This is a genomic window from Xanthobacter cornucopiae (assembly GCF_043195065.2).
In the GTDB taxonomy this organism is placed as follows: Bacteria; Pseudomonadota; Alphaproteobacteria; order Rhizobiales; family Xanthobacteraceae; genus Xanthobacter.
Window position 1 is genome coordinate 4,614,004 of the sequence record NZ_CM195531.1, and the last position, 56,929, is coordinate 4,670,932.

Consider the following 56,929-nt stretch of genomic DNA (forward strand, 5'->3'; position numbering starts at 1 on the left):
CCACGCGGATATGGAAGAAGGTGGCGATGAGGAAGTCGCGCAGCGTGAAACTCGGGTTTTCCGCGGCGATGGCTGGCGCGAGCGCGCTCTCATCCGCGTGGCCGACCTGTTGCGCCATCGACATGCTTCCCCCTGCCGCCATCGCCCTTGTCCACGCTCCCGGCACGGGGGCGCAGCCGAAGGCGCTGCGTCGCGCCAGCCGGAAGGCGTCGGAGAATTCTGCCGACGCTCGATTACTTTGCGGTTAATCAGTGGTTTCCAGCGCCGCGCGGCCGTCAGGCCGGGCCGCTCTCAATAGGCGCGGGGCATCAGCTTCAGCACCGCGAGCGTGGTGCCGATGCCGCCCTGGGCGATGAACAGCGAGGTGGCGATGGCCGCGCCCACCATGCCGTAGGGGGGAATGAGGACGAAGCACAGCAGGATGCAGCTCAAGAGCTGGGCGCCGTTGAGCCAGCGCAGCACCCGGCCGTGGCCGGTCATGGCCAGCATGACGTCCTGGGTGGGCAGCAGGCAGTTGATGAGCTGGCCCACGGCCATGATGACCAGCGCCGGCGCCGCGGCCTCGAAGCCGGGACCGATGAGGTGCAGCAGCCAGGTGGGCACCGCCATCATCACCAGGATGGCCGGCACCCCGCAGGCGGCGATGGCGAGGCGGGCCCGGCGGTTGAGCGCGCGCAGCTGGTCGAAGTCGCCGGTGCGATGGGCGGCGGCGAAGGACGGCGCGGCGATGGTGGAGATGGCGATGATGACCACCCAGATCAGCACGGTGATCCGGCTTGCCACGCTGAAGGCGCCCACCGCGGCGGCGGTGGCATAGGCGGCCAGCACCATGGTGGGAATGGAGTTCAACGCCGCCTGCACGTTCTCGACAATGGCCAGGGGCCAGGCCGTGCGCCACAGGGCGGGCAGCTGGTCCTCGGCGCTGGTGCCGGCCGCGCTGGCCCGCAGCTTCCCGCGCTCGGCGCGCAGCAGCCAGAAGCCCAGCGCCGCGCTGGCGATGTTGGCGAACGCCAGGGCATAGAGGATGCCATTGAGCGAGTGCACGCCGATGGCGAGGGCGCCGAACGTGAGGATCGGCCACAGTCCGTTCTGCACGAACTGTCCCGCTACGCCGCGATGGAAGCCGGTGAGGGCGTGGGCGGCGAAGATGCACAGCGTCTGCGGCAGGATGGACGCCGCCGAGATCATCAGCGGCACGGTCAGCTCGTGTTCCTTGAAGACGTAAGTGGCGAGCGGCTCCGCTGCGGCGACCGTGGCGAGGCTCACCGCGAGGCCGCCGGCGGTGACCCACAAGGTGCCGTTCAGCAGGGCCGTGCGGGCGTCGGCGCCGCGCCCGACCGCCAGCTCGGCGGCGATATGGCGCATCACCGCCTTTTCGAAGCCGCCGCGCGCCACCGTTGCCGCCGCGCTGACCCAGGTGTTGCAGAGAAAGAACAGGCCGGCCTCGAACACGCCGAGGATGCGGGCCGTGAGCATGTAGAGGCCGAGCTTGCCGACCACCTCCAGCCCGCGCACCACCAGGGCGGCGCCGAAGGCCCAATGGGCGAGGAGCAGGCGGAGGAGGGGCTTGAGGGCGACCTTCATGCGGCTATTGGAACGCTCGCGGCGCTGGCATAGGCTCCGTGCGCATCGCCGACGCCATGCGGGCGCGGGAGCGGACGAGGACGGTGGAGAGTTCGCATCAATGACGCGCTGGCAGCGGGAGCTCCAAGCGGGGATCGCGGCGGTGATCCCGGCGGGGATCGAGACCACGACCATCAAGCACGGGCGGGGCGGCTTCGCAAGGGCGCGCCGTGCGGCGGCGCGCTGCGCGGTGGCGTTTGGATTCGCGGGGGCGGCGCTGGCGGCGGGGGCCGGAATTCCGGCCCACGCCCAGCTTCAGATCCAGGATCTCAACGATCTGCCGCGGCAACGCACCCTGACCCCTATGAACCGGCTGTTGCCGACCGACCCGCATGTGGTGATCCGCGCTTATCTGAGCCGCGCCCTGCCGTCCTTGTGGTGGGGGAAGGAAAGCGACTACAGCTTCGGGCGCATCGCCGTGGATATTCATATTCCCGAAGGATGGCAGGGTAACCCGACCTCCGCCATGATGCAGCTGTGCCCGGCGGAGAATGACAATTTGTGGCGGGTGTTCCGCGAGATCGAGATGCGTCCGTTCTTCCAGAAGAAGTTCTGGCCCGGCTGGACATGCCGCGCATGAGCCCTCGGTGCCTCGCCGACGGGGCGAGACCCCCGGGCGCGGAGGCTATCTTGCCAAACACCAGCGGAAGCCGGCAACGGGGCCAGCGGGACGATGGGGAGGGGACGAAGGGAAACGGCGGTTTCGCCGATCCGCTCGGGGTCATCACATCCGGGACGAGCGTTGCGGCGCGTTCCTACGGAGCAGCCTGAAGCGGGCCAGATGTCGTCCGCGCTTTCGCATCGAATACACTGGCCAGGATCAACGCCCCTGGCCACGCCGGCAATCGGGGATGCCTTGCGTTCAGGACACGAACTGGTCGCCGAGCGCACGATGGGTGGGCTGCGCCTGAACGACCTGCCGCCGGGTGGTGCGATCAAAGCCGAAGACCAGCGCCGTCAACGCAAAGGCGAAGAAAATCAACGTGCTGGTGGTGCTGAAAGCGATGAGCAGGCCGGCGAAGGCCTCAAAGCTCCTGACCGGATAGCTGGCGATCACCGACAGGAGCAGGACGGCAACGGCAAGGAAAATGGACAGTCGGCGCAACATGGCTCGTCTCCCGGACCGGCTGTCCCATCCCCAGTGGAAGAACCGTTAGCAGAACCTTACCATGCAGCCGCGAGGCTGGAAAGATCGCCTGTCCGCCTGTGGTGGCGTTTGCGCTGACGGAATCGGCTCCGCCTGCGCGGTCCGGCGACGACAGGATGAAAAGCGGCGGGCCCAGGCCGAAGGGAATGGCCCGCCCCCCATGGGCAGCGGCGCGTGATCCGCCGCCCGGCCCTCGGGTGGCGATGTCGGGAGCGCCTCCGCCCAGACGGTCGCCGCGTCGGGCGGCAGGTGAACGGATCCATGCATGAAAAACGGCGCGGAGAGGCTCCGCGCCGTGGGATGCTTGCTGCTGAACGCGGTCAGATGTGGCGTTCCACCATCATCTTCTTCACTTCAGCGATGGCCTTGGCCGGATTGAGGCTCTTGGGACACGCCTGGGCGCAGTTCATGATGGTGTGGCAGCGGTAGAGCTTGAAGGGATCTTCAAGATTGTCGAGGCGGCTGCCGGTGCGTTCGTCGCGGCTGTCCTTCAGCCAGCGGGTGGCCTGCAGCAGGGCGGCAGGTCCGAGGTAGCGATCGCCGTTCCACCAATAGCTCGGGCACGAGGTGGAGCAGCAGGCGCAGAGAATGCACTCATAAAGGCCGTCCAGCTTCTCGCGGTCGTCCTTGGACTGGCGCCATTCCTTTTCAGGGGCGGCGGAGTCGGTCTGCAGCCACGGCTCGATGGAAGCGTGCTGGGCATAGAAATGGGTGAGGTCGGGAACCAGATCCTTCACCACCGCCATGTGCGGCAGCGGGTAGACATTCACGACGCCCTTCACCAGCACCTCGTCCATGCCCTTGGTGCAGGCAAGGGTATTGGTGCCGCCGATGTTCATGGCGCAGGAGCCACACACGCCCTCGCGGCAGGAGCGCCGGAAGGTGAGGGTGGCGTCGATCTTGTTCTTGATCCAGATCAGACCGTCGAGCACCATCGGGCCGCAATCCTCGCGGTCCACATAGAAGGTGTCGATCCGCGGGTTGCGACCGTCGTCGGGGTTCCAGCGGTAAATGCGGAACTCGGTCAGCTTCTTGGCGCCGGCCGGCTTCGGCCACACCTTGCCCGGCGTGATCTGGGAGTTTTTCGGGAGAGTGAACTCAGCCATGGGACGTCCTGGATCGCTGGAGCGGCAACCGCCCGCAGGAATTCTGGCCAGGGCCGCGCGCGCGCATAACGGCGCGCGCGGTCGCGGATGATGGCGTCAATACACGCGCTTCTTGGGCTCGATGTACTGGATGTCGTTCGACAAGGTGTAGGTGTGCACCGGCCGCTCGTCGAGGCGCACAGCCCCGTCGGCGGTGTCGAAATAGGCAAGCGTGTGCTTCATCCAGTTCACGTCGTCACGCTCGGGATAGTCCTCCCGCGCATGGCCACCGCGGCTCTCCTTGCGGGCGTTGGCGCCTTCCATGGTGACGATCGCCTGGGCGATGAGGTTGTCGAACTCCAGGGTCTCGACGAGGTCGGAGTTCCACACCAGCGAGCGGTCGGTCACGCCGATGTCGCCCGCGCCTTTGTAGACGTCGTGGATGAGCTTGCAGCCCTCCTCCAGCACGTCGCCGGTGCGGAAGACGGCGCAGTTGTTCTGCATCACCTTTTGCATCTCAAGGCGCAGCTCGGCGGTTGGGGTCGAGCCCTTCGCGTTGCGGAAATGATCCAGGCGCGAGAGCGCCAGGTCGGCGCTGTTGGCGGGCAGGGGCGCATGCTTCTCGCCGGGCTTCACCAGCTCGGCGGCGCGCAGGCCCGCGGCGCGGCCGAACACCACAAGGTCGATCAGCGAGTTCGAGCCCAGCCGGTTGGCCCCGTGCACGGAGACGCAGGCCGCCTCGCCGATGGCCATCAGGCCGGGCACCACGGTGTCGGGGTCGCCCTTGCGCTTGTCCAGCACCTCGCCGAAGTAGTTCGTGGGAATGCCGCCCATGTTGTAGTGCACGGTCGGAATCACCGGGATCGGCTCACGGGTGAGGTCCACGCCGGCGAAGATCTTCGCACTCTCGGAGATGCCGGGCAGGCGCTCATGGAGAATGGCGGGATCGAGATGGTCGAGGTGAAGGAAGATGTGGTCCTTGTTCTTGCCCACGCCGCGGCCTTCGCGGATCTCCATGGTCATGGAGCGCGAAACCACGTCGCGGGAGGCAAGGTCCTTGGCCGAAGGTGCATAGCGCTCCATGAAGCGCTCGCCCTCGGAATTGGTGAGATAGCCACCCTCGCCACGGGCGCCCTCGGTGATGAGGCAGCCCGAGCCATAGATGCCGGTGGGATGGAACTGCACGAACTCCATGTCCTGCAGCGGCAGGCCGGCGCGCAGCACCATGCCGCCGCCGTCGCCGGTGCAGGTATGGGCCGACGTGGCGGAGAAGTAGGCGCGGCCATAGCCGCCGGTGGCGAGCACGGTGAGGTGCGCGCGGAAGCGGTGCAGGGTACCGTCGTCGAGCTTGAGGGCGATGACGCCCCGGCACTTGCCGTCCTCATCCATGATGAGGTCGATGGCGAAGTATTCGACGAAGAACTCGGCCTTGTGCTTCAGCGCCGCGCCGTAAAGCGTGTGCAGCATGGCATGGCCGGTGCGGTCGGCGGCGGCGCAGGTGCGCTGGGCGGTGCCCTTGCCGAAATGCGTGGTCATGCCGCCGAACGGGCGCTGATAGATCTTGCCGTCGTCGGTGCGGGAGAAGGGGACGCCCCAGTGCTCCAGCTCGTAAACGGCGGCCGGCGCGTTGCGCACCAGGTATTCGATGGCGTCCTGGTCGCCCAGCCAGTCCGACCCCTTCACGGTGTCGTACATGTGCCATTCCCACTTGTCCTCGCCCATGTTGGCGAGGGAGGCGGCGACGCCGCCCTGGGCCGCCACGGTGTGGGAGCGGGTGGGGAACACCTTGGTGATGCAGGCGGTGCGCAGGCCGGCTTCCGAGCAGCCCACCACGGCGCGCAGGCCCGCGCCGCCGGCGCCGACCACGAGCACGTCGTAGGTGTGGTCCTCGATGGGATAGGCGGCGCCCAGCTTCGACGGCGCGGCGGCCCCGTTGGTTGCGGTATCGGCCATGTGTCAGCCTCCCAGGCTGATCTTGAGCACGGCGAAGGCGCCGGCGAGAGCGATCGCGATGGTGAAGAAGGTGTTGGCCACGATGAGCAGCACCTTCAGGCCTTCGGTGTGCACGTAGTCTTCGATCACCACCTGCATGCCCAGGCGCATGTGGATGGAGACTGAAAGCAGGGTGAGAAGAAGGATCACCGCCACCAGGGGCTGGCCGAGCACGGCGCGGGTTTCCGCGTAGCCGGCGCCGGCGAGGCGGATGACGATGATGACGAAGGCGATGGTCAGCAGCAGGTTGGCAAGGCCGGTGACGCGCTGCAGGAAGAAGTGCTCAGTGCCCGTGCCGGAGGCGCCGAGGCCGCGGACGCGGCCGAGCGGCGTGCGCAGGGGAGTGTGGGTGGGGTTGCTCATGTCAGCTCTCCTCAACCCTTGACCGCGAGGCCGATGATCCAAAGCAGGACGGTGAGACCCACCGAGCCGGCCAGGGTCGCCTTGGCGAGCAGGACCCGCTCCTGCGGCCCGAAGCCGTGGATGAAGTCCCAGATGAAATGGCGCGCGCCGCCGAAGGCGTGGTGCAGCAGGGCCCAGGTGAAGCCGAACAGCAGCAGCAGGCCGATGAACGAGCCGGCAAGCCCGCTGAAGGTGGCGAAGGCGGAGGGGGTGGAGGCGGCGGCCAGCAGCCACCACACGAACAGCACCATGCCGAAATAGAGCCCGATGCCGGTAATGCGGTGCACAATGGACATCACCATCGTGAACAGCGGGCGATAAATCTGCAGATGAGGCGAAAGCGGGCGCGCGGGGCGCGAAGGACTATCGGCCATGGGCCTCCTCCAGAAATTGACCGATCAGGTATCTCAATTGTGACCAGTTCGCAACGATTCCAAAGCGGAAAGGCCGCCGTTTAATGCGCGGATGCCAGCATCGGCGCAATTGGCCCTAGGTTGCATGGGGAATGGGCCGGGCGGCCGCCTCTGCGTCCTGGAACGTGCTGCGCCGCGATAGCACGGACCGGCCCGCAGCACCACACATGGTGCGCACCTTTGTATCCCCTGGTGTCTTCACATTTTCTGACAATGTGCGGCGAACCCTGAGTCGCGGAGGGCACGGCATCGGCGAAGTGGTGCGCGGAGAACGCCGGACGCGCGCCGGTGAGGGCGGCGCGGGGGTGGGGACAAAACAAATGCGGCGCCGGGAGGGTCCCGACGCCGCATGACATTCAAGGATGGAGCCGCGATCAGAAGCGGTAGGTGACGCCCGCGCCGATCAGCCAGGGGTTGAGGTCGGCATTGCCCGTGAGCAGCGCGCCGGTGGTGGTCTGAAGCACGAAGTCGGGCTCGAGGAAGAGCTTCTTCACGTCGACGTTGATACCCCAGTGCTTGTCGATCATCCAGTCGAAGCCGGCCTGCAGGGCGATGCCCCAGGTGTCGTTCACGTCAATGGACGAGAAAGCCGAGTTCTTGATGCTGGGGCTGTAGAACACGGTGTAGTTCACGCCGGCGCCGATGTAGGGCTTGAAGGGCCCGAAGTCGGTGAAGTGATACTGCAGCGTGAGGGTGGGGGGCAGGATCCACACCTTGGCGATGTCGTTCAGGCCAGCGATGGACCCGGCGCCGGAGATGGTGGAATTGGTGGTGCCGAGGATGAGTTCGGCGGCGATGTTCTTGGTGAAGTAGTAGGTGATGTCGAGCTCGGGGGTGACCGAATCCGAATAATCGAGATCGGAGAAGGGCACGCCGTTCACGGCGCCGCCGTTCTCGGGCTTCACATAGAGCGCGCGCAGGCGGATCTGCCAGGGGCTCTGGGCCTCTTCCACTACCGGTGCCTTGTAGACGGGCGTGGTGAGGTCAGCCGCCACCGCCTGACCCGCGACCAGGGTGCCGAAAGCCGCCGCGACCGCAGCCCCCAAACCGAACTTGATCATCCCCCAAACTCCCGCAGATTTGAATTTATCGTGAGGTAGACATCACCCCTTAGCCACAGAATAAGATTGATTCAGATCAAGTCCATGTCTCGTGATGCCCGACCTGTGGCGAGGGGGCCACAGGGACGCCGCGCGAATGCCGTATTTCGGGGGGATGGAAAGGCGCTCTGGTACCTGCGGCGCCCGGGGTCGTTCCCTTTGGTTTCAAGGATTTTTAAGTCTATGGCAACGGGTGTGAGGGGCGTGGTCCGCACCCTGGGGACGGCGCTGGCGGCCGTGTCCGGGATGGCGATTTCCTGTCGGAACTGGTGCGCGAATGCAACAGTTCCGCTCGTCATCCTGGCGCTGTTCCCCGCCCCCGCGGCGGCGGCGGGCTCGAATCGTCAGCAACTGACGGTTGGTGAAGAGACGCGGTCCTATCTGGTCTCCAATCCGGCCGGCGTCAGCGGTCCGGCGCCGGTGGTGATCGCGCTGCACGGGGCGATGCAGACGCCCCAGAGCTTCCGGGCCTATTTCGGGCTGGACGCGGCGGCGGCGGCGAACGGCTTCATCGCGGTCTATCCGGAAGGCGAGGGGCGGGTGTGGAACGACAGCCGGCCGGCGGCCATGCGGCTCAAGGCCATGCTGCGTCCCGGCGACGATGTGGCGTTCCTGGTGGCGCTGGCGGGCAAGCTGGTGGCGGACGGCGTGGCCGATCCCGCCCGCATCTATCTGACGGGCATCTCCAACGGCGGCTTCATGGTGCAGCGCATGGCCTGCGAGTTCGCGCCGGTGTTCGCCGCCTATTCGGTGATCATGGCCACCACCGCCGCCAATGCGCGGGAGGAGTGCCATCCCGCCCGGCCGGTGCCGATCCTGTTCATTCACGGGACCGCCGACACGGTGGTCACCTATGGCGGCTTCTGGACCCCGGTGGGCGCCACCCTGTCGGCGCCGGACAGTGCCGGCCTGTTTGCGCGGCTCAACGGCTGCGCCGGCTCTGCCAGGCGGGTGCTGCCGGACCTCGATCCGGCTGACGGCACCACGGTGAGCGAGCGCGTGTGGCAGGGATGCCGCGACGGCGCGACGGTGACGCTGCTCACCATCGAGAACGGCGGCCACCAGTCGCCGGCGCGGGTGGAGACGCGGCCGGACCTCGCCACGCCCTTCCTGGGGCTGCGCAACCACGACATCGACGCGGGCGAGGAAGTGTGGCGCTTCATGTCCGCGTTCGCGCTGCCATCGCCGCCGGCTGCGGCGGCCCCGCCCGGGACGACGCCGCGCAAGCCCAAGCGGGCCGCTGCGGCGTCGCCGGACAGCGCCGGGGCGCCGCGTCAGCGCGGGATGAGCACCCAATAGTCCAGGTCGAGGATGACGCTCGGGTCGTAGTCCTCGCCGGTCTTGGCGGGGAAGTCGGCGGTGGGGCGGTCCTTGGTGGCGATGGTGCGCACGCGCAGCGCGCCCACGTCCTCGCGCCCGGGCAGCGGCTGGGCGTCGAGAATCTCGCTCCAGGCGTGCACCGTCAGGCCGGCGAACAGCGGCGCCACATGGCGCCCGCCATTGATGGCGGCCACGTGGAAGGCATTGGCCAGACCGTTGAACGACAGCGCGCGGGCCAGGGAAATGACGTGCCCGCCATAGATCAGCCGGCGGCCGAAGCGGCCCTGGCCCTCGGTGAACTGGTTGAAATGCACCTTCGCCGTGTTCTGGTACAGCCTGGTGGCGATCATGTGCTCGGCTTCCTCCACGGTGGAGCCGTCCACATGGTCGATGCGCTCGCCCACCTGGTAGTCGCCGAAGCGGGCGCTGGAGCCGGACAGGTCGTCGCGCCAGCCCTCCAGGTCGAGCACCGGCACGGCGCTGCCGAGGGCGTCGGGGGCGAGGGCGGCGGGTAGCTTGGGCACCACCGGCTCGGGCGCGGGGGCGGCGGGGTCGGCCTTGCGCACCATCACCCACCGCACATAGTCGAGCACCTCGACGCCGTCCTGGTTGAAGCCGGTGGAACGCACGTAGACGACGCCGCTCTGGCCGTTGGAATTCTCCTTGAGGCCGATCACCTCGGAGACGGCGGTGAGGGTGTCGCCGGGAAACACCGGGGCGAGGAAGCGCCCGCCGGCATAGCCGAGATTGGCCACCGCGTTGAGGGAGATGTCCGGCACGGTCTTGCCGAACACCACGTGGAAGGTCAGAAGGTCGTCCACCGGAGCGCGGGCGTAGCCGATGCCCTGGGCGAAGGTGTCGGCCGACTGCACCGCGAAGCGGGTGCCGTAAAGGGCGCTGTAGAGGCTCACGTCGCCCACGCTCACGGTCCGCGGCGTGGCGTGACGGATCACCTGGCCGACCTTGAAGTCCTCGAAGAAATTGCCCTTGTTGGTCTTGCTCATCATGCTCCCCCAGGGGTGGTGGCGCATGTTGGCAGAGGCGGCGGGAGGCTGGCAACCGCGCCGCCGCATGCTCTGGTCGTGTATCCCGCGCGTTTTCGCGCCGCACCTTTGCCCGCTCAGGGCGCTTGACGGACGGCGCCGCGCCGGTGGAGATGGCGCGCGGGCGAAAGAGGGGTGTTGCTGTGTCCGGATCGGCGAGCCAGAAGTTGTCGTTTCAGGCCATGATTTTCACGGCCTGCCTGTTTCCCTTCTACATTCTGGCGGCGACGCTGACGAATTCGTCGGCCATCCTGTCCGACCTGCTCGCCACGTCGTTCGATCTGACCGCCCTCACCGCCTGCTGGCTGGTGCTGCGCATCGCCCACGGCAACCACACCGGCCGCTACGCCTACGGCCTCGGCAAGCTGGAAAACCTGGCCGAACTGATGATCGCGGTGCTGCAAAGCATCCTCGTCATCATTGCCGCCACCCAGGCGATCTCGCGCCTGTTCCATCCGGAGGGGGTGAGCGGCGCCCTGTTCGGCCTGTTCGTCACAGCGGCGGCGGTGATCGGCAACATGGTCCTGAACCGCCGCGCGATGCGGCTCGCGGTCGAGACCAAGTCGCCGGTGCTGGCGGCGCAGGCGCGGGTCCATCTGGTGTCGGCGATTTCGTCCGGGGCGGTGTTCGCGGTCACCGTCATCACCAGCATCTTCAACGACATCCACTGGCTGTTCTACCTCGATCCCCTCGCGTCGTTCGTGGTGATCGGCTTCATGATCTACAACATCCTGGCGATGCTCACGAATTCCGTGGGCTCGCTGCTCGACCGGGCGATCGACGAGGCCAGCCAGCTGCTGATCCTCAAGGTGCTGACCTCCCATTTCGACGACTTCGCCGAGCTGGGCGACATCCGCACCCGCCAGTTCGGCGGCAAGATGTTCGTGGAGCTGCATCTCGGCTTTGAGGACGGCTGGACCATGGCCCACACCCGCTCTGTGGTGGCCGGGCTGGTGGAGGCGGTGCAGACCGCCTTTCGCGAGGCCGGCGACGAGGTCGAGGTCGCGGTGGTGCTGATTCCGGGCCACGCCGCTCACTGAAGCCGGGCGCCCGGGGGCCCGGGCGATGCGCGGCCCGGCATCGCCATGATGCCGGGCCGCTCCGCCGGGCTCGTCCTGCGCGACGCATCGCCCCGGCAGGCCAAGGCCGCGTGCCGTTCCGGGGACGGGGCCGTCAGTAATCGGACAGCTTGACGTCCTCGTGCCACTCGCCCGGGACCTCCTTGACGATCGCCTGGCCGCAGATGACGCGGCCCTTCACCGGATCGAAGGTGAGGGTGGGCGCGCCCTGGAGCTGCCAGCCCTTGTTGAGGGCGGCGGTGACGCGATTGCAGAACGCAGTGTCGTCGGGGCCGGTGAGATAGCGATAGAGCTTCATGGTGGTGCCGGTGTCGTCGGGGACGCAGGGGGGAGAGGCCGGCGCCGGAGGCGAAGCCACCGGCGCGGGTTCGGGCAGGGGGCCTGCGGGCGGAGCGAGCCCCAGCCGGGCGCCGGCGGCCCGCGCGACCTCCTCGCGGCGGGCCTGGAAGCCCGCCGTCTGGGCCCGCACCTCGGCCACCAGGCGGGGATCGGCGGTGGCCGGCGGAAACGGCGGGTCGGGATCGTATTCGATGGCGAGGGCGATCCGGCGGGCCTCCTCCACGCCGGCGATCTCGGCGGCCAGGGTGAGGCCGAAGTCGATGCCGGAGGTGACCCCGGCACCGGTGATGCGGTTGCGGTCCACCACCACCCGCGCGCTGACCGGCGTGGCGCCCAGGAGCGCGAGCTGGGGCAGCGACAGCCAGTGGCTGGTGGCGCGGTAGCCGGTGAGCAGGCCGGCCGCGCCGAGCAGCAGCGAGCCGGTGCACACGGAGGTGACATGTCGCGCGCCCTGCGCCATGCGGCGCAGGAAGTCGAGGGTCTCCGTGTCCTCCATCAGCTCGAGCTGGCCGGGGCCGCCGGGCACGAACAGGAGATCGCAGCCTGACAGCCCGCCAAACGCCACGGTGGGCATGATCTGGAGGCCGGAGGCATCCTCCACCGGCTTGCGAGATTTCTTCCACGCCAGCTCGATCTGAACGTCCTTCAGGCGGCTGAGCACCTCGAACGGCCCGGTCAGGTCGAGTTGGGTCAGGCGCGGATAGAGCAGCATGACCACGCGCAGCGTCATGGCTCAGGCCCGCGCGGCGATGGCGTCGGCGACGGCGACGGTGCGCTTGGCCATCTCGGCGTGCAGCAGCTCCACCATGCGGCCGTCGAGGGTGATGACGCCCTTGCCGGCATTTTCCGGCAGCGCAAAGGCGGCGATGATGGCGCGCGCCCGCGCCACATCGGCCTCGGGCGGAGAGAAGGCGAGGTTGCAGGGGGCGATCTGGCTCGGATGGATCAGCGTCTTGCCGTCCATGCCGAAGGCCACGCCCTGGGCGCACTCGGCATCGAAGCCGTCCGTGTCCTGGTAGGCGTTCCACACGCCGTCGAGCACTTCCACGCCATAGGCCCGGGCGGCGGCCACCACCAGCGTCAGCCAAGCGACCATGGGCGCGCGGCCCGGCACCAGCGCCGCCCGTGTCTCCTTGGCGAGGTCGTTGGTGCCGAGCACGAACACGGACAGGCGCGTGAGCGGATCCTTCGCCGCGCCGGCGATGGCCTTGATGTCCAGGATCGCAAGGGGGGTCTCGATCATGGCCCAGACCCGGGTGGTCTGCGGCACGCCCAGCGCGTCGAGCCGGCGGCCAACGGTGACGAGCTGCTCGACGCTCTGCACCTTCGGCAGCAGGATGGCGTCGGGCCGCGCGCCGGCGGCGGCATCCAGATCGTCGGAGCCCCAGGGGGTGTCCAGGCCGTTGATGCGGATGACCACCTCGCGCGGGCCGAAGCCGCCGGCCGTCACGGTCTCGACGATGCGTCCGCGCGCCTCCACCTTGGCGTCGGGGGCGACGGCGTCCTCGAGGTCGAGAATCACGCCGTCGGCCGGCAGCGTGCGCGCCTTCTCCAGGGCGCGGGCATTGGAGCCCGGCATGTAGAGAAAACTGCGGCGCGGGCGAATGGTCATGGAAGAACTCCCGGTGATGATCCGGCCCTGAACTTAAGGCGTCACGCGGGCGGCGGGAAGCGTGACGGTGAGGTCGGCGCGCGGTACCGCGTGCCCGGGGTTCGGCGGCAGCCGGGGGAGGTGGCGGGGGCGTCGGTGGGGCGTAGGGGATGGCGGATTGGCTGCCTCAAGGCCGGCTCCTGTTTCCTTCGCGCGCGGCGGGAGCTGAGGGGGCCATCCTTGGCGCCGGGGTGGGGCGGGCATCCGGCACCGGTCCACGCGCGGCGCCGCGTCGATCGTCTGCGAGGTTGGACGCGGATCGGGCGGGCGGCGCGGGGAGCGTGGTGCGTTGCCGCGGCTGAGCGAGGCGGGCGAGCCCCTCGCCTGCCACCCGCGCGTGCCGATTCCGCGCCGAGGCGCGACAGGCCGGCGATTGTCGGCGGCGGGGCCACGCGCGTCGGCCCCGCCCTTCCTCGCGCCGCTGTGCGCCGGGATTGGGGTGGGAACCGGCTGGTTTGCGTCGCCTGTGCGGCGGGCTGTCGGGTGCGGCGTCTAGCGGGTGGGGGCGAGCGGCTCGGCCGTTGGCGGGGGCCAGGAAAAATCGTCGGCGCGCCCGCGCACGGCAGGAGGCGGGACGCCGTCCCGAAGGGCCTGGGCGGCCGCGCGCCCAGTGGCGGAAACGGCAAGCGGCGGCGTGGGCGTCGCCGGTCTTAGATCAGCCTTGGCGGGCGCGCCGGCGAGGTTCAGCACCGGCTGGGCGGGCTCCGCCGGCGTGGCGGGCTTTGCCGGGTCCTCCAGAAGGCGGTTGAGCTCCTTCTGGACGAAAAAGGCGAGCTTCAGGCCGCCGGCGCGGGTGAAGCGCACGCCGTCGTTGAAGCGGAGCCGCCGCCGCTGACCGTCCACCGCCGGGCCGGTCGCCAGATACTTGCCGTCCTCGTCCACGAAGCCGTCCCACACGGTTACGAAAGGCAGGCCCGCACGGGCGGCGCGGGCGCGGATGATCTCGTTGAGGCGCTCGTAATCGGCGGACAAGGCGGCATTGGCCACTGGCGCCACGCCGACCACGATGACGCGGCCGGCCTTCTCGCGCAGCGCGCTCAGCACTTCGTCGACCCGACGGCTGTAGACCTCCACCCATCGGTCGGTGAGCGGCTCCAGGGTCAGGTCGTCATCACGAATGGGCTTCAGGTCCTCCGCGCCGAGCGCCAGCACGGTAACGTTGGGCCGGCCGGCGGCGATGGCTGGCGGGGCCTTCGCCAACCAGTCGACGGGAGTGGAGAGGAACCCGCTGTCGTCCTGGGTGTATTCGACGATGGCGAGGCGGGCGCGGTCGGGCACGTAGGCGTCGGCCAGCCCCTGGGCAAGCTGGCCCCCCATGCGGTCGCCCAGCACCAAGGCGAATTGGGTGGGGGGCTGGCGCTTGCCCTGGATGGCGGCGTCGGCGCTGGCATAGACGGTTCCCTCGGGAGCCGGTGGCGGCTCCCGCTTCTTCGGCGCCGCTTGAAGCGCCGGATCGAGCGGTGGGGCGGGGCGCGTCTCGCGCTGCTGCGGCTGGGGTCCAAAGCCGGGCCACCAGCCGTTGTTGCGGTTGCGCGGCGCCTGGGGAACGGACGCGGGAGGCCGCAGGAAAAAGAAGAAATCGTCCTGCGCCCGCGCGTCTCGGGCGGTCAGCGCCGACCCCGCCGGAAGGGCGAGAAGCACGGCCAGCACCGCGGCGCCTGCTCTCCTGCTCCGGCCACGCCGGGCGGGCGGCCGGGTCGGGCCGAGCATGGAGGAGTGCGGCGCAGGGATCGGCATCCGCATGGTTTGACCCAGGCGTGCGGCGATTTCAAGGGGCGCGACGCGGGCCGGGCGCGCCGGTGCGGCGAGGCCGGGACCGGGCCGTCAATCCGGCCCCACCGACGGGGAGCAGACACGCAAAGGCCGCCGGCGATGCGGCGGCCCTCATGCCGTTGCGACCGTGCGGGCCGATGCGCCCGACGATCCGCCTGCGGGGGCTCAGTTCAGCTTGGACTTCACCTGGTCGATGGCGCCGGTGAGGAGCCGGTCCGCCACCTGGCCGGTGGTGGCCACGGCCAGCAGGCCTTCAGCCGCACGGGCGGCGGTGTCGGCCGCCAGCGCCTTCACGTCGGCGACCGCCTGACGTTCCGCCTGGGCAATCTTGGCCTCGGCCATCTTGGTGCGGCGGGTCACGAAGTCTTCAAGCTTGGCCTTGGCCTCGGATGCCAGCCGCTCGGCTTCCGCCTTGGCGGCGGTGACAATGGATTCGGCCTCGGCTTCGGCCTCGCGCTGCTTGCGCTTGAATTCGGCGACCAGCTTCTGGGCTTCTTCCTTCAGCCGGCGGGCCTCCTCCAGCTCGGCGGCGATGCGGCTGCCGCGCTTGTCGAGGGCGGAGGCGATGGCGCGGTGGGTGCCGGCGTACAGCAGGAGGCCCACGAAAACCAGGAAAGCGATGGCGACCCAGAGTTCCGCCAGTTCCATCTCGTGCATGTCACGGTCCTCTGATCGGTCGGAGAGGCGGGACCTCACAAGCGCGCGTGGCGGCGCCGTTCGGTCCTTCGTCTCTCATTGGCGTCTCTCAATCGGAGACTTTCAGCTGGCGCGCCTGGAACCGATCTCGCGGTCCCGAACACTCCAGAAACATCAATGCGAAGGACGTCGGCTCCGGCGGGATTCGCGCCGAGGACGCGTATCCGGCCGGGCCGTGGGGTCCTTCGGCCGCCTCAGGCGGCGTCCTTGGTGGAGAGGGCGGTGTCGACCGCCTTTTCGACGTCGCCCTTGGCCACGTTCGCGCCGATGAGCGTCGAGACGATGGTCTGGGTGGTGTCCACCGCGATGCCCCGCACATGGGTGAGGGCTTCGGTCTTGGTGGTGGCGATGCTCTGCTCGGCGGTGCTAAGCTTGGCGTTCAACTCCGCCTCGAGCGCCTTGCGGTTGGCATCGGATTCGGCGGCCAAGCGATTGCGGGTCTCGCCGGCGATGGAATTCGCCTTGTTGCGAGCCTCGTTCAGCGCCTTTTCATAGGAGGCCTGGGCGGCTTCGCTTTCGGCCTTGTGCTTGTTGGCCTCTTCGAGGTCGTCGGCGATGCGGTCGTGACGTTCCTCGAGGATGCGGCCGATGCGCGGCAGGGTCACTCGGCTCAGCAGCAGATAGAGCAGGCCGAAGCTGATCGCCAGCCACAGAAGCTGGGACGGGAAGGTGGTGACATCGAACGGCGGGAAATGTACCGCGTGCTCGTCCACCACATTCTCGTGGGCGCCGCCGGCCGCCTGGCCGGAAGCGGGCTTGGCGGGCGCCGCCTCGGCCACCCGGACCGCCGTCTCGGCATGCGCGGCCTTCGGTGCAAGGGCGAGGGGGGCGGCCATCAGGCACGCACCGGTCATCGCCACCGCGACAGTCAATTTCCACGTCTTCATCATGGCTCGCCCGCCTGACTTGAACTAGAGCCAAAAGCCCCGCGCGAGGCCGCGCGAGGCTCCCTCAGCGTGCCTCGATCAGGCCACGAAGAGCAGAACGAGGGCGACGACCAGCGAGAAGATGCCGAGACCTTCCGCGAGGGCGGCGCCGATGAACGCACGGGCGAACTGGCCATCGGCCGCCGACGGGTTGCGCAGCGCACCCGAGAGGAAGTTGCCGAAGATGTTACCGACGCCGACGCCGGCGAGACCCATGCCGAGGCAGGCGAGGCCGGCACCGATGAACTTTCCAGCTTCCGCTTCCATTGGACTGCTCCTTGAGAACCTGTTGGATGGACGAAACGGGTGGGAGAGAGGCTCGCGGACGGTCCGCCGCCCCCGGTCAGTGACCGGGGTGGATGGCGTCGTTGAGGTAGATGGAGGTGAGCACCGCGAACACGTAGGCTTGCAGCACGGCCACCAGAAGCTCGAGCGCGGTGAGCGCCACGATCATGAAGAAGGGCAGGGTGGCGCCGAACCAGCCGACGACGCCGGCCGAGGCCAAGCCCACCACGAAGAAGGCGAACACCTTGAGGGCGATGTGGCCGGCCAGCATGTTGGCGAACAGACGCAGCGACAGGCTGATGGGCCGGGAGAGGAAGGACACCACCTCGATCACCACCAGGAACGGCAGCAGGAAGGCGGGCACGCCCGACGGCACGAACAGGTGCAGGAAGTGGGTGCCGTGCTTCACGAAGCCGTAGACGATGACGGTGCCGATCACCAGCAGCGCCAGGGCGGCGGTGACGATCAGGTGGGCGGTGACGGTGAAGGTGTAGGGAATGAGGCCCACCACGTTCGCCACCAGCACGAAGGTGAACAGGGTGAACACGAAGGGGAAGAACACCATGCCCTGGTTGCCGGCCGAGTCGCGAACCATCTTGGCGATGAATTCGTAGCTCATCTCGGCCACCGACTGGGCGCGGCCGGGAACCAGCGTGCGGCCACGGGTGGCATAAGTGAGGAAAAAGAAGATGATGGCGACGATGCCGAACATGAATACGGCGGCATTGGTGAAGGAGAATTGCACGCCGCTGACGTTCAGCAGGTCGACAAAGCGCTTGACCTGGAATTGATGAATCGGATCGACGGTCATCCGAACGCGCCCCCTGCCTGCCTGCGACGTCACCGTCGCGATTTCTGCCGTGCGGCGTCGCCGCCGCTCCCGTTGACCCTTCGGCGCGCGCCGCGATCCGAGATCGCATGGCGGTGGCGCCGTGAACATCTTCGCGCGGCGAACGCCGCCTTGTTCAGACCTCGCGGCCGAAGCCGCCCTCAAACCCCGGCGCCCCCGCGTGCGCGGCCGCCGCCAGCCCGATCCGATCTGCCGCGGGGGCGCTCAGGATTTGGGCCGCTTGCGCGAGGGGCCTTCGCCGGCCGCGCGCATCATGTTCACCACCCCGGCGGCAAAGCCGATCAGGGTAAAGACGATCAGGCCCCAGGGCGTGATCGCCAGAAACCGGTCGACCCCGTAGCCGATCGCGGAACCCACCAGCACGCCGGAGACGAATTCCGCACCCAGGCGGAAGGCCAGAGCGACGCCCGATCGGGAAGAGGTGTCCCCCACGCCCTTGACGGCGGGAGCCTCGTCCTTGGATCGAACCTGACCCAACGAGCTGTTGAGCCGCTCAAGCCGTGCGCTGAGCTCGGTGTCGTCAGGCCGGGTCGCCTGCGCCTTGTCCGCAGCGCCGTGTCGCTCTCCTTGGGGAGAAGATTCAGGCTCGGTCATGGTGCAAACCCCGGCTTCGGGGCGAAGCGGATGCCAGCCCCTCGAAACCGGGCCGCACCATAGTTGTGTCAAAATTGGGTGTCAAGGCGCACGCGATTTTACTTAAGTATATGAAAATAAGACAGAAAAATGTGGCTGCGACAACGTGGAAGGTGCCTTTGTCCGGCCCTGCGACGTCGCGGCAACAGGCAGGAGGCGCGATCTGCCTTTTTATGCGCCACCGGGTGGTGCCAGGACGGGGTGCCGGCGCCCTCAGACGGCTTCCCGCAGGCGCTCGGCGCCTTGCAGGTCCACCGACACCAGCCGCGAGATGCCGCGCTCGGCCATGGTCACGCCGAACAGGCGATTCTGGTGCGCCATGGTGATGGGATTGTGGGTGATGGTGAGGAAGCGCGTGTCGGTGCGGCGCGTCATTTCCTCGAGCAGGGCGCAGAAGCGCTCCACATTGGCGTCGTCCAGGGGTGCGTCCACCTCGTCCAGCACGCAGATGGGCGCCGGGTTGGTGAGGAACACGGCGAAGATCAGGGCCATGGCGGTGAGCGCCTGCTCGCCGCCGGAGAGCAGCGACAGGGTCTGCGGCTTCTTGCCCGGCGGGCGGGCGATGATGTCGAGGCCGGCTTCCAGCGGGTCCTCGGCATCGGTCAGCACCAGATCGGCCTCGCCGCCGCCGAACAGCGTGTCGAACAGCGACTTGAAGTGGGCATTGACCACCACGAACGAAGCCTGGAGCCGCTCGCGGGCTTCCCGGTTGAGGCTGGAGATGGCCCCGCGCAGGCGCTTGATGGCTTCGATCAGGTCGTCGCGCTCGGTGACGAGGGAGGTGTGGCGCTCCTCGGCCTCCGCCAGCTCCACGTCGGCCCGCAGGTTGACGGCGCCGAGCCGGTCGCGGTCGCGCCGCGCCCGGTCCAGCACCGCCTCCACGGCGTCCGCTTCGGGCAGGTTCTCGTCGTCGGTCAGGCCGGCCTGGGCGCGGGCGGTTTCCGGGGGGCCGTCCAGGGCTTCGAGGATCTCCCGCTGCACATCGTCGCGGCGCTGGCGGGCGGCCTCCAGTCGGGCCTCGGCGCGGGCGGCATCGGCCCGGCCCTGGGAGAGGGCGTCCAGCGATTCGCGGGCCGCCCTGTCGGCGGCGGATTGCGCCGCCTCGCCCTCGGCGAGCTGGTCGGCGGTGGCGCGGCGGGCCGCCTCGGCGGCTTCGAGGGCCTGCATCAGGGCGCGGCGCTGGCGGATGAGGTCGGAGGGGGCCTCCTCAATCTCCACCAGCTCCGTCTGGGCCTCCTCGGCGCGGGCGCTGATGGCGGCGAGGCGCTCGCCGGCGCCGCCGGCACGCTGCTGCCAGGACCGGCGTTCGCTGGCGATGGCGTCCAGCCGCTTGAGGCGCGCGGCGGCGTCGCGGCGCAGCGCCTCCACGGCGGCGCGGGCCTCGGCGAGGGCGGCGCGGCGCTCGCCGGCGTCGGCGCGGGCGCGGGCCAGCTCCGTTTCCAGCACCTGGGGGGCGTCGAGCGCGGCAAGCCGCGCCTGGATGTCTGCGAGCTGGGCCTCGGCCTCGCCGCGCGCGGCGGCTAGCCGCGCCCGCGCCTCGGCGATGGCGGCGAGGCGGGCCATGTGCTGGGCGGCCTTGCGCTCGGCCGCCTCCAGCACGGCGCGGGCGGTTTCGGCGGCGCGCTGGGCGGCACGGCGGGCCTCGCGGGCCTGGGTCTCGGTGGCCGCGGCTAGCCGCAGGTGGCCCTCCTGGTCGTCCAGGGCGGCGCGGGCTTCCTCGACCGCGGCGCGGGCGGCGGCGGCATCCGCCTCGATATCGGCGAGGCGGTTGCGCTCGGCCAGCCGGCGGGCGGCGGCGGTGGGCGCGTCGGCGGCCGCCACCATCCCGTCCCAGCGCCACAGGTCGCCGGCGCGGGACACCAGCCGCTGGCCGGGCTTCAGGAGGAGGGCGAGGCGCGCGCCATCCTCGCGGGCGACGATGCCGACCTGGGCCAGCCGGCGGGCCAAAGCGGGGGCGCCGGCGACATGGAGCGCCAGCGGCTCGGCGCCCGCCGGCAGCGGCGAATCGGCCGGACCGGCGGCGCTGCCGGCCCAGCGGGCCGGGGCCCCGGCGGCCACGGGCAGATCGAGGTCGTCGCCCAGGGCAGCGCCGAGGGCGGTCTCGTAGCCCTTGGCGACGGTCACGAGATCGGCGACCGGGGGAAAGCGATGGTCGGTGGCGTGCAGCAGCTTGGCCAGGGTGCGGGCTTCCGCGTCCAGCCGGCCGAAGCGCTTCTCCGCCTCGTTCGCCGCCGGGCGCAGCGCCTCCACGGCGCGGCGGGCGGCGGCATGCTCGGCCTCGGCGGCCAGGGTGGCCTCCTCGGCCTCGGCGAGGCGCTCGCGGGCGATCTCGGCATTGAGGCGGATGTCGTCCAGGGCGGCGGTGCCGGCTTCCCGATTCAGCCGGCCTTCCTCCGCGTCCACCGAGGCACGCTCGGCGGCATTGCGCAGCAGGCGGTCGCGCATCTCGCGCAGGCTCTGGTCCAGGCTGGCGCGGCGGGCGCCGAGGTCGGCGAGATGGGCGGTCTTCTCCTGAAGCCGGGCCTCCGCCTCCTCCAGCAGGGCGGCGGCCTCCTCGCGGCGGTCGGCGGCGATCGCTTCCAGCTCGGCCGCCTCCTCCTGCTCGGCCAACAGGCCCTCGCGCTCGGCGTCGAGCCGCTCCAGCACGCCCTCGGCATCGGCTGAGAGGGAGGTCTCGCGCTCCAGGTCCTGGGCAAGCTGCACCAGGCGGCGCTCCAGCTCCTGGCGGCGGGCGGCGACGCGGGCCTCCTCCTGGTCGAGCGCATTGCGGGCGTGGACCAGGCGCTGCAGAGCGGCGGCGGCTTCCGCCTCGGCCTGGCGGAGCGGCGGCAGGGCATGGGCGGCGAGCGCCTGCAGGCGGGCCGATTCGGCCTGCACGCGGGTCAGCTCCGCCCCGTCACGCTGGGTGGCGGCGAGCGCCCGCTCGGCCTCAGCCAGGGTGACCGTCACCTCGCGCCAGCGCAGCCACATCAAGGTCGCCTCGCAGCGGCGCACCTCGGCGGCCAGCGTCTTGTAGCGCACGGTCTGGCGCGACTGGCGGCGCAGGCTCTCCACCTGGGAGGCCATCTGGGTGATGACGTCCTCGACGCGGGAGAGATTGAGCTCGGCCGCCTTGAGCCGGGTTTCCGCCTCGTGGCGGCGGGCGTGGAGGCCGGCGACGCCGGCCGCCTCCTCCAGGATGCGGCGGCGCGCGTTGGGCTTGGCGCCGACGATCTCGCCGATCTGCCCCTGGCGCACCAGGGCCGGGGAGCGTGAGCCGGTGGAGGCGTCCGCGAACAGCAGGTGCACGTCGCGGGCGCGCACGTCGCGGCCGTTGATGCGATAGGCGGAGCCGGAGCCGCGCTCGATGCGCCGGACCACTTCCAATTGGTCCCACTCGTTGAAGGCGGCGGGGGCGGTATGGTCGGAATTGTCAAGGTGCAGCGCCACTTCGGCAGTGTTGCGCGAGGGCCGGCCGGTGGTGCCGGAGAAGATCACGTCGTCCATGTCCTGGGCGCGCATGGCCTTGTGCGAGCTTTCGCCCATCACCCAGCGCATGGCTTCCACCAGGTTCGACTTGCCGCAGCCGTTCGGGCCCACCACGCCTGTCAGGCCGGGCTCGATGAGCAGTTCGGTGGGCTCGACGAAGGTCTTGAAGCCGACCAGCCGCAGGCGGTCGAATTTCATGCCGTCGGCACCGGAAGACGGGGGCTGGGCATGGCCACGATCATCGCAAGAGATGTGCCAGCGCCCGGCCCGCGCGTCAAACCCGGATGCGAGGGGGCCGCCGGGGGGGGGGAGCGCGTCGGGCGGGATCGTTTCGGGCGGACCGCCTTGAGCCGGGGGGGACGCGAGCCGGAGTAGCGGGGGGCGGGCCGCGGCGTCGTGCGGGCCCGGCCGTCGGCGCGGCTGGCGCGCCGCGTCCCGGGGCCGGGCCTGGGGTCAGGCGGAGGCGGCCTTCAGCAGGGCCAGCACCGCCTCGGTATCGGCGCCGAGCCGCGGGCTGGCGCTGGCGGCCACCTGGCGCTCGCCGTCGAGCACGATGGGGCTCGCCACCGTGGGCACGGTGCCGCCGCCGGCCTCCGGCAGATCGACCTTGAGGCCGCGATGGATCACCTGGGGGTCCTCGAACACCTGCGGCACGGTGTTGATGGGGCCGGCCGGCACGCCGCGCGCCTCCAGCGCGGCGAGCAGGTCGTCGCGCTTGAAGGTGGCGGTGAGGGCGGAGAGCTGCGGCACCAAAGCGGCGCGGTGGGCCACCCGCTGCGGATTGGTCTTGAAGTCGGGCTCCGCCGCCAGCTCCGGTACGCCCAGCACGGCGCAGAAGCGGGCGAACTGGCCGTCATTGCCCACGGCGGCGATGAAATAGCCGTCGGCGCAGGGGAAGACCTGATAGGGCACGATGTTGGGATGGGCGTTGCCCATGCGCTTCGGCGCCTTGCCGGAGGCGAGGTAGTTCATGGCCTGGTTGGCGAGCACGCTCACCTGGGTGTCGAGCAGGGCCATGTCCACATGGCCGCCTGCGCCGGTGGCCTCGCGCCGGCGCAGGGCGGCCAGGATGCCGATGGTGGCATAAAGGCCGGTGAAGATGTCGGCGAACGCCACCCCCACCTTCTGCGGCTCGCCATCCGGGGCGCCGGTGAGGTCCATGATGCCGCCCATGCCCTGCACCAGGAAGTCATAGCCGGCGCGCGGCGCATAGGGCCCGTCCTGGCCGAAGCCGGTGACGGAGCAATAGACGAGGCGCGGATTGACCGCCTTCAGGCTCTCATAGTCGAGCCCGTACTTCTTGAGCCCGCCCAGCTTGAAATTCTCGATCACCACGTCGCTTTGGGCCGCCAGCGCGCGGATGGTCGCCTGGCCTTCGGGGCTTTCGAAGTCGATGGCCACCGAGCGCTTGCCGCGGTTGGTGGCGTGAAAATAGGCGGCGCCGAGGTCGGCGCCGTCGGCGCCGGTGAGGAAGGGGGGCCCCCAGGTGCGGGTGTCGTCGCCGGCGCCGGGCCGCTCGACCTTGATGACCTCGGCGCCGAGGTCCGCCAGCATCTGCCCGCACCAGGGGCCGGCCAGGATGCGGGCGAGTTCGAGAACGCGAAGACCAGCGAGGGGAGCGGGCATGGCAGCTTCCAGGAGAGGGACGGAGTCCCGATGGGGAGGACTCCGGACGCGCTGCCCGGGGACGGCGTGTCCGGAGAGGGATGAGGTCCCCCGCCCGCCCGGCGGAGGGCGCGGGGGGCTAGAGCAGGATGCTGGTGTTGCCGATGGTGGCAACGCCGGCAAGGCGGATGGAGAAATCGGCGACGCAATCACCGTTGGTGTCGCCATACAAGGTGGTGCTTCCGCCGGACGAGCGGGCGCGCAGCTCGCCGGCGGCGCCGTGGAAAGCGGAGCCGCCGATGAAGACGAAAGCCTGATCCCCCGTCGCCGTGGCGTCCGCATCCAGCCCCGAGAGGTCGATGCGCTCCTTCGCCTTGACGTCGAAGTCGCTGATGACATCGCGGTCGCCGGTGTCGGTGAACACGAACACGTCCACGCCGTCGCCACCGATGAGGGTATCGTCGCCCTGGCCGCCGATGAGCCGGTCATTTCCGGCACCGCCGTTCAGCCGATTGGCCGCGGCGTTGCCGGTGAGGACGTTGGCGAGTCCGTTGCCGGTGCCGTCGATGGCGTCATCGCCGGTGAGGGTCAGGTTTTCGGTGGCGCTGGTGCGGCGCAGGGAGAATGAGACGGAGGCCCGCACGGTGTCGGTGCCCTGCTTCGCGAGCTCGCGAACCACGTCGCCGGCGTCGTCCACCACATAGGTGTCGTTGCCGAAGCCGCCGAGCATGATGTCGGCCCCGGCGCCACCGTCGATCAGGTCGTCGCCGCCATAGCCGACGAGATATTCGTCCCATCCGGTGCCGGAGAGGGAGTCCGCGCGCGCCGTGCCGTAGACGTCGGCGGCGAAATGGCGCTGGTAGATGCCAACGCCGTCGGTGCTGCCGCCGTAGCCGGTCCAGGTGACCACCCATCCGCCATCGGCAAGGGCCGTGACCGAGGGTTGGAGCTGATTGCCGTCGGCGAGGGAGGCGACCTCCACGCGCGGGCCGACCAGGACGCCGCGCGCGTCGAACCGGGTCTGGAAGATCCGGGCTTCATATCCGTCGGCAGTCCTGGTGCTCCAGGTGAGCACCCAGCCGCCGTCGCTGAGCGCGGTGACGGCGGGCGTCGCGGTGGGCTCGACGGCGCTGCCCTGGATGTCTCTCACATCCGAGGCGCCAGACTGAACGATCATGCCACTTGCATCGAAATGCGTGAGCACCGTGACCTGGGTCCGCTGCAGGCTGTCAGTGATGGTGGATGCCACGACCCATCCGCCATCGGCGAGCGAGGCCAGCGGGGCTGCGGAGAGCACGGGATCGTAGAAGCTGGGGACACTCTGCGGGGCATAGTCGCTGATGCTGGTCTCAGGTCCCTGGGGCTTGCCGTCCGCGTCATAACGCTGCTGCAGGAGGGTCGAGGCGAAGTCGTTGGGGAACCGTCTTTGCCAGCTCACGACCCATCCGCCGTCGGGCAGCGCCGTCACGGACGGGGTGGACGGCTCGGAGCCGGGGCTTCCCACCTGCGTCTGCTGGCCCACGCGCTGGCCCTGGTCATCATAGCGCTGCTGGACCACCTGATTTTGCCCGTGGCTGGTCTGGGTCTGCCATGTCACCACCCATCCGCCATCGCCGAGCGCGGTGACGGAGGCATCGGTCTGCGGCTGCTGGGCGCTGCCGGTGACGCGCGCCTCGGGGCCGATGGCGGCGCCGGTGGCATCATAGCGCCTCTGGTAGAGGCCGAGGTCCTTCAAGGTCTTGTCCTGGGCCCGCCACGTCAGCAGCCATCCGCCATCGGCGAGGCCGGTGATGGTGGGCTCGGTGTCGTTGCGCGTCATGCTGGTCGTGACGCGCTGCTGGCTGCCCACTGCGCTGCCGCTTGCCGAATAGCGCTGCTGAACGATGCCGGAGGCTATTTTATCGGTGGCCGAAGAGACCCAGGCGACCACCCATCCACCGTCGTCGAGAGCGGTGACCTGCGCATCGGTTTGATGGCGTATCGTCGCGGTGTTCACGCGTGTCACCGGACTCCCGGTCGCTTGCACGCCCATGTCATATCTCCCTGACCTAAGGGAAGAGAGCTTCCCTTTGCGCGCGCACCTTATGTGGGGGGCTATTGTGCTGCAACTTCAGGGTGTTGATGACGTTACGTAATACGATGCGTGGCGCGCTGGGCGCCACGCACGGCAGGCGGCTCAGAAGAACGCCTGGAGGCCGGTGATGGCGCGGCCGATGATGAGGGCGTGGATGTCGTGGGTGCCCTCGTAGGTGTTCACGGTTTCCAGGTTCGCCGCGTGGCGGATCACATGGAACTCGGCGGAGATGCCGTTGCCGCCGTGCATGTCGCGGGCGACCCGGGCGATGTCCAGCGCCTTGCCGCAATTGTTGCGCTTCAGGAAGGAGATGCTTTCCACCGGCAGCTGGCCGGCGTCCAGCAGGTGGCCGGCGCGCAGGGCCAGTTGCAGGCCGAGGGCGATCTCGGTCGCCATGTTGGCCAGCTTCAGCTGAACCAGCTGGGTGTTGGCCAGCGGGCGGCCGAACTGCTTGCGGTCCAGCGTGTACTGGCGGGACTGGGCGAGGCAGGCCTCTGCCGCGCCGATCACACCCCAGCCGATGCCGTAGCGCGCGCGGTTGAGGCAGCCGAACGGGCCGGCGAGGCCGGACACGTTGGGGAGCAGGTTCTCCTCCGGGATCTCCACGTCGTCGAGCACGATCTCGCCGGTGATGGAGGCGCGCAGCGACAGCTTGCCCTCGATCTTCGGGGTGGTGAAGCCCTTGGTGCCACGCTCCACCACGAAGCCCTTGATGGCGCCGTCATGGGCCGCCGACTTCGCCCACACCACCGCCAGGTCGGAGATGGGCGAATTGGTGATCCACATCTTGGCGCCCTTGAGGCGGTAGCCGCCGTCGATCTTCTCGGCGCGGGTGCGCATGCCGGCCGGGTCGGAGCCGGCATCGGGTTCGGTCAGGCCGAAGCAGCCCACCCATTCGCCGGTGGCGAGCTTGGGCAGGTACTTCTTGCGCTGCTCCTCGGTGCCATAGGCGTAGATGGGGTGCATCACCAGCGACGACTGGACGCTCATGGCCGAGCGATAGCCGCTGTCCACCCGCTCCACCTCGCGGGCGGCGAGGCCATAGGACACGTAATTGAGGCCGGCGCCGCCGTATTCCGCCGGGATGGTGGGGCCGAGCAGGCCGAGTTCGCCCATCTCGTTCATGATCTCGCGGTCGAACCGCTCGTCGAGATAGGCGGAGGTCACGCGCGGCAACAGCTTGTCCTGGGCATAGTCGCGGGCGGTGTCGCGCACCAGCCGCTCTTCCTCGGTGAGCTGGCTCTCGAAATTGAACGGGTCGGTCCAGTCGAACACCGGCTTCGCGGAGCCTTTGGCAGATGACGCGGACATGGGCGTGCCTCCTAGGGGTGGATGGTGGCTGTGATTTACTTTCCGACCAGTCGGTATATAATGCTGCGGCGACGGTCAAGAGGCGTTGCGCGTTTTGTGGCGTGGCGTTGGCGCCGGAGCCGGGCGGGGCGGGTTTCGCCGGCCGGCGCCGGGCTCTAAGACGGCCTCGGGCCGGCGCGAATCGACGTGCCGCGCGGTCACGCGCAAGACGGGGCGCCTGGACGGGGCGCGCGAAGGGGGAGAAACCGGGTGGGCGACAAGGAGCAGAAGCCGGTGGCCGGCCGCACCCGGCGCGCCGCCGCGTCCGGCGGAGCGGCGCGTCCGCTGGCGGCCGAGACGGCATCGGCGATGTCCGCTCCGCCGGAGCCGGCCGCGCTGGAGTCCGCGAAATCGAGGCGTGGCAAATTGGAGCGCGGCAAATCGGAGCCGGCGCGGTCCATTGCGCCGAAGCCGGGGCCGGGCGATCCTGTGCCGGGAAAGGCGCCGGTGGCTCCGGGTCCGCTGGACCGTCCGCCAGCCCGCTCGCCGACCCGTCCCCTGGGGCGGCCACCGCTGCTGGACGATCCGCGCGCCGAGATTCTTCAGCAGGCGGCGCGCCTGTTCGCCGAGAAGGGCTTCGCCTCCGGCTCCCTGGCCGAGCTGGCGCGCGCCATGAACTATTCCAAGGGCGCCATCTATAACTACTTCTCCTCCAAGCAGGAGATTTACGACGCCATCATCATCTTCACCCTCACCGGCCTTTATGAGACGGCGGCGGCGGCGGTGAACCGGGAGGATCCTCCCGTGGAGCAGCTGCGCCAATACATGATGGCGCACGCGCGCTTCCTGGCCGACAATTACGATTGCTTCGGCACCATGCTGGTGGGCTTCTCCGGCATGGCCAACAGCGAGCTGAAAGACGACGCTTTGGCCCTGCGCGATGCCCATGAGGGCCTGTTGCGGCAGATCATCGCCGATGGCGTGGCGGATGGCTCGTTCCGGCCGGTGGGAGCAGCCATGGCCGGCCGCGCGGTGCTGTCGCTGCTGAGCTGGATGGTGCGCTGGTTCAAGCCGGGGCGTGGCCAGTCGGCCGAGCAGGTGGCGCAGGACTATCACGATTTGCTGGTGCGCGGCCTGCTGCCGTCCTGAGGCGGCGGGGCTACTGGCGCGGCGCGGTCGGGGGTGGCTGCAGCGGCGAACCGGCGGCGTGATGTCCGTTCGGCGTCGGTGGTGTGGGCGTCGGGGTGGGGCGTCGGGGTGGGGCGTCCCTCGGCCTCCGCCCGTCCCTGCCATCGGCTGCGGCGCGCGGCGGGCGCTGCCGTGGCCGGGCTGGTCTCGTCTGCTGTCGCGGTCCTGTCCCGGCCCGGTCCTGACTTCGCCAGCCGTGACCGCCGATGACCCGTGGCGCGCCCGACCGTGCTGTCCTTGGTGTCGCCAGCACGTGAACGCTGTGGCCTTGCGGGGCCGGAGCGCGGTCTGGCGGTGCTTGGGGCGCCGCCAGCGCGTGTCCCGTGGCATCCGGTCTGGCGCTTCGTCCGGTGCCAAGCCTGTTTCGCTCGCTCACCCGGAGGGCTTCGGAACGGGCCCGTGAGCGCGGCTCACGGGCCTTCGGCGTCAGTAGGGGCTGGTCACCACCTCATAGACCACATGGCCGCCCGTGAACTGCGGCAGGTACCAGTTCGGTCCGCAGTTCTGATAGACGACACCGGTAACGATCACCTGCTGGCAATTGTCCGGCAGCGAATAGACGAGCGAGCCGATGACGGCGGCGGTGATGGCAGCCCCGGCGGCGACGCCCACCGGCGTCCCGCCCCACCAGCCGCCGGGATAATAGGGGCCGGGCCAATAGCCGGGGTGGTAGGGCGGATAGGGCGCTGGCCCCGGCGGATAGGGGTGCGGTCCGGGCGGAAATGGGTGTGGTCCGGGCGGATAGGGGTGCGGCCCCGGTGGATAGGGGTGTGGTCCGGGCGGATAGGGGTGCGGCCCCGGTGGATAGGGGTGCGGTCCGGGCGGAAATGGGTGTGGTCCGGGCGGATAGGGGTGCGGCCCCGGCGGATAGGGGTGCGGTCCTGGCGGAAAGGGGCCGGGTCCTGGCGGATAGGGGTGGGGCCCCGGCACGGGTCCGGGCGGGAGGCCGAAGGCATGTCCGGGGGAGAGGCCGAATGCATGTCCCGGTGGGATGGGGCGGTTGAACGCGGGGTTGGCGTTGAAATGGGGTGCGGTGTTGTAGCGCGGCGCCGCCATGTCGAAGCCGCCATGGGCGAAGCCGCCGCCAAAGCCGCCGTGGGGCATGCCGCCGCCGTGGAAGCCAAAGCCAACGGCGCTCGCCGGTTGCAGCACGAGGGCGAGCAGGGCGGCGCCGGCGGCGGAGGTGCGCCTCAGGGTGCGCAGGACGCCGCGCGGTGCATCGTGCGTGGCGTCGGCGTGCGCCGCCGCGGCGGGCATGGGCCGGGGGCGCTCGACCGGGTGACGCGGCATCATTGGGCTCCCTTCGACGCGGGTGCGGGGGGGACAGGGGGGATGGACCCGGGTGTCGAAGCGGGCTTGGCGAACCGGATCCGCGCCACGTCCTTGCTGGGGACGAAGGTGAAGATGTCGTCGGGAATGGCGGCATCGGGCCGCCAGCTCAGGGTGGCGGTGAAGCGCGGGCCGGCGGCGGCGCGGTGGTCCACGAGGGACAGCTTCAACGGCAGCGGCACGTCGCCTTGCTGAATCCAGATCTCGAAATCGAAGTCCTTGCCGATCAGGGCATAATGCTCGGTGGTGGTGCCGTCGATCTTGGCCGTGCCGACATAGAAGCCGCGCTCGAACTGCTTCAGCGGGGCTTCCGCCGTGCCCCAGTCGAACAGGTCGGCGAGGGGCACCTCGATGTCGAGCGCCTGGGCGGCGAAGGCCAGGGTGTCGCGGATGGTGCCGCGGCCTTCGGTCTGGGCGAAGTAGCGGTCGTTCGGCGCCACCAGGGTGAAGGTCTTGCCGTCGAAGAAATATTGCCGGGAGAGCGTGTCGGTCTCGCTGTCGATGCGCACCCGGTCCGGCCGCTTCACCCAATAGTGGACCACGCCTCCGATCTGAACCTGATGCTCGTCCTTGAGCGTGACCTCGACGGTGGTCCGGGCGGTCAGCTCGAAGCTGTTCAGGGCGGCGAGCGTCTCGCCCATGCGGGTCAGGGCGGCGACGGCGGCGGGATCGATGGTGGTCGCCGCGCGATCTTCCAGGGGGAGGGGCGCGGCGGGCGACGTGGGCTGGGATGCGGGCGGGGCGGCGAGCGCGCGCGGCGCGCCGGCGCCCGCCACCAGCGCCGTGACGGATAGCGCCGCCACCGTCAAGAACAGGCCCTTGGGATGCAGCATGAACCTGCCTTTCCTGCTGGTGCGCGGTGGTGGGGCGGGAGCGGCGGCGCCCGCAGGGACGCGCGGGTGATTCGGCTCCTGTCCGCCAACGTGACGCGACGGTAGAGCAAATGTGGGGGCGGTTGAATCCGTATTCCCACGTCTGTGGGGCTCCGCTGTGGATCACGCGATGTCGAACGACACCCCTTGGGCGAGCGGCAGGGCGCGGCCGTAATTGAGGGTGTTGGTGGCGCGCCGCATGTAGGCCTTCCAGGCATCGGAGCCGGCTTCGCGCCCGCCGCCGGTCTCCTTCTCGCCGCCGAACGCGCCGCCGATCTCCGCGCCCGAGGGGCCGATGTTCACATTGGCGATGCCGCAGTCGGAGCCGGTGGCCGACAGGAAGCGCTCGGCCTCCCGCAGGTCGGTGGTGAAGATGGACGAGGCGAGCCCCTGGCTGACTGCGTTGTTGAGGGCGATGGCGGCATCAAGGTCGCGATAGCGCAGCAGGTAGAGCACCGGGGCGAAGGTCTCGGCGGCCACCGTGTCGGTCTGGCCCGGCATCTCCACCAGGGCCGGGCGGGCATAGAAGGCGTCCGGCAGGGCGGTCGTGCCCACCCGCGCGCCGCCGATGACGCGCCCGCCGGCGGCGCGCGCCGCCTCCAGCGCCACCTGCATGGCGTCGAAGGCGGCGGCGTCGATGAGGGGCCCCACCAGGGTGCCGGCTGTCAGCGGGTCGCCCACGGGCACCGAGCCGTAGGCGCGCTCCAGGCGGGCCAGCAGGTCGGGATAGATGTCCTCGTGCACGATCAGGCGGCGCAGGCTGGTGCAGCGCTGGCCGGCGGTGCCCATGGCGGCGAAGGCCACCGCCCGCACCGTCAGGTCGAGGTCGGCGGAGGGGGCGACGATGGCGGCGTTGTTGCCGCCCAGTTCCAGGATCGCCCGGGCGAAGCGCTGGGCCAGGCGCGGCGCCACCTCCCGGCCCATGGTGGTGGAGCCGGTGGCGGACACCAGCGGCACGCGCGGATCGTCCACCAGCGCCTCGCCCACCTCGCGCCCGCCCAGCAGCACGGTGGCGAGGCCTTCGGGCGCGTCGCCGAAGCGTTCGGCCGCGCGGGCGAACACCGCGTCCACCGCCAGCGCCGTGAGCGGGGTCTTCTCCGAGGGCTTCCACACCACCGCATTGCCGCACACCAGCGCCAGCGCGGCATTCCACGCCCACACCGCCACCGGGAAGTTGAAGGCGGAGATGACGCCCACCACCCCCAGCGGATGCCAGGTCTCCATCATGCGGTGCTCGGGGCGCTCGGTGGCGATGGTGAGGCCGTGCAATTGGCGTGACAGGCCGGTGGCGAAATCGCAGATGTCGATCATCTCCTGCACTTCGCCGGCGCCCTCGGAGGCGATCTTGCCGGCCTCCAGGCAGACCAGCCGCGCCAGGTCCGCCTTGGCGGCGCGCAGCTCCGCGCCGAACAGGCGCACCAGTTCGCCCCGACGCGGCGCCGGCACTGTGCGCCAGTGGCGGAACGCCGCCTCCGCGCGCGTCACCGTCGCTTCCACCTGCTCGGGCCCGTCCTCGGCCACATGGGCCAGGGTTTCCCCGGTCAGCGGCGTGCGCGCGACCCGCGCGCCGGCAAGGCGGGTGGCCGGCACGCCAAGGCGGGCCAGCAGCCCGCGCGCCTGTTCGGGGAGGGTGGCCAAGGAGGGAAGATTCACCGCTGACACCGCCGTCTCCTGTCGTTTCGCCTTCCCATAGCGCCGCGCGCGCGTAGAGGGAACGGCGGCTGGGAACCGGTGGCCGGGTCCGGTCGTTTCAGGGGGGTGGAGCCTCGGCCGCCGCAGGCGGTTCGCGCCATGATCCGGCAGCCGGGGCGCGCGAGAGGAGGATGCGCATGAACGACGCCGTTGAGACCCAGGGTCCGCAGGCCGGTCCGCCCCCGCCGGTGGCGGCCGATGGCCTTTCGTTCCATGAGCGCGACCAGATCCGCCGGCGCGCCCGCGCCATCTGGCGCGAGGAGGGATGTCCGGACGGCAAGGACCGCGAGCACTGGGCCCGTGCCGAGCTGGAGGTGTTGAAATCCGGCGTGCGGCGCTGAAGCCAGCCACGGGTGCGCCGGCGCGCCCGTGGCTGCACGTCCTTGGCTGCACGTCCTTGGCTGCACGTCCTTGGCTGCACGTCCTTGGCTGCACGTCCTTGGCTGCACGGCTTTGGCCACACGGCAGGCCGGCCGCGTGGCCGTCGTTGGTGTGCCCGCCGCGCCGGGCGCGGGGGGAGGAATGGGCAAGGCGGCGGACAGGGGCGGTGTCTGGGAATGGGCGCGGCCGCCGTGCGCCGGCCCGCAGTCCGCCTTCGCCACCCGGTGGCCGCCTGCCCGCCGCGCGTGTCCATCGACCGAGGCGGTTCGTCGACGATGGGGCATCCCCTGGGGAAGGGTTGCGTCATCCACTGTATTCGACCCCATGCGGTACATTTGTCGCCCGATCTTGACGCCATGCGCGCGTTGTAAGATGACAGTATGAATGCAGATCGGATGCAGAACATTTATATGGTTCGCGGAGAGCTGCATTCATTGGGTTGAAGAGTCGATATGAGCGCTATTTTTATTTATTCTAATTTGAATTATTCTGCGGTCTCGGTTGCCCCTCCGTCCGCCGCCCCCGGATCGCGGCGCCTCCGCGACGCCGTCGTCTGGACGGGCGCGAGTGCGCGCGGGACCCGGCGGCGCCCCTTGGCGCGGGTGGTACTCGCGCTCCTGACGGTGTCCTTGGCGGTGCTGCTGGCGGCGGTTTTGGCGCTGTCCGCGGCGCCGGCCCTGGCCGCACCTGTCGCCGTGCAGCACGCCCGGGGCGAGACGGTGCTCGCCGAGCCGCCGAAGCGGGTGGTGGTGTTCGACCCCGCCGCGCTCGACACCCTGGACGCGCTGGGGGTGGAGGTGCTCGGCGTGCCGGGCGCGAACCTGCCGGACTTCCTCGCCAAGTATCGCGACGACCGCTACCTGAAGGTCGGCACCCTGTTCGAGCCGGATTACGAGGCGGTGGCGGCGGCGGCGCCGGACCTCATCATCATCGGCGGCCGTTCGGCGGCCAAATATGCCGAGCTGGCGAAGATCGCCCCCACCATCGACCTCACCGTCGATTCCGGCCACTTCCTGGACAGAACCCGGGCCAATGTGGAGACCCTGGGCCGGCTGTTCGACAAGGCCGAGCCGGCGCAGGCCCTGACGGCGCGGCTCGACGCCGCCCGGGCGCGGGTGAAGGCGGCGGCGCCGGATGCCGGGCGCGTGCTCATGATCATGGTCGCCGGCGGCAAGCTGTCGGCTTATGGCGCCGGCTCGCGCTTCGGCTGGATCTATGGCGACCTCGGCCTCGCGCCGGTGGCGGCCGGCAAGGAGGGCGACACGCACGGCGACGTGATCTCCTTTGAATACATTCTGAAGGCCAATCCCGCCTGGCTGCTGGTGCTCGACCGCGACGCCGCCATTGGCCGCGCCGCCGTCGCCGCCCGGACGGTGCTGGACAACGACATCGTCGCCGCCACTCAGGCTGCCCGGACCGACCGCATCGTCTATCTGGATGCGGCGCGCTGGTATGTGGCGGGCGGTGGCGGACGGGCCACGGTGGAGATCACGGAAAGCCTCGCCGACGCGCTGGAGGGTCAGGCGAAGGGTGGGGCCGGGAAATGAGCGCGTCCGCGCCGGTCCGGCGGCGCGCCGGGCCCGTGGCGTTCGCCGCCGCGCTTGCCCTGCTGCTGGCGCTGGCGGTGGCGAGCCTGTTCATCGGTGTCGGCGACCTGCGCCTCTCGGCCCTGCGGCCGGGGGCGGAGGGGGATGGGCTGCTGCTGCTGCTGGCCAGCCGGCTGCCGCGCACGCTGGCCCTGGTGTTCGCCGGCCTCTCCATGGGGGTCGCCGCGGTCATCATGCAGATGCTGTTCCGCAACCGCTTCGTGGAGCCCACCACCGCCGGCACCGCCGAGGCGGCGCGGCTGGGGCTGGTCACCGTGATGCTGCTGGCGCCCGAACTGCCGATGCTGGCGAAGATGCTGGTGGCGGCCCTGTTCGCCCTGGCCGGCACCTTCCTGTTCCTGCGCATCGTCGAGCGGCTGGCGTTTCGCACCACCCTCATCGTGCCGCTGGTGGGGCTGATCCTCGGCGGGGTGATCGAATCCGCCTCCACCTTCCTCGCCTATCGCTTCGACCTGCTGCAGGCGCTGGCGGCCTGGACCACGGGTGACTTCTCCGGCGTGCTGCGCGGGCGGTATGAACTGCTGTGGATCGCCGTGCCGCTGGCGCTGGTGGCCTATCTGGCGGCGGACCGCTTCACCGTGGCGGGCCTGGGCGATGCCTTCGCCACCAATCTCGGGCTCGACTATGGCCGGGTGGTGGCGCTGGGGCTCGTCGTGGTCTCGCTGGTGACGGCGGCGTGCGTGGTGACGGCGGGCACGGTGCCGTTCCTGGGCCTCATCGTCGCCAACGTGGTGGCGCTGGTGCTGGGCGACAACCTGCGCCGGACCCTGCCGTGGATTGCCGTGTCCGGGGCGGTGTTCCTGCTGGGCTGCGACATCGTCGGACGCCTCATCCGCTTTCCCTATGAGATCCCGGTGGGCACGGTGGCGGGCGTGCTGGGCGCCGCCGGCTTCCTCTTTCTTCTGCTCGGGCGGCGCTATCGGCTTGGCTAATCTCCTCTCCCGGCGGCCGGCGCGGGTGCTGCTGGTGCTCGCGGGCCTCGCCCTGCTGTCCATGCTGGCCTTCCTGACCGTGGGGGTGCGCGGCAACTGGGGCTTCGTGCTCGGCTTCCGGGGCACCAAGCTCGCCGGGCTGGTGATGGTGGGCACCGCGGTGGCGGTCTCCACCGTGGTGTTCCAGACGCTGACCCAGAACCGCATCCTCACCCCGGCGGTGATGGGCTTCGATGCCCTGTTCGTGGTGTTCAAGACGCTGCTGGTGTTCGCGCTGGGGGCCCAGGCGGTGCTGGCCTTCGACCCGCGCGGGCGCTTCCTGGTGGAGGCGCTGGTGATGGTGGCGGCGGCGCTCGCCCTGTTCCGCCTGCTGTTCGCCGACGGGCGCAACAGCCTGCATCTGCTGCTGCTCACCGGCGTGGTGTTCGGGGTGCTCTGCCGCTCGCTCGCCGGCCTGCTGCAACGTATCCTGGACCCCAATGCCTTCGCCGTCCTGCAGGGGCTGTTGTTTGCCCAGTTCAACGCCGTGGATACCACCCTGCTGCCGCTGGCGGTGGTGGTGATCGTGGTGGCGAGCGGGCTCGCCTTCCACCTGTCGCCCACCCTGGATGTGCTGTCCCTGGGGCGGGAGACGGCCATCAACCTTGGGGTGAACTATCGCCGGGTGGTGGCGCTGCTGATGGCGCTGGTGGCGGTGCTGGTGTCGGTCTCCACGGCGCTGGTGGGGCCGGTGCTGTTCTTCGGCCTGCTGGTGGCCAATCTCGCCTATCACCTGGTGGGCACCGACCGGCACCGCTACACCCTGCCGGCGGCGGTGCTGCTGGCGGTGATCTGCCTCGCCGGCGGGCAGATGGTGCTTGAGCGCCTGCTGAACCTTGGCGCCACCCTGAGCGTGGTGATCGAGTTCGTGGGCGGGCTCGTGTTCATCGCGCTGCTGCTGCGGAGGGACCGCACGTGATCGAGATCCACACCCTCTCCAAGTCCTATGGCGCCGCGCGGGTGCTCGACCAGGTGTCGCTGTCGCTGCCGCCGGGGGGCTTGACCGCCCTGGTGGGGCCGAACGGGGCCGGCAAGTCCACCCTGCTTTCCATCGTCGCGCGGCTGATGCCGGCGAGCGGCGGGCGCGTCACCCTTGATGGGGAGGATGTCGCCACCCTGCCGGGCGCGGCCCTGGCGCGCCGCCTCGCGATCCTGCGGCAGGCCAATGCGGTGACGCCGCGCCTGACGGTGGCGGAGCTGGTGGCGTTCGGCCGCTTTCCCCATTCCGGCGGCCGCCTCACCGGCGCCGACCGGGAGATGATCGAGCGGGCCATCGGCTATGTGGATCTCGTCGCGCTGCGCGACCGTTTCCTGGACGAATTGTCCGGCGGCCAGCGCCAGCGGGCCTTCATCGCCATGGTGCTGGCCCAGGATACGGACTATGTGCTGCTGGACGAGCCGCTGAACAATCTCGACATGAAGCATGCCGCCGCCACCATGCGCCTGTTGCGCCGGGCCGCCGACGAGCTGGGCAAGACGGTGGTGGTGGTGCTCCACGACATCAACTTCGCCTCCTGCCACGCCGACCGCATCGTCGCCATGAAGGACGGGCGCCTGGCGTTCCAGGGCCCGCCCGCCGCGCTGATGCGCCCCGAGGTGCTGCGCGCCATCTACGACATGGACATCGCGGTGATGGACGTGGACGGCGACCGGGTGGGCCTGTTCTACCGCTGATCCGCGGCAGTTTAGAACACCACGCGGCCGTTGATGAAGTAGTTGCGGCCGGCCTGCGGATAGAGCCACTCGGTCTCGTACTGGGTGTCGAAGATGTTCTGCACCCCGGCCGAGAAGGTGGTCTGGGGATTGAACTGGTATTCGGCCGTGAGGTTGGCGAGGCCGTAGCCGGCGGTGCGCACATAGCTGAGCGAACCGAAGGATGGATTGGTCCAGCGCGAGGCGGAGAAGGTGGCGGAGGGGATCAGGGTCAGGTTCTGCCACGCCTTCCACTTGGCGTAGAGGAAGGCATATTGCTCCGGCGTGCCCAGGGGCTCGATGTCGATGATGGGTGAGTTCAGGTCGATGTGAATATAGGTGTAGTTGCCGCCCAGGATCAGGGTTTCGGTGGCCTGCCACTCGGCCTTCAGGATGAAGCCGGTGTTGTTGCTGGTGCCGACGTTCTGGTTCTGGGTGATCCAGGTGTCGTTGGCCACGCTCCAGACGTCGGTGTCGACGCTCTGGATGAGGTTGGTGACCTGGTTGAAGAACACCGAGGCGCCCAGCGCCAGGGTCTTGTTGAAGGTGTCGCGCCAGGCCAGCTCGTAATTGGTGGCGCGCTCGGCCTGCAGGGTGGGGTTGGCGACGGCGGAGCCGAACCGGGAGCTGAAGCGTTCGAACAGGGTGGGGAAGCGGGTGCGGCTCGACACCGAGGCGTTCACCTGGCCGGTGTCGCTGTAGCGATAGATGCCGGCGAACTGCCAGTCGAGGGTGTCGTCGGTGGTCAGGGGGTGGCTGTAGAGCTGGCTGCCGCTGCCGTTGATGTTTCCATAGTCTTCGGCCAGAAGCAGGTTGCGGTAATTGTAGCTGACACCGGCGACGAAGTCGAAGTTCTTGGTGAAGTGAACGGTGTTCTCGACGCCGAAGGACAGAACCGCTTCCGACTGCTTGATGGTGGGGTCCCAAACCGTGGTGCCGAAGCCGGGCGTGTTCTCGTTCTGCGCGGCGTGGCTGTCGCGGCGATAGGTGAAGACGCCCTTTATGGTGTCCTGGGGGTGGAGTTCGTGCACCAGCTCCAGGTCGGTGCCGAAGCTCTCATCATTGTAATAGGAGTTGAAGCCGCGCTGATATTGTGTCTGGAAGGCGGTGTTGTCGTAGGCGGCAAGGGTGTTGTCGAACCAGGTGTTGTAAAAGCGGGTATTGAGATAGGTCTTGTCGCCGATAGCGGTCTTCGACAGGAAATAGAGGGTCTGCCAGTTCCACTGCGGCCAGGTCCAGTTGCGGCCCTGGTTGGCGTCGGCCCAGCCCTTCCAGCCGTCGGGGGTGCGCACATTGTGCCAGATGTCGTAGGGGGTGCCCTTCTCCCCCTGCTGCACGGTGTAGTTCAGAGTATATTCGTCGGTGGCGTTGGGGGTGAAGCCGGCCTTGAGGTTGATGCGCCAGTCCTGGGATTCGGAGTGATCGCGCCGGCCGCCGTCCTCGGCCCAGGGGTTGAGCGGGGTGAAGCCGCTGGGCAGGAAGAAGCCGTCGGAATCGGCGAAGGCGCCGGTCGCCTGCAGGTAATAGCCCTCCTGCCGGGTGCCCAGCGAGAAGGTGCTGTTGAAATCGGTATAGGTGCCGGTGTTGCCGAGGCCGACGCCGGCCCGCACCTCGCCTTCCACCGCGCGGGTGGGTTTGCGGGTGACGAGGTTGATGGCGCCGCCCATGCCGCCGGGGCCGTTCAGGATCGAGACATAGCCTTCCTGCACCTGCACTTCGGACAGGTCCGGGGTGACGAAGCGGCTGATATCCAGGCGGTTGTCGTACGGCAGGTAAACCCGCACGCCGTCGATGGAGACCGGCACCTGCCACAGATTGAAGCCGCGCACGGAGACCGTCGGCTCGTTGCGGGCCCCGCCGGAGGAGACCGCCACGCCGGGCGCCAAGGTCAAGGCGTCGTCCAGGCGGTTGCGGTTGAAGGTGTACATTTCCTCATTGCTGAGGGTAACCTCGGAGATGGCGGCTCCGGATGTCTCCCAATACTCGCTGGCGCTGGCAGACACCACGTTGATCTGGCCCAGTTCGAACACCGTGGCGGCGGTGTCGGCCGCGATGGCCGGGCTGGTGCTGGCTGCCTGCTGGGCCTCGGCGGCGGAGACGGCCGCCAGCAGCGCGAGCGACGATGCCGTCGCGCGAAGAGCAATCCTGCGCATGGAAAATCCCACAGATAAAGGCTGCGGGCCGAAACTGGCGGCCCCAGGCGTGGCAACACGACCGACGGCGGACGTCCGCTGGACACAGCCGGAACACGGCACCCGGGTCCCGCTCATCGCTATATCTAGGTGTATATAACTGTAACCTGACGAAGGGCAATCACCTTCCGGTAAGAAATATGGCGAAACTTATTATCATATTGATTATAAATGATAAAAATATGCCATATCTGCGGCAGAGGTGGTCTGGTGCGGCGTTTTGACGGAGCCATGGCGCGAATCTGGCGCGCATTTCAATATCCATTGGCATATAGCGAAGGCTCAAAATCACGGCGGCGGAGGGGAACATGGGCGGGGCACCTTTGCGACGGCGCGCCGGGCTCGCGGCGCTGCTGCTGGCGGGCGTTCTGGGGGCTTGGCCCGGCGCGCGCGCGGCGCAGGCGGAGGCGGTGACCGACGCCGCCGGCCGGGTGGTGGCGGTGCCGGCCCAGGTGGAGCGGGTGTTTCCGGCCGGCCCGCCGGCGGGCCTGGTGCTGTTCTCCCTGGCGCCGGAGCGGATGGTGGGCTGGACCTTGCGGCCCGCGCCCGCCGCGCTCGCCTTTCTCGGGCCGCAGGCCGACAAGCCGGTGCTGGGCTGGCTGGCCGGGCGTGGCGGCGATGCCAATCTGGAAGCGGTGCTGCAGCGGCGGCCGGATCTCATCGTCGACATCGGCATGACCTCCGGCACCTATGTATCGCTGGCCGAGCGGGTGCAGCAGGCCACGTCCATTCCGGTGCTGTTGCTCGACGGCCGGCTCACGGCGCTGCCCGGCACCTATCGGACGCTGGGCGCGGCCCTCGGCGTGGCCGCCGCCGGGGCCGAGCGGGCGGACTGGATCGCGGGGCAGCTCGGCGCCATCGCCACGCGGCTCCAGGGCGTGCCGGCAGCCGACCGGCCGAAGGTCTATCTCGCCCGCGGCACCACCGGCCTGGAGAGCGCGCGGGCCGGCGCCATCAATGTGGAGGCGGTGGAGGCGGCGGGCGGGCGCAACGTGGTCGGCGAGGCGCTGGGAGCGGGCAGCCTCGTCACCGTCTCCATGGAACAATTGCTGGCGTTCGACCCGGACGTGATCGTGGCGCTCGATCCGGGTTTCTTCGCCCGCATGAGGGACGACCCCGCGTGGCGGGAGCTGCGGGCGGTGACGACGGGCAAAGTGGTGCTGGCGCCGCAGCTGCCGTTTCCCTGGGTGGACTATCCGCCGTCGGTCAACCGCGTCATCGGCGTGGTCTGGCTCGCCACCCTGCTGCACCCCGCCATCATGGACATCGACCTGCGCGGCGCGGCGAAGGAGTTCTACCGCCTGTTCTATCACCATGCCCTCACCGACGCGGAGCTGGACGGGCTGATGAAGGATGCACGCTTCCAATGAGCGCCGCCGCATGAGCCCTCCCGTCGCCGCCGCGCTCCGCCGCGCGCCCCTCGCCGCCGGGTGTGCCGGCCTTCTGCTGCTGGCGGCGCTGGCGTTCGCGGTGGGGGCCTATCCGGTGGGGGGGGAGGCGCTGGCGGGCTGGGCCCGGTGGCGCCTGGGCCTCGGCGCCGCGCCCGCGGGGGTCGTGGTGGCGGTCATCGAGAACATCCGGGGGCCGCGCATCCTGGCGGCCATGGGGGTGGGCGCGGCGCTGGCCACGGCGGGCGCCGCCTATCAGAGCCTGTTCCGCAATCCGCTGGTGTCGCCGGACATTCTCGGCGTGTCCTCGGGCGCGGCGCTGGGGGCGGTGCTGGGCATCTTCCTGGCGCTGCCGGTGGCGGGGGTGGAGGCGGCCTCCTTCGCCGGCGGGCTGGCGGCGGTGGCCACCGTCTATGGCGTCGCCCATCTGGTGCGCGGGCATGAGCCGCTGCTGGTGCTGGTGCTGGCCGGCATCGTCATCGGCACCCTGTTCTCGGCCGGCATCTCCATTCTCAAGGTGCTGGCGGACCCCTACAACCAGCTGCCGGCCATCACCTTCTGGCTGCTCGGCTCGCTGGCCGGGGCGGGGCGCAAGGAACTGGTTCTGCTCGGGCCGGCCCTGCTCGCCGGCCTCACGCCGCTGCTGTTGCTGCGCTGGCGCATCGACATCATGACCCTGGGCGAGGAGGAGGCCCGCGCCCTGGGCGTGGAGGCGGGGCGGGTGCGCGCCATCGTCATCCTCGCCGCCACCCTGCTCACGGCCACGGCGGTGTCCATCGCCGGCATCATCGGCTGGGTGGGGCTGGTGGTGCCGCATCTGGCGCGGCTGGTGGTGGGCCCGGCGTTCGCGCGGGTGGCGCCGGTGGCGGCGCTGATGGGCGCCGGCTTCCTGCTGACGGTGGACACCGTGGCGCGCGGGGTGAGCACCGTGGAAATCCCGCTCGGGGTGCTCACCGCGCTGGTGGGCACTCCGGTGTTCCTGTGGCTGCTGGCCACCTCGCGCCGGGGCTGGGGCTGAGCATGGCGGTGCTCGCGGCGCGCGATCTCGCCTTCGGCCATCACGGCCGGCCGGTGGGCCAGGGGGTCAGCCTCCAGCTCCAGGCCGGCGAGGTGCTGTGCCTGCTCGGGCCCAACGGCGGCGGCAAGACCACCTTGCTGAAGACCCTGGTGGGCCTCAAGCCGGCCCTCGGCGGCGCCGTGGCGGTGGAGGGCGAGCCCCTGGCGCGATGGGATGCGGCGCGGCGCGCGCGGGTCATCGGCTTCGTGCCGCAGAGTGCGCCGGCGAGCTTCGCCTTCAGCGTGCGCGAAATTGTGCTGATGGGCCGGGCGGCGCGCCACGGCCTGTTCGCCCAGCCCGACGCCGCCGACCGGATGGCGGCCGATGCGGCGCTGGCGCGGGTGGGCGCGGGCGGTCTGGCCGATCGCGCCTTCACGGCCCTGAGCGGCGGCGAGCGGCAGATGGTGCTGATCGCCCGCGCGCTCGCCCAGGGCCCGCGCCTGCTGGTGCTCGACGAGCCCACAGCCAGCCTGGATTTTGCCAATCAGGATAAGGTTCTGGAATTGATCGCCGCGGTCGCGGCGGAGGGGCTGGGCGTGCTGTTTTCCACCCACCACCCCGATCAGGCGTTCGCGGTGGGCACCCATGTGGCGATGCTGCGCGAGGGCACGCTCATGCGCCAGGGGCCGGTGGCGCAGGTGCTGACGGCGGAGAACCTCACCCGCCTGTACGGCCGCCCGGTGGGCGTGGGCGAGGTGGAGGGCCGGAAGGTGTGCTTCACCCGCGCACGGCCTGGCGGCTGACCCTGCCCCGGCCGCACCGGCATGGCGGAGCGCTCGATTCCGCCCGGCTCCGGACTATGCTGCGCACAGGGGCTGAGTCTGTCGGGGTGCGCGGACATGGATCGTGCGGACATGGATCGGGTGGAGTGCATCGTCGTGGGGGCGGGGGTGGTCGGGCTCGCGGTGGGGCGCGCCCTGGCGCAGGAGGGGCGCGAAGTGATCGTGCTGGAGGCGGAGAGCGCCATTGGCACCGGCACCAGCGCCCGCAATTCGGAGGTGATCCACGCCGGCCTCTATTATGATCCCGGCAGCCTCAAGGCGCGGCTGTGCGTGGCGGGGCGCCAGGCGCTCTACGACTATTGCGCCGCCCATGGGGTGGGGGTGTCGCGGCTGGGCAAGCTCATCGTCGCGGCCGCGCCCGACGAGGTGGCCTATCTGGAGAAGCTGAAGGCGACCGGCGCCGCCAATGGCGTCGATGACCTGCGCCTGCTCGACGCGGCCGGGGCGCGGGCTCTGGAACCGGCGCTGTCCGTTCATGCGGCGCTGTTCTCCCCCTCCACCGGCATCGTCGATTCCCACGGCCTGATGCTGGCGCTGCGGGGTGACCTGGAGGCGGCGGGCGGCATGGTGGCGCTGGCTGCGCCGTTCGTCCGTGCGGAGGCGAGCGAAACGGGCTTCCGGGTGAGCGCCGGTGGCGCCAGCCCGCTCACCCTGGGGTGCCGGCTGCTGGTCAACAGCGCCGGCCTGGCGGCGACGGCGGTGGCCGCGCGGATCGGCGGGCTGGATGCGCGCTTCGTGCCGCGCCCCCGCTTCGCCAAGGGCAATTACTTCACCTGCGCCCGCAAGGTGCCGTTTCGCCACCTCATCTATCCGGTGCCGGAACCGGGCGGGCTCGGCACCCATCTCACCCTGGATCTCGGCGGGCAGGCGCGGTTCGGGCCCGATGTGGAATGGGTGGAGCGGCTGGACTATGGGGTAGACCCGGCGCGGCGGGCGCCCTTCCTCGCCTCCATCCGCCGCTACTGGCCGGAGGTGCGCGACGACGACCTGCTGCCCGGCTATGCCGGCATTCGCCCCAAGCTCGACTGGCCGGCGGGCGAGGCTCCGGATTTCGTCCTGCAGGGGGAGGCCGCCCATGGCGTGCCGGGGCTGGTGAACCTGTTCGGCATCGAATCCCCCGGCCTCACCAGCGCCCTGGCCATCGGCGATGCGGTGGCGGAAATGCTCAGCGGGCGGGCGCAGCAATAGGGCGCGCCCGCGCGATTCCCATGGTGGAGAGGCGAGGCGACGCCCCTCGGCGATCCGGGCGGGACGAGAGAGCCCCGGGGCCCCCCCCGTGCGCCGGGGCGCGGGCGGGAGCGCGCGGCGCCGATCCGGCGGCCGGGCCGAGGGGGGCGCCACTGCCGGGTCGCGCCACCCGCCGACTTCATCCGCGCCCTCCATCGGCCCCATCACCCCGCCCGCCTCTGCGGCCCGCCGGCGTGGCGCGGGCGGGTCAGGCCTCGGCGGGTTCCAGCTGCGGGGCCGCCATGGGGTTGGGGCGCGGGCGCAGGATGCGGCGCAGGGTGTTGGTATCGGTGTGGTTGAACGCCGGCAGCTGCCCGCGGATCGCAAGATCGGTGCGGGTCACGTAGGTCCAGCTTCCATCGGCGTTGAAGGTGATGTCGATGCGGTAATAATCGGTGCGGAAGGCTTCCTCCAGGAAGGTGGTGGACGCGATGCCGAAGCGCGTGTCGCCGCGCCGGGCCTCGACCGTCAGGGTGGTGTCGTCGGCGCCGGCGGTGCCGCCGGCCAGCACCACCTGGCCGCGCGGGATGGCGATGGTCTGCATGATGAGGCCGGTCGCCGGTTCCCACAGCCAATAGCCAACCTGGTCGTGGAACGTGCCCGTCTCGCCCGGCGCGGTGATGTGGACGTGGTAGCGCAGGCCGTAGAGCAGCTGGGGGCCGTTGGTCTGCGGGTCGATGGGCTCCATCCGGACGACTTCGCTGAACACGCGCCGCTCCGGGCCATCGGCCTTCGGGTTCACGTCCACGCCGGTGTCGGACTGCCAGGTGCCGGCGAGGCGGCGCAGGGGGCCGAGATTGGCGAGGGTGTCGGGGGAGAAATCCTCAGGCTCGGTATAGATATCATCGAGACGGTTCGACATCGGGCAACATCCTGAGAAAATATGAGGGGGGGCGGCCCGGCTGGGGTCCGGTGGGCGTCGGCGCTCCTGTACCGCCTGCGCCTGTTTAAGGCCGGCGGGGGCGGCGCCACAAGGGCGGCGAAATGGCTCAGACCCTTGGCCGTCCCCCGCTTTTGGCCGTCCCCCCTTCGGCCGGTGGACCGCTGGCCGGCGACTTTCGCAGGCGGCCGCCCGATGGCCTGGCTCAGGACAGGCGCAAGGCGACGGAGTGTGGGGCGGGGAGGGCCCGCGCGGGTCCTCCCGAGAGCGTCGGCGCGGGCGTGTCAGCGCAGCGCCGGCGGCCAGTCGAGGCCGGTGCGCCCGTCGGGGTCCACAGGCGCAATGGCCGCGTCCATCTGCGCCGGGGAGAGGCCCAGCGCCCCCAGAATGGCGCGGCTCTGGTCGGTCTCGTCCAGGGGGTGGGCGACGGCGGGGGTGCGCGACAGGCGCGGCACGGCCGGCACCGCGTGCGGGCCCGACGTGGGGTGGCGGGCGGCGATATGGGGGTCGTCCCACACCTCGTGCGGCTCCAGCACCGGGGCGACGCAGGCGTCGGTTCCGGCGAACAGGGCGGCCCACGCGTCACGCGGGCGGGAGAGGAAGGTGGCCGCCAGCCGATGCTCGATCTCGGGCCAGTTGGCGGCGGCCATGTGGTCGGGCACTGCGCCCAGGTCCAGGGTGCGCCACAGCGTCTCGAAGAAGCCCCGTTCCAGGGCGCCCACGGCGATATAGCGGCCATCGGCACAGGCATAGGAGCGATAGAACGGCTTGTCGCCCGCCAGCAGGCCGTCGCCGCGCGCCGGCCAGTGGGGGGTGCGCCACAGCGGCAGGTGCATGGCCATCAGCGAGAGCGAACCATCGATCATGGCGGCGTCGATGAACTGGCCCCGCCCGGACCGCTGCGCCTCGATCACCGCCGCCAGAATGCCGATGGCAGCCACCATGCTGCCGCCGGCGAAATCCGCCACCAGGTTCAGCGGCGGGCTGGGCGGCCCGTCCTTCGGCCCCAGGCCCCCGAGCACGCCGGAGAGCGCCAGATAGGTCAGGTCGTGCCCCGCCTCCTTGGCGCGCGGGCCATCCTGGCCGAAGCCCGTGATGGCGCAATAGACCAGCTTGGGGTTGAGCGCGGACACTTCCGCATAGGCGGCGCCGATGCGCGCCGCGACGCCGGGGCGGAAGCCTTCCACCAGCACGTCTGCGGTCTTCACCAGGGCATGCAGCGCCTCGCGTCCGGCCGGGGACTTGAGGTCGAGGGAGATGAAGCGCTTGCCGCGCGACAGCTCGGGAATGGCGACGCCGGCGCGCCCGCCCCCAACCACGATCACTTCGGCGCCGAGATCGGCCAGCAGCATGGTGCAATAGGGGCCGGGCGCGAGCCGGGAGAGATCGACCACGCGAATGCCGGCGAGCGGCCCTTTCGGCGGCTCGGTGGCGGGGGGAAATTCGGTCATCTGGCGTGTCCTCCGGCCAGCCTTGATGGCGAGCCTGGTGTTGTTCATGCGGTTTCTGTGGCGCGCGCGGATCCCCGCCCCGGCGTTGGCGCGCCGTGGCCGGGGGGATGTCCGGCGCGGATCGTGCCTCTCAGAGGCTGCGGGCGATGACGATGCGCTGCACGTCGCTGGTGCCCTCATAGATCTGGCACACGCGCACATCGCGATAGATGCGCTCCACGGGGAAGTCGTTGAGATAGCCGTAGCCGCCGTGGATCTGGATGGCCGCCGAGCACACCTGCTCCGCCGTTTCCGAGGCGAACAGCTTGGCCATGGAGGCTTCGGTGAGGCAGGGCAGACCGGCTTCACGCAGCGACGCGGCGTGCAGCACCATCTGCCGGGCGGCCTCGATGCGCATGGCCATGTCGGCGAGGCGGAAGGCCACCGCCTGATGCTCGATGATGGGCTTGCCGAAGGTGACGCGCTCCTTGGCGTAGGTCCGCGCCGCCTCGAACGCGGCGCGCGCCATGCCCACCGACTGGGCGGCGATGCCGATGCGCCCGCCTTCCAGATTGGCGAGCGCAATCTTCAGCCCCTCACCCTCCGCGCCCAGGCGCAGGCTTTCGGGAAGGCGCATGTCGGTGAAGGCGAGGGCGCAGGTGTCGGAGGAATGCTGGCCCAGCTTCTCCTCCACCCGCGCCACCTCATAACCGGGGGTGTCGGTGGGCACGATGAAGGCGGAAATGCCCTTCTTGCCCGCATCCGGGTCGGTGACCGCGAACACGATCACCACATCGCCATTCTGGCCCGAGGTGATGAATTGCTTGGCGCCGTTCAGCACATAATGATCGCCCTCGCGCCGGGCGCGGGTGCGGATGGCGCCGGCATCCGAGCCCGTATGCGGCTCGGTGAGGGCGAAGCCGCCGATCCATTCGCCCGACGCCAGCTTGGGCAAAAAGCGCTGCTTCTGCGCCTCGGTGCCGAACTTCACGATCGGCCCGCAGCCGACCGAGGAGTGCACCGAGACGATGGTGGAACAGGCTCCGTCCGCCGCCGCGATCTCCTCCAGCGCCAGGGCGTAGGACACGAGGTCGGTGGCCGCTCCACCATATTCCTCCGGCACCAGCATGCCGAGGAAGCCGAGGTCGCCCAGCTCCTTCAGCTCGGCGGCGGGAAAGGCGTGGGCGCGGTCGCGGGCGGCGGCGCCGGGGGCGAGGCGGCCCTGGGCGAAGGCGCGCACCGCGTCGCGGATCTCGGTCTGGGTCTCGGTGAGGATCATGGGCGGTTTCCCCGGCAGGTTTGTTCTTGTGGTCGGCGAAAGGCCCTCCCCCGGAGGGGGGAGGGCATCATCGGCTGGTGGGCGTGCGGTGGCTCAGTTCAGGCGCTCGATGGCGACCGCGGTCGCCTCGCCACCGCCGATGCACAGTGAGGCGATGCCGCGCTTCAGGCCGTATTTCTGCAGCGCCGCCAGCAGCGTCACCATCACCCGCGCGCCCGAGGCGCCGATGGGGTGGCCGAGCGCGCAGGCGCCGCCATGCACGTTCACCTTGTCCTCAGGCAAGCCGAGATCCTTGATGGCCACCATGGGCACCACGGCGAACGCCTCATTGACCTCGAACAGGTCCACGCCCTTGAGATCCCAGCCGGTCTTCACCGCCAGCTTCTCGATGGCGCCCACCGGGGCGGTGGTGAACAGGTTGGGCGCCTGGGCGTGGGTGGCATGGCCGACAATGGTGGCGAGCGGGGTCAGGCCGCGCTTTTCCGCCTCCGAGCGGCGCATCAGCACCAGGGCGGCCGCGCCGTCCGAGATCGACGAGGAATTGGCGGCGGTCACCGTGCCGCCATCGCGGAAGGCGGCCTTCAGGGTGGGGATCTTGTCCAGCTTGGCCTTGGGCGGCTGCTCGTCGGTGGCCACCACGCGCTCGCTCTTGCCGGCCTTGACGGTCACCGGCACCACCTCGGCGGCAAACGAGCCGTCGGTGATGGCCTTCTGCGCCTTGGTGAGGGAGGCGATGGCGAACGCATCCTGGGCCTCGCGGGTGAACTGGTAGGCCTGCGCGCAATCCTCCGCGAAGGTGCCCATCAGCCGGCCCTTGTCATAGGCGTCTTCCAGGCCGTCGAGGAACATATGGTCCAGCACCCGGCCATGGCCCATGCGATAGCCGCCGCGGGCGCGGTCCAGGAGATAGGGGGCGTTGGTCATGCTCTCCATGCCGCCCGCCACCGCCACGTTCGCCGAGCCCGCCAGCAGCAGGTCGTGGGCGAACATGGCCGCCTTCATGCCCGATCCGCACATCTTGTTGACGGTGGTCGCGCCCGCCGACAAAGGCAGGCCGGCGCCCAGGCCCGCCTGGCGCGCCGGGGCCTGGCCCTGGCCGGCCGGCAGCACGCAGCCGAACACCACCTCTTCCACCTGGTCCGGCGACAGGCCGGCCCGCTCCAGCGCCGCGCGAATGGCGGCGGCGCCGAGGGTGGAGGCGTTCACGTCCTTGAAGTCGCCCTGGAAGCCGCCCATGGGGGTGCGGGCAGAGCCGACGATGACGATGGGATCAGAAGCCGTCATGGTGTTTCATCCCTGTGCTTGGAGCCTTCTTGCGCGTGCGAAAAAGCCGCCGTGCGAAGAAGACGCGTCGTTTCTGTTCTCAGATGGGTCCGCAAGACCTAGCGCGGCGGCATGCGCAGGGCGCCGTCGAGGCGGATGACCTCGCCGTTCAGCATGGTGTTTTCCAGAATATGCTTGACCAGCGCCGCATATTCCGGCGGGCGGCCGAGCCGGGGCGGGAAGGGCACGCTCTTGCCGAGAGCGTCCTGCACCTCCTGCGACATGCCCGCCATCATGGGCGTTTCGAAGATGCCCGGGGCGATGGTCACCACCCGCACGCCGAACCGCGCCAGCTCGCGCGCCGCCGGCAGAGTGAGGGCCGCCACCCCGCCCTTGGAGGCGGCATAGGCGCATTGGCCGATCTGCCCGTCAAAGGCGGCGATGGAAGCGGTGTTGATGATGACGCCGCGCTCGCCATCCGCGCCCGGCTCTTCCTTGGTGATGGCATCGGCCGCCAGCCGCAGCATGTTGAAGGTGCCGACGAGGTTGATGGACACCGCGCGGGCGAAGCTGTCCAGCCGGTGCGGGCCCTCGCGGCCCACCACCTTCTCGCCCGGCGCCACACCGGCGCAATTGACCAGGCCGTGGACATGGCCAAAGGCGTCCTTCGCCAGGGCGATGGCGGCCAGGCCGTCCGCCTCGCTGGTGACGTCCGCCTTCTGGAAGCGGAACGCCGCGCCCAACTCTGTGGCGACCGCCTCGCCCGCCGCCGGGTTGATGTCGAGGCCCACCACCTGGGCGCCCTCGCCCACCAGCAGGCGGGACACCGCGGCACCGAGGCCGGAGCCGGCGCCGGTGACGAGAAAGACGCGATCCTTGATCTGCATGGAATTCCCCCCTTCTTGCAGCGCCCCGGTCAGGAGGCGCTGTCCTTGGTCTTGTTGGCGTCCTGGTTGCGCAGCATGAACCGCTGGAGCTTGCCGCTGGGTGTCTTCGGCAGCTCGGTCCTGAACTCGATCTCGCGCGGATAGGCGTGGGCCGAGAGCCGGTGCTTCACATATTGGCGCAGTTCCTCCGCCAGCGCCTCGCCGGGCTCCACGCCGGCGCGCAGGATCACGAACGCCTTGACGATCTCGGTGCGCTCCGGGTCGGGCTTGCCGATCACCGCCGCCTCGATCACCGCCGGGTGCTCGATGAGGGCGCTTTCCACGTCAAACGGGCCGATGCGGTAGCCGGACGAGGTGATGACATCGTCCGCCCGGCCGACGAAGCTGATGCGGCCGTCGGCTTCCAGCTCCACCGTGTCGCCGGTGCGGTAATAGCCGCCGGCCATGGCCGGCGTGTCCTGCCGCCAGTAGCCGGTGAACCACAAAAGCGGCGAGTTTTTCATGTCGACGGCCAGCACGCCAGGCACGTTGGGCGGCAGTTCCTCGCCGGTCTCGCCCAGCACCACCATGCGGTAGCCGGGCATGGCGAAGCCGGCCGAGCCGGGGTGGACCTCGTGCTTCAGGCGATGGTGGTTGTTGACCACCATGCCCAGCTCGGTCTGGCCGTAGTGGTCGTGGATGGGCGCGTCGAGGTGCGCGGCGAACCAGCGGATCACCTCCGGGTTCAGCGGCTCACCGGCGCTGGAGACCACGCGCAGCTGGCCCTTCACGCTGGCAGCCGCCTCCGGGCCGGCGGCGATCAGCAGCCGGTAGGCGGTGGGGGCGCCGGCAAGGTTGGTGATGCCGTGGCGCCGGATGATGTCGTAGGTGCTCGCGGCGGTGAAGGGGCCGTCATAGAAGGTGGTGGCGTGGCCCAGCAGCAGTGGGCCGGTCACCGCGTAGTAAAGGCCATAGGCCCAGCCGGGATCGGCGATGTTCCAGAATTTGTCCTGCGGCCGCAGGTCCACCGCGTCGCGCATGTAGATGATGAAGGCCAGCAGCGCCTTCAGCGGTACCGGCACGCCCTTGGGCAGGCCGGTGGTGCCGGACGTGGACATCATCAGGAACAGGTCGGAGCCCTTGCGCGGCACTGGCGCAAAGTCCGCCGCCTCGCGGGCGAGCGCGGCGTGGAAGTCCAGGTCGTCCACCCGCGGCGCCGGGTCGCCCGGCCGGGTGACGACGGCGACCTTGGGCGTCTTCTCGATCTCGTCCAGCTTGGGCCGGTTGTGGGTGTCGGTGACCACCAGCCGCGCGCCGGAGGTCTTCAGCCGGTGCTCGATCGCCTTCGGCCCGAACGCGGTGAACAAAGGCTGGTAGACCGCCCCCGCCCGCCAGGTGCCGAGGATGGTGATGAGCAGCTCCGGCGTGCGCGGCAGGAGGCCGGCCACCACGTCGCCCGGCTGGACGCCCAGGGCCGTGAGCAGGTTGGCGAAGCGGGCCGAGAGCGCCTGCATCTGGGCAAAGGTGTAGCTGGCGCGGCGGCCGTCGGCGCTTTCCCAGTCGAGGGCGGTGCCGCCCGCCGCCACGTGGCGGTCGCAGCACTCCACGCAGGCGTTGACGCCGGTCTCCAGGTCGCCCTCCAGCAGGGCCGCGACATCGGTGAGGCGGAACGCGCGAACGGCCTCGGCATGGGTTGGCGCGGGTGTGATGGCTTCGGCCATGTGGCTCCTCCATTGGCTCCCTGCTTCCGGATGGGCGGGAGCCGCTTTGTGTTGGCCCGATCTAGCGACGATCGCGGGTGGCATGCGATGACCAAAGGAGACTAAAATAATGATCGGTTTGGCCATGGCGGCCGCCGGCGCGGACGCGGGGAGGAGACATGGAACGGGGGATGATTTCGCCCGGCTTCGTGGAGGACGCGCTGCAGTGCCTGCGCCGGCGCGGCATCGACGAGACGGCGCTGCTGGCGCGCGCGGGCCTGCCGGCGGTGGTCACCGGGGCGGTGTCGGCGGAGCGTTACGGGGCGCTGTGGCTGGCCATCGCCGAGGCCATCGACGACGAGTTCTTCGGCGAGGGCGCGCGGCCCATGCGCTGCGGCAGCTACACGCTGCTGTGCCACGCCATCCTTTCCGCCCGGACCCTGGAGCAGGCGCTGAAGCGGGCCCTGCGCTTCCTGCGGCTGGTGCTCGACGACCCGTGCGGTGAGCTGGTGGTGGCGGACGGGCTCGCCCAGATCGTGCTGAAGGACGCGGGGGCGCCGCGCTCGGCCTTCGCCTACCGCACCTTCTGGATCATCGTGCACGGCATCACCTGCTGGCTGGTGGGCCGTCGCATCCCCTTGCGGCAGGTGGACTTCCGCTGCGGGCCGCCGGCCCATGGCGCCGACTACCGGTTGTTCTTCGGGGCTCCGGTTCGGTTCGCCCAGCCCGTGAGCCGGCTGGCCTTCGATGCCGATTTCCTGAAGCTGCCGGCCATCCGCAACGAACGGGCGCTGCGCGATTTCCTGCGCCGGGCGCCGTCCAACATCCTGGTGCGCTACCGGCATGACGCCGGGCTGGTGGCGAAGGTGCGCGCGCGGCTGCGGGCGACACCGCCGCCGGCATGGCCCAGCTTCGCGGCGCTGGCCGCGCAATTGCGCATGCCCGAGCCCACCTTGCGCCGCCGGCTGCGGATGGAGGGCCAGACCTACCGCGACATCAAGGACGAGCTGCGCCGGGCGCTCGCCGTGACCGCGCTGGCCACCGGCGGACGGGAGGTGGCGGCCATCGCCGGCGATCTCGGCTTTTCCGAGCCGAGCGCGTTCCACCGCGCTTTCCGAAAATGGACCGGCAAGAGCCCGGGGGCCTATCGCCGCGAGGCCGCGCGGGAGGCGTGACGCCCAGGCCCACCCCTTCGAGAGCCACCCCTTCGAGGTTCCGCGACTTCAAGCGCCACGGCTTCATGGGCCGCGACTTCGGCCCAAACGGGAGCCTGCGCTTGTGGGGCCGCTCCTCCGGCGCGGGCTTCGGGGGCGCTTATGAAAGAGACTCTGCCCGCCCGGGCCGTGCGCCAGTCCGGAATTGCCGCGGACCTCTGTCGGGGCGCGGCAGCGGCGGAATGCCTGTGATCCCTGGTACCCTGAAACGCCAAGGCCTGCGTTGCACTCCCAATCGCGGAGGCAATGCAGGCCCGGAGCACAGGGGGCCGGCGCGGGTGCGCGCCGGTGTGCGCGTTCAGCGCGGCAGGGTGGTGGCGCCCATCAGCGCCTCGTCGATGGCGCGGGCGGCCTGCCGGCCCTCGCGGATGGCCCACACCACCAGCGACTGGCCCCGGCGCATGTCGCCGGCGGCGAACAGCTTCGGCACCGAGGTGGCATAGTTCTCGTCGTCGGCGGCCACATTACCGCGCTTGTCGATGGCGACGCCGGTGTCGGTCAGCATGCCCTCATGCACCGCATGGGCGAAGCCGATGGCCAGGAACACCAGGTCGGCGCGCAGCACGAACTCGGTGCCGGCGATGGGCTGGCGCTTGGCGTCCACGCGGGCGCACTTCACGCCGGTGACGCGGCCGTTGCGCCCCTCGATGCCGAGGGTGGCGCAGGCGAATTCGCGCTCGGCGCCTTCAGCCTGCGACGAGGAGGTGCGGAACTTGGTGGGCCAATAGGGCCACACCGCCAGCTTGTCTTCCTTGGTGGGCGGTACCGGGCGGATGTCGAGCTGGGTCACCGACAGGGCGCCCTGGCGGAAGGCGGTGCCGACGCAGTCGGAGGCGGTGTCGCCGCCGCCCACCACCACCACGTGCTTGCCGGCGGCCAGGATCGGCAGCTCGCGGATGTCCTCGTCGCCCTCGCGGCGGTTGGACTGCACCAGATAGGGCATGGCGAAGTGCACGCCCTCGAACTCCTGGCCGGTCAGCCGGGGATCGCGCGGGGCCTCGGAGCCGCCGGCGAGCAGCACCGCGTCATGGCCGTCGATGAGCGCCTGGAGGGGGTGGGTGATGCCCACGTTCACCCCGTAATGGAAGGTGACGCCCTCGGCCTCCATCTGCGCCACGCGGCGGTCGATGTGCTTCTTTTCCATCTTGAAGTCGGGAATGCCATAGCGCAGCAGGCCGCCGGCCTTGGGCTCGCGCTCATAGACATGCACCTCGTGGCCGGCGCGGGCGAGCTGCTGGGCGGCGGCGAGGCCCGCCGGGCCGGAGCCGACCACCGCCACCTTGCGGCCGGTCTTCACCGCTGCCGGCTCGGGGCGGATCCAGCCCTTCTTCCAGCCCATGTCGGCGATGGACTGCTCCACCGTCTTGATGGTGACCGGCATGTCCTCCAGGTTCAGGGTGCAGGCTTCCTCGCAGGGGGCGGGGCAGACGCGGCCGGTGAACTCGGGGAAATTGTTGGTGGAGTGCAGGTTGCGCACCGCCTCTTCCCACTCGCCGCGATAGACGAGATCGTTCCAGTCCGGGATCTGGTTGTGCACCGGACAGCCGTTGGGGCCGTGGCAGAACGGCACGCCGCAATCCATGCAGCGCGAGGCCTGGTTCACCACCTCGGATTCGGGCAGCGGCAGCGTGAACTCGCGGAAATGGCGAATGCGGTCGGAGGCGGGCTGATACTTCTGCTCGCGCCGATCAATCTCCAGGAAACCGGTGACCTTGCCCATGGAAACCCCTTTGGGAACCGCGTTGCGGGAGCTTGCGCGCGCGCCGCATCTGCGCGCCGCGCTCCATTACAAGAATTAGAACAGCTTGAGGACTCGCAATTCGCGCGCGCCGCCCGGCCTGTGCACTCGCCCCGCGTCGGTGGCTCGGGAGGTGGCGCCAGCCCCAGTGGGGCTGGCCGAGGCGATGGATTGGCCGTGCGCGCCCAGGACCCGGCAAGACCGGATGCCGGCGCGCCGGGCGCCCGCCGCCCCTCCCCACGCGAGGGAGAAGCCGGCGGCGCGGATTACTCCGCCGCCACCAGGCCGCGCAGCTTCTCCATGTCGCGCAGGGCGCGCCGGTATTCCACCGGCATCACCTTCACGAACTTGGAGCGATAGTCGGCCCAGTTGTCGAGGATGGTCTGGGCCCGCGCCGAACCGGTGAAGTGCAGGTGCTTGGCGATGAGCTGGTGGAGGCGCTCCTCGTCATGGCGGGACATGTCCGAATGCACGTCGATGCGGCCCTTGAACTCCAGGTCGCCGCCATGGTGGTGCAGGCGCTCCAGAAGGTCTTCCTCCTCTTCCACCGGCTCCAGGTCCACCATGGAGAGGTTGCAGCGCTTGGCGAAGGTCTTGTCCTCGTCCAGCACATAGGCGACGCCGCCGGACATGCCGGCCGCAAAGTTGCGCCCGGTGGGCCCGATCACCACCACCACGCCGCCGGTCATGTATTCGCAGCCGTGGTCGCCGGTGCCTTCAACCACCGCGATGGCGCCGGAGTTGCGCACCGCGAAGCGCTCGCCGGCGACGCCGCGGAAGTAGCACTCGCCCTCGGTGGCGCCGTACATCACCGTGTTGCCGACGATGATGGAGTTTTCCGGCACGATGGCGCTGTGCGCCGGGGGCCGCACGATGATGCGCCCGCCCGACAGGCCCTTGCCCACATAGTCGTTGGCCTCGCCCACCAGATCGAAGGTGACGCCCGCCGCCAGGAAGGCGGCGAAGGCCTGGCCGGCGGTGCCGGTCAGCTTCACGTGGATGGTGTCGTCCGGCAGGCCGGCGTTGCCGTAGCGCTTGGCCACCGCGCCCGAGAGCATGGCGCCGGCGGAGCGGTCCACCGAGCGGATTGCAGTCTCGATGACCACCTTCTCGCCCCGCTCCAGGGCCGGCTCGGCCTTGGCGATGAGGGTGCGGTCGAGCACCTTCTCGATGGGGTGATGCTGGCGCTCGGTGTGGCGGATGCCCACGTCGGCCGGCACGTCGGCCTTGGCGAACAGCTTGCTGAAGTCGAGGCCCCGGGCCTTCCAGTGGTCGATGGCCTTCTGCTGGTCGAGCACGTCGGAGCGGCCCACCAGCTCCTCCAGCCTGCGGAAGCCGAGCTGCGCCATGTATTCGCGCACCTCTTCGGCCACGAAGAAGAAGTAGTTGATGACGTGCTCGGGCGTGCCCTTGAAGCGCTTGCGCAGCACCGGGTCCTGGGTGGCGACGCCCACCGGGCAGGTGTTCAGGTGGCACTTGCGCATCATGATGCAGCCGGCGGCGATCAGCGGCGCGGTGGAGAAGGCGAACTCGTCCGCCCCGAGCAGCGCGCCGATGATGACGTCACGCCCGGTGCGGAAGCCGCCGTCCACCTGCAAGGCGACGCGGGAGCGCAGCCGATTGGCGACCAGCGTCTGCTGGGTCTCGGCAAGGCCCATTTCCCACGGCGAGCCGGCATGCTTGATGGAGGTGAGCGGGCTCGCCCCCGTGCCGCCCTCGAAGCCGGAGATGGTGATGTGGTCGGCCCGCGCCTTGGCGACACCGGCCGCCACCGTGCCGACGCCCACCTCGGACACCAGCTTCACCGACACGTCCGCGTCGGGGTTCACGTTCTTGAGGTCGTAGATGAGCTGCGCCAGATCCTCGATGGAATAGATGTCGTGGTGCGGGGGCGGGGAGATGAGGCCCACGCCCGGGGTGGAGTGGCGCACCTTGGCGATCACCGCATCCACCTTGTGGCCCGGCAGCTGGCCGCCTTCGCCGGGCTTGGCGCCCTGGGCGACCTTGATCTGCATCACGTCGGCATTGACCAGATATTCGGCGGTCACGCCGAACCGGCCCGAGGCCACCTGCTTGATGGCCGAGCGCATGCTGTCGCCATTGGGCAGGGGCACGAACCGTTCCGGCTCCTCGCCGCCCTCGCCGGTGTTGGACTTGCCGCCGATCCGGTTCATGGCGATGGCGAGCGTGGTGTGCGCCTCACGCGAGATGGAGCCGAACGACATGGCGCCGGTGACGAAGCGCCGGACGATCTCGGAGGCCGGCTCGACCTCCGAGATGTCGATGGGCTCCTGGCCGATCTCGGCCGCCTCGCGGATGCGGAACAGGGCCCGCACGGCCAGCAGCTTTTCGTTGTTCGCATTCACCGCGCTGGCGAATTCGCGATACTTGTCCTGGGCGTTGCCGCGCACCGCATGCTGGAGCGTGGCCACCGTCTCCGGCGTCCAGGCGTGGTCCTCGCCGCGCATGCGGAAGGCATATTCGCCGCCCACATCCAGCGCCAGCCGGTAGACCGGGGAATCCGAGAAGGCCAGCTGGTGACGGCGCACGGTCTCCTCGGCGATCTCGGCCAGGCCGACGCCCTCGATGGTGGTGGCGGTGCCGAAGAAGTACTTGTTGACCAGCTCGGAGTTGAGGCCCACCGCGTCGAAGATCTGTGCGCCGCAATAAGACTGGTAGGTGGAAATGCCCATCTTGGACATCACCTTCAGCAGGCCCTTGTCGATCGACTTGATGAAGCGCTTGACGATTTCCTTGTCGTCCACCTCCTCCGGAATCTCGTCCTTCATGGCGAGCAGGGTCTCGAAGGCGAGATAGGGGTTGATGGCCTCGGCGCCATAGCCCGCGAGACAGGCGAAATGGTGCACTTCGCGCGCTTCGCCGGTCTCCACCACCAGGCCCACCGAGGTGCGCAGGCCCTTGCGGATGAGGTGATGGTGCACGGCGGCCGTCGCCAGCAGCGCCGGGATCGGGATGCGATCCGGACCGGTCATGCGGTCGGAGAGGATGATGATGTTGTAGCCGCCGTGCACGGCCGCCTCGGCGCGGTCGCACAGGTGCTCCACCGCGCCCTCGAGGCCGGCGGCGCCCTTGTCGGCGGGATAGGTGATGTCCAGGGTACGGGTGTCGAACCGCTCCTCCATGAAGCCGATGGAGCGGATCTTCTCCAGGTCCTCGTTGGTGAGGATGGGCTGGCGCACCTCAAGGCGCTTGCGGCGGGCGTTGCCCTCCAGGTCGAAGATGTTCGGCCGCGGCCCGATGAACGACACCAGGCTCATCACCAGCTCCTCGCGGATCGGGTCGATGGGCGGGTTCGTCACCTGGGCGAAGTTCTGCTGGAAATAGGAGAACAGCGGCTTCGACTTGTTGGAGAGCACCGAAATGGGC

At 69.9% G+C, this 56,929-nt stretch carries 47 protein-coding genes (2 of these 47 running past the window's edge); 14 read left to right on the plus strand and 33 right to left on the minus strand.

Annotated features, from left to right (window positions below; genetic code table 11):
- Both V5F53_RS20340 and V5F53_RS20345 read right to left on the minus strand, forming a co-directional pair.
- On the minus strand, positions 1-118 hold the start of the coding sequence (locus V5F53_RS20340) for an exopolysaccharide transport family protein (RefSeq protein ID WP_393995475.1). 2,000 nt of this gene lie to the left of the window's left edge; only the first 118 of its 2,118 coding nucleotides appear in the window; it begins with the start codon at positions 116-118; its stop codon lies off the left edge, out of view.
- 173 nt (positions 119-291) lie between these two features.
- On the minus strand, positions 292-1,584 hold the full coding sequence (locus tag V5F53_RS20345) for an oligosaccharide flippase family protein (protein WP_393995476.1): 1,293 nt from the start codon (positions 1,582-1,584) through the stop codon (positions 292-294).
- Here V5F53_RS20345 and V5F53_RS20350 point away from each other — a divergent pair.
- Positions 1,568-2,203: a hypothetical protein gene (locus V5F53_RS20350; protein WP_393995477.1), complete on the plus strand. Its 636-nt coding sequence runs from the start codon at positions 1,568-1,570 to the stop codon at positions 2,201-2,203. The genes V5F53_RS20345 and V5F53_RS20350 overlap by 17 nt on opposite strands.
- A 282-nt stretch (positions 2,204-2,485) precedes the next feature.
- Here the strand turns inward: V5F53_RS20350 and V5F53_RS20355 are convergent, their stop codons facing one another.
- From V5F53_RS20355 to V5F53_RS20380, 6 genes are all read right to left on the minus strand, one after another.
- Positions 2,486-2,731, minus strand: a complete 246-nt coding sequence (locus tag V5F53_RS20355; protein WP_393995478.1) for a hypothetical protein — start codon at positions 2,729-2,731, stop codon at positions 2,486-2,488.
- 359 nt (positions 2,732-3,090) lie between these two features.
- A complete protein-coding gene (locus V5F53_RS20360) occupies positions 3,091-3,876 on the minus strand; it encodes a succinate dehydrogenase iron-sulfur subunit (protein WP_393995479.1) in 786 nt (261 codons plus the stop codon).
- Positions 3,877-3,972: 96 nt separating this feature from the next.
- Positions 3,973-5,808 carry a succinate dehydrogenase flavoprotein subunit gene (gene sdhA, locus V5F53_RS20365; protein ID WP_393995480.1) on the minus strand — a complete coding sequence of 612 codons (1,836 nt, stop codon included), beginning with the start codon at positions 5,806-5,808 and terminating at the stop codon, positions 3,973-3,975.
- A 3-nt stretch (positions 5,809-5,811) separates the two neighbouring features.
- Positions 5,812-6,210 carry a succinate dehydrogenase, hydrophobic membrane anchor protein gene (gene sdhD / locus V5F53_RS20370; RefSeq protein WP_393995481.1) on the minus strand — a complete coding sequence of 133 codons (399 nt, stop codon included), beginning with the start codon at positions 6,208-6,210 and terminating at the stop codon, positions 5,812-5,814.
- An 11-nt stretch (positions 6,211-6,221) separates the two neighbouring features.
- A complete protein-coding gene (gene sdhC / locus V5F53_RS20375; protein WP_393995482.1) occupies positions 6,222-6,623 on the minus strand; it encodes a succinate dehydrogenase, cytochrome b556 subunit in 402 nt (133 codons plus the stop codon).
- Positions 6,624-7,036: 413 nt separating this feature from the next.
- On the minus strand, positions 7,037-7,723 hold the full coding sequence (locus tag V5F53_RS20380) for an OmpW/AlkL family protein (protein ID WP_393995483.1): 687 nt from the start codon (positions 7,721-7,723) through the stop codon (positions 7,037-7,039).
- 222 nt (positions 7,724-7,945) lie between these two features.
- Between V5F53_RS20380 and V5F53_RS20385 the strand changes: the two genes are divergently transcribed.
- Positions 7,946-9,061 carry a CE1 family esterase gene (locus V5F53_RS20385; RefSeq protein WP_393995484.1) on the plus strand — a complete coding sequence of 372 codons (1,116 nt, stop codon included), beginning with the start codon at positions 7,946-7,948 and terminating at the stop codon, positions 9,059-9,061.
- On the opposite strand, the gene V5F53_RS20390 is transcribed toward V5F53_RS20385, so the two are convergent.
- Complete coding sequence (locus V5F53_RS20390; protein WP_393995485.1) at positions 9,037-10,086, minus strand: MaoC family dehydratase; 1,050 nt, start codon at positions 10,084-10,086, stop codon at positions 9,037-9,039. The genes V5F53_RS20385 and V5F53_RS20390 overlap by 25 nt on opposite strands.
- Positions 10,087-10,307: 221 nt before the next feature.
- Here V5F53_RS20390 and V5F53_RS20395 point away from each other — a divergent pair, with 221 nt between their 5' ends.
- The gene (locus V5F53_RS20395; RefSeq protein WP_509212679.1) at positions 10,308-11,165 is read left to right on the plus strand and encodes a cation diffusion facilitator family transporter; all 858 of its coding nucleotides are present in this window, start codon (positions 10,308-10,310) and stop codon (positions 11,163-11,165) included.
- 133 nt (positions 11,166-11,298) lie between these two features.
- Here the strand turns inward: V5F53_RS20395 and V5F53_RS20400 are convergent, their stop codons facing one another.
- The 12 genes from V5F53_RS20400 to V5F53_RS20455 form a co-directional block, all read right to left on the minus strand.
- A complete protein-coding gene (locus V5F53_RS20400; protein WP_393995487.1) occupies positions 11,299-12,273 on the minus strand; it encodes a DJ-1/PfpI family protein in 975 nt (324 codons plus the stop codon).
- 3 nt (positions 12,274-12,276) lie between these two features.
- Positions 12,277-13,155, minus strand: a complete 879-nt coding sequence (locus V5F53_RS20405) for an HpcH/HpaI aldolase/citrate lyase family protein (protein WP_393995488.1) — start codon at positions 13,153-13,155, stop codon at positions 12,277-12,279.
- A 531-nt stretch (positions 13,156-13,686) separates the two neighbouring features.
- Complete coding sequence (locus V5F53_RS20410) at positions 13,687-14,835, minus strand: SGNH/GDSL hydrolase family protein (RefSeq protein WP_393995489.1); 1,149 nt, start codon at positions 14,833-14,835, stop codon at positions 13,687-13,689.
- 297 nt (positions 14,836-15,132) lie between these two features.
- Complete coding sequence (locus V5F53_RS20415; protein WP_393995490.1) at positions 15,133-15,624, minus strand: F0F1 ATP synthase subunit B family protein; 492 nt, start codon at positions 15,622-15,624, stop codon at positions 15,133-15,135.
- A gap of 233 nt (positions 15,625-15,857) precedes the next feature.
- Complete coding sequence (locus V5F53_RS20420; RefSeq protein ID WP_393995491.1) at positions 15,858-16,553, minus strand: F0F1 ATP synthase subunit B; 696 nt, start codon at positions 16,551-16,553, stop codon at positions 15,858-15,860.
- 75 nt (positions 16,554-16,628) lie between these two features.
- On the minus strand, positions 16,629-16,856 hold the full coding sequence (locus V5F53_RS20425) for a F0F1 ATP synthase subunit C (RefSeq protein WP_238119836.1): 228 nt from the start codon (positions 16,854-16,856) through the stop codon (positions 16,629-16,631).
- A 76-nt stretch (positions 16,857-16,932) separates the two neighbouring features.
- Complete coding sequence (locus V5F53_RS20430; protein ID WP_393995492.1) at positions 16,933-17,685, minus strand: F0F1 ATP synthase subunit A; 753 nt, start codon at positions 17,683-17,685, stop codon at positions 16,933-16,935.
- A gap of 243 nt (positions 17,686-17,928) precedes the next feature.
- Positions 17,929-18,318: an AtpZ/AtpI family protein gene (locus V5F53_RS20435; protein ID WP_393995493.1), complete on the minus strand. Its 390-nt coding sequence runs from the start codon at positions 18,316-18,318 to the stop codon at positions 17,929-17,931.
- 252 nt (positions 18,319-18,570) lie between these two features.
- On the minus strand, positions 18,571-22,023 hold the full coding sequence (gene smc / locus V5F53_RS20440) for a chromosome segregation protein SMC (protein WP_393995494.1): 3,453 nt from the start codon (positions 22,021-22,023) through the stop codon (positions 18,571-18,573).
- A 255-nt stretch (positions 22,024-22,278) separates the two neighbouring features.
- The gene (locus V5F53_RS20445) at positions 22,279-23,451 is read right to left on the minus strand and encodes a CaiB/BaiF CoA transferase family protein (RefSeq protein ID WP_393995495.1); all 1,173 of its coding nucleotides are present in this window, start codon (positions 23,449-23,451) and stop codon (positions 22,279-22,281) included.
- A 118-nt stretch (positions 23,452-23,569) separates the two neighbouring features.
- A complete protein-coding gene (locus V5F53_RS20450) occupies positions 23,570-25,462 on the minus strand; it encodes a calcium-binding protein (protein WP_393995496.1) in 1,893 nt (630 codons plus the stop codon).
- Positions 25,463-25,606: 144 nt separating this feature from the next.
- A complete protein-coding gene (locus V5F53_RS20455) occupies positions 25,607-26,815 on the minus strand; it encodes an acyl-CoA dehydrogenase (protein ID WP_393995497.1) in 1,209 nt (402 codons plus the stop codon).
- A 249-nt stretch (positions 26,816-27,064) separates the two neighbouring features.
- On the opposite strand from V5F53_RS20455, the gene V5F53_RS20460 reads away from it, so the two are divergent.
- Positions 27,065-27,943, plus strand: coding sequence for a TetR-type transcription factor C-terminal domain-containing protein (locus V5F53_RS20460; RefSeq protein WP_509212684.1), 879 nt, complete (start codon positions 27,065-27,067; stop codon positions 27,941-27,943).
- Between the two features lie 465 nt (positions 27,944-28,408).
- Here the strand turns inward: V5F53_RS20460 and V5F53_RS20465 are convergent, their stop codons facing one another.
- The 3 genes from V5F53_RS20465 to amaB all read right to left on the minus strand — a co-directional run bounded on the left by V5F53_RS20465 (position 28,409) and on the right by amaB (position 31,821).
- A complete protein-coding gene (locus tag V5F53_RS20465) occupies positions 28,409-29,275 on the minus strand; it encodes a hypothetical protein (RefSeq protein ID WP_393995499.1) in 867 nt (288 codons plus the stop codon).
- A complete protein-coding gene (locus tag V5F53_RS20470) occupies positions 29,272-30,144 on the minus strand; it encodes a DUF2092 domain-containing protein (protein ID WP_393995500.1) in 873 nt (290 codons plus the stop codon). Before V5F53_RS20470 ends, V5F53_RS20465 begins: the two co-directional genes overlap by 4 nt.
- A gap of 162 nt (positions 30,145-30,306) precedes the next feature.
- Positions 30,307-31,821 (minus strand): L-piperidine-6-carboxylate dehydrogenase, encoded by a 1,515-nt coding sequence (amaB, locus tag V5F53_RS20475; protein ID WP_393995501.1) that lies wholly within the window; start codon positions 31,819-31,821, stop codon positions 30,307-30,309.
- Between the two features lie 191 nt (positions 31,822-32,012).
- On the opposite strand from amaB, the gene V5F53_RS20480 reads away from it, so the two are divergent.
- From V5F53_RS20480 to V5F53_RS20500, 5 genes are all read left to right on the plus strand, one after another.
- Positions 32,013-32,216 (plus strand): DUF2934 domain-containing protein, encoded by a 204-nt coding sequence (locus V5F53_RS20480; protein WP_393995502.1) that lies wholly within the window; start codon positions 32,013-32,015, stop codon positions 32,214-32,216.
- 633 nt (positions 32,217-32,849) lie between these two features.
- On the plus strand, positions 32,850-33,803 hold the full coding sequence (locus tag V5F53_RS20485) for a siderophore ABC transporter substrate-binding protein (protein ID WP_393995503.1): 954 nt from the start codon (positions 32,850-32,852) through the stop codon (positions 33,801-33,803).
- Positions 33,800-34,795, plus strand: a complete 996-nt coding sequence (locus tag V5F53_RS20490) for an ABC transporter permease (RefSeq protein WP_393995504.1) — start codon at positions 33,800-33,802, stop codon at positions 34,793-34,795. The genes V5F53_RS20485 and V5F53_RS20490 overlap by 4 nt, the downstream gene beginning before the upstream one ends.
- Positions 34,796-34,856: 61 nt before the next feature.
- A complete protein-coding gene (locus V5F53_RS20495; RefSeq protein ID WP_393995931.1) occupies positions 34,857-35,753 on the plus strand; it encodes an iron chelate uptake ABC transporter family permease subunit in 897 nt (298 codons plus the stop codon).
- Positions 35,750-36,508 (plus strand): iron ABC transporter ATP-binding protein, encoded by a 759-nt coding sequence (locus V5F53_RS20500; protein ID WP_393995505.1) that lies wholly within the window; start codon positions 35,750-35,752, stop codon positions 36,506-36,508. The genes V5F53_RS20495 and V5F53_RS20500 overlap by 4 nt, the downstream gene beginning before the upstream one ends.
- 11 nt (positions 36,509-36,519) lie before the next feature.
- Here V5F53_RS20500 and V5F53_RS20505 read toward each other — a convergent pair whose 3' ends face one another.
- Positions 36,520-38,679 (minus strand): TonB-dependent receptor plug domain-containing protein, encoded by a 2,160-nt coding sequence (locus V5F53_RS20505; protein ID WP_393995506.1) that lies wholly within the window; start codon positions 38,677-38,679, stop codon positions 36,520-36,522.
- A gap of 347 nt (positions 38,680-39,026) precedes the next feature.
- Here V5F53_RS20505 and V5F53_RS20510 point away from each other — a divergent pair, with 347 nt between their 5' ends.
- The 4 genes from V5F53_RS20510 (at position 39,027) to V5F53_RS20525 (ending at position 43,133) form a co-directional block, all read left to right on the plus strand.
- Positions 39,027-40,088 carry an ABC transporter substrate-binding protein gene (locus V5F53_RS20510; RefSeq protein ID WP_393995507.1) on the plus strand — a complete coding sequence of 354 codons (1,062 nt, stop codon included), beginning with the start codon at positions 39,027-39,029 and terminating at the stop codon, positions 40,086-40,088.
- Positions 40,089-40,098: 10 nt separating this feature from the next.
- The gene (locus V5F53_RS20515; RefSeq protein ID WP_393995508.1) at positions 40,099-41,124 is read left to right on the plus strand and encodes a FecCD family ABC transporter permease; all 1,026 of its coding nucleotides are present in this window, start codon (positions 40,099-40,101) and stop codon (positions 41,122-41,124) included.
- Positions 41,125-41,126: 2 nt separating this feature from the next.
- Positions 41,127-41,906 (plus strand): ABC transporter ATP-binding protein, encoded by a 780-nt coding sequence (locus V5F53_RS20520; protein WP_393995509.1) that lies wholly within the window; start codon positions 41,127-41,129, stop codon positions 41,904-41,906.
- 111 nt (positions 41,907-42,017) lie between these two features.
- A complete protein-coding gene (locus V5F53_RS20525; protein WP_393995932.1) occupies positions 42,018-43,133 on the plus strand; it encodes an NAD(P)/FAD-dependent oxidoreductase in 1,116 nt (371 codons plus the stop codon).
- Between the two features lie 247 nt (positions 43,134-43,380).
- Here the strand turns inward: V5F53_RS20525 and V5F53_RS20530 are convergent, their stop codons facing one another.
- The 6 genes from V5F53_RS20530 to V5F53_RS20555 all read right to left on the minus strand — a co-directional run bounded on the left by V5F53_RS20530 (position 43,381) and on the right by V5F53_RS20555 (position 50,611).
- On the minus strand, positions 43,381-44,034 hold the full coding sequence (locus V5F53_RS20530; RefSeq protein WP_393995510.1) for an FABP family protein: 654 nt from the start codon (positions 44,032-44,034) through the stop codon (positions 43,381-43,383).
- 302 nt (positions 44,035-44,336) lie between these two features.
- Entirely contained in the window at positions 44,337-45,503 is a 1,167-nt protein-coding gene (locus V5F53_RS20535; RefSeq protein ID WP_393995511.1) for a CaiB/BaiF CoA transferase family protein, read from the minus strand.
- A 130-nt stretch (positions 45,504-45,633) separates the two neighbouring features.
- Positions 45,634-46,761, minus strand: coding sequence for an acyl-CoA dehydrogenase family protein (locus V5F53_RS20540; RefSeq protein ID WP_393995512.1), 1,128 nt, complete (start codon positions 46,759-46,761; stop codon positions 45,634-45,636).
- Positions 46,762-46,854: 93 nt separating this feature from the next.
- Positions 46,855-48,045, minus strand: coding sequence for an acetyl-CoA C-acyltransferase (locus tag V5F53_RS20545; RefSeq protein WP_393995513.1), 1,191 nt, complete (start codon positions 48,043-48,045; stop codon positions 46,855-46,857).
- Positions 48,046-48,143: 98 nt separating this feature from the next.
- Complete coding sequence (locus tag V5F53_RS20550) at positions 48,144-48,911, minus strand: 3-hydroxyacyl-CoA dehydrogenase (RefSeq protein WP_393995514.1); 768 nt, start codon at positions 48,909-48,911, stop codon at positions 48,144-48,146.
- A 29-nt stretch (positions 48,912-48,940) separates the two neighbouring features.
- Positions 48,941-50,611, minus strand: coding sequence for an acyl-CoA synthetase (locus V5F53_RS20555; RefSeq protein ID WP_393995515.1), 1,671 nt, complete (start codon positions 50,609-50,611; stop codon positions 48,941-48,943).
- 158 nt (positions 50,612-50,769) lie between these two features.
- On the opposite strand from V5F53_RS20555, the gene V5F53_RS20560 reads away from it, so the two are divergent.
- Entirely contained in the window at positions 50,770-51,765 is a 996-nt protein-coding gene (locus tag V5F53_RS20560; RefSeq protein ID WP_393995516.1) for an AraC family transcriptional regulator, read from the plus strand.
- Between the two features lie 337 nt (positions 51,766-52,102).
- Here V5F53_RS20560 and V5F53_RS20565 read toward each other — a convergent pair whose 3' ends face one another.
- Entirely contained in the window at positions 52,103-53,524 is a 1,422-nt protein-coding gene (locus V5F53_RS20565; protein ID WP_393995517.1) for a glutamate synthase subunit beta, read from the minus strand.
- Between the two features lie 284 nt (positions 53,525-53,808).
- Positions 53,809-56,929: the 3' portion of a glutamate synthase large subunit gene (gene gltB / locus V5F53_RS20570; RefSeq protein WP_458575946.1), read on the minus strand. It continues 1,583 nt past the right edge of the window; 3,121 of the gene's 4,704 nt are visible here — the last part of the coding sequence; the start codon falls outside the window, past its right edge — the gene reads right to left on this strand; its stop codon occupies positions 53,809-53,811.

Coding starts and splice junctions, on each gene's coding strand:
- V5F53_RS20405 (WP_393995488.1), bottom strand. CDS start 13,155: ATGACCATTCGCCCGCGCCGCAGTTTTCTCTACATGCCGGGCTCCAAT.
- V5F53_RS20355 (WP_393995478.1), bottom strand. CDS start 2,731: ATGTTGCGCCGACTGTCCATTTTCCTTGCCGTTGCCGTCCTGCTCCTG.
- V5F53_RS20540 (WP_393995512.1), bottom strand. CDS start 46,761: ATGATCCTCACCGAGACCCAGACCGAGATCCGCGACGCGGTGCGCGCC.
- V5F53_RS20515 (WP_393995508.1), top strand. CDS start 40,099: ATGAGCCCTCCCGTCGCCGCCGCGCTCCGCCGCGCGCCCCTCGCCGCC.
- V5F53_RS20510 (WP_393995507.1), top strand. CDS start 39,027: ATGGGCGGGGCACCTTTGCGACGGCGCGCCGGGCTCGCGGCGCTGCTG.
- V5F53_RS20495 (WP_393995931.1), top strand. CDS start 34,857: ATGCTGGCCTTCCTGACCGTGGGGGTGCGCGGCAACTGGGGCTTCGTG.
- V5F53_RS20550 (WP_393995514.1), bottom strand. CDS start 48,911: ATGCAGATCAAGGATCGCGTCTTTCTCGTCACCGGCGCCGGCTCCGGC.
- V5F53_RS20490 (WP_393995504.1), top strand. CDS start 33,800: ATGAGCGCGTCCGCGCCGGTCCGGCGGCGCGCCGGGCCCGTGGCGTTC.
- V5F53_RS20425 (WP_238119836.1), bottom strand. CDS start 16,856: ATGGAAGCGGAAGCTGGAAAGTTCATCGGTGCCGGCCTCGCCTGCCTC.
- V5F53_RS20480 (WP_393995502.1), top strand. CDS start 32,013: ATGAACGACGCCGTTGAGACCCAGGGTCCGCAGGCCGGTCCGCCCCCG.
- sdhA (WP_393995480.1), bottom strand. CDS start 5,808: ATGGCCGATACCGCAACCAACGGGGCCGCCGCGCCGTCGAAGCTGGGC.
- V5F53_RS20430 (WP_393995492.1), bottom strand. CDS start 17,685: ATGACCGTCGATCCGATTCATCAATTCCAGGTCAAGCGCTTTGTCGAC.
- V5F53_RS20395 (WP_509212679.1), top strand. CDS start 10,308: ATGATTTTCACGGCCTGCCTGTTTCCCTTCTACATTCTGGCGGCGACG.
- V5F53_RS20420 (WP_393995491.1), bottom strand. CDS start 16,553: ATGATGAAGACGTGGAAATTGACTGTCGCGGTGGCGATGACCGGTGCG.
- V5F53_RS20415 (WP_393995490.1), bottom strand. CDS start 15,624: ATGCACGAGATGGAACTGGCGGAACTCTGGGTCGCCATCGCTTTCCTG.
- V5F53_RS20535 (WP_393995511.1), bottom strand. CDS start 45,503: ATGACCGAATTTCCCCCCGCCACCGAGCCGCCGAAAGGGCCGCTCGCC.
- V5F53_RS20545 (WP_393995513.1), bottom strand. CDS start 48,045: ATGACGGCTTCTGATCCCATCGTCATCGTCGGCTCTGCCCGCACCCCC.
- V5F53_RS20555 (WP_393995515.1), bottom strand. CDS start 50,611: ATGGCCGAAGCCATCACACCCGCGCCAACCCATGCCGAGGCCGTTCGC.
- V5F53_RS20450 (WP_393995496.1), bottom strand. CDS start 25,462: ATGGGCGTGCAAGCGACCGGGAGTCCGGTGACACGCGTGAACACCGCG.
- V5F53_RS20385 (WP_393995484.1), top strand. CDS start 7,946: ATGGCAACGGGTGTGAGGGGCGTGGTCCGCACCCTGGGGACGGCGCTG.
- V5F53_RS20360 (WP_393995479.1), bottom strand. CDS start 3,876: ATGGCTGAGTTCACTCTCCCGAAAAACTCCCAGATCACGCCGGGCAAG.
- V5F53_RS20455 (WP_393995497.1), bottom strand. CDS start 26,815: ATGTCCGCGTCATCTGCCAAAGGCTCCGCGAAGCCGGTGTTCGACTGG.
- V5F53_RS20470 (WP_393995500.1), bottom strand. CDS start 30,144: ATGCTGCATCCCAAGGGCCTGTTCTTGACGGTGGCGGCGCTATCCGTC.
- V5F53_RS20520 (WP_393995509.1), top strand. CDS start 41,127: ATGGCGGTGCTCGCGGCGCGCGATCTCGCCTTCGGCCATCACGGCCGG.
- V5F53_RS20400 (WP_393995487.1), bottom strand. CDS start 12,273: ATGACGCTGCGCGTGGTCATGCTGCTCTATCCGCGCCTGACCCAACTC.
- smc (WP_393995494.1), bottom strand. CDS start 22,023: ATGAAATTCGACCGCCTGCGGCTGGTCGGCTTCAAGACCTTCGTCGAG.
- V5F53_RS20435 (WP_393995493.1), bottom strand. CDS start 18,318: ATGACCGAGCCTGAATCTTCTCCCCAAGGAGAGCGACACGGCGCTGCG.
- V5F53_RS20560 (WP_393995516.1), top strand. CDS start 50,770: ATGGAACGGGGGATGATTTCGCCCGGCTTCGTGGAGGACGCGCTGCAG.
- V5F53_RS20565 (WP_393995517.1), bottom strand. CDS start 53,524: ATGGGCAAGGTCACCGGTTTCCTGGAGATTGATCGGCGCGAGCAGAAG.
- V5F53_RS20380 (WP_393995483.1), bottom strand. CDS start 7,723: ATGATCAAGTTCGGTTTGGGGGCTGCGGTCGCGGCGGCTTTCGGCACC.
- V5F53_RS20525 (WP_393995932.1), top strand. CDS start 42,018: ATGGATCGGGTGGAGTGCATCGTCGTGGGGGCGGGGGTGGTCGGGCTC.
- V5F53_RS20505 (WP_393995506.1), bottom strand. CDS start 38,679: ATGCGCAGGATTGCTCTTCGCGCGACGGCATCGTCGCTCGCGCTGCTG.
- V5F53_RS20345 (WP_393995476.1), bottom strand. CDS start 1,584: ATGAAGGTCGCCCTCAAGCCCCTCCTCCGCCTGCTCCTCGCCCATTGG.
- V5F53_RS20390 (WP_393995485.1), bottom strand. CDS start 10,086: ATGAGCAAGACCAACAAGGGCAATTTCTTCGAGGACTTCAAGGTCGGC.
- sdhC (WP_393995482.1), bottom strand. CDS start 6,623: ATGGCCGATAGTCCTTCGCGCCCCGCGCGCCCGCTTTCGCCTCATCTG.
- V5F53_RS20530 (WP_393995510.1), bottom strand. CDS start 44,034: ATGTCGAACCGTCTCGATGATATCTATACCGAGCCTGAGGATTTCTCC.
- V5F53_RS20445 (WP_393995495.1), bottom strand. CDS start 23,451: ATGCCCGCTCCCCTCGCTGGTCTTCGCGTTCTCGAACTCGCCCGCATC.
- sdhD (WP_393995481.1), bottom strand. CDS start 6,210: ATGAGCAACCCCACCCACACTCCCCTGCGCACGCCGCTCGGCCGCGTC.
- V5F53_RS20465 (WP_393995499.1), bottom strand. CDS start 29,275: ATGATGCCGCGTCACCCGGTCGAGCGCCCCCGGCCCATGCCCGCCGCG.